Raw genomic sequence first — 57028 nt, forward strand, 5'->3', positions numbered from 1 at the left:
AGTTAAGTTTATCGTATCGGTGGGAATAAATATGAACAAACCTAAAATTGGGATGATTGGACTTGGAAGTATTGCGCAAAAAGCCTATCTTCCAACACTTACAAAAGAAACAGATTGGAATTTTGTAGGAGCGTTTACACCTAACGCGGAGAAAAGGAAACAAGTTTGCCAGCAATACCGGATTCAAGACTTTCATTCTATTGAAACGTTAGCTTCGGAATGTGATGCAATCTTCGTTCACAGTTCAACTGCTACACATTATGAAATCGTTTCTGAACTTCTGAAAAAAGGAATCGACGTTTATGTTGATAAGCCGCTAGCAGCTACAGTAGAACAGGCTGAGAAACTAGTCGAGTTGAGCGAAAAGTATAATCGAAAGTTAATGGTCGGATTTAATCGTCGATTCGTTCCTATGTATGTTGCTGCAAAAAAACAAGCTCATCATATTTCATGGATTCGAATTGAAAAGCACCGCACAAATAAAGTGGGGCCGTATACGTACGACTTTACTATGTTAGATGATTACTTACATATTGTAGATACTGCTCGCTGGTTAGCTAATGATGATCTTAACGTCGTTCATAATATGATGCAAATGAATGAAAAGAATGAACTTCTGTACGGACATCATACATATACAACTCCAAGTGGATTGTTACTTTCTACCGCGATGCATCGCCATGCTGGTACAAATTTAGAACAAATTGAACTTGTAACGACTGGGAAAATCATTCGCGTAAAAAATATGAATATATTTGAAGTCGAACAGGAAAACTCTGTTTCACAAAGCGGTTCACCATCATGGGATACAACGTTAAAACAACGTGGTTTTGAAGATGCTGTTCATCATTTTATCGAATGTGTACATGGAGATACAAAGCCTGTTGTAGATGGATTAGAAGCATTAAAAACGCAGCAGCTGTTGCAATCCCTACTGGACGCTACAAGTAAAAATTAAAACGGATACATTTTTCAGAATTTACTTTCATTCCCATTTCCTCTTTATTTCTCTCACAAATTTCTATAGAATATGTTGATAGGAATTATAAATTTTATAATAAATCGTGGAAAGGGTGGGATTAACACATGTGGAACGAGTTTAAAAAGTTCGCGTTCAAAGGGAATGTAATTGATTTAGCTGTCGGGGTTGTAATCGGTGCTGCATTCGGTAAAATTGTTAGTTCATTAGTAAAAGATATTATCACACCATTACTTGGTATGGTATTAGGTGGCGTTGACTTTACAGATTTAAAAATTACATTCGGTAAATCAGCTATTATGTATGGTAACTTCATCCAAACTATTTTTGATTTCTTAATTATTGCAGCTTCTATCTTTATGTTTGTTAAAGTTTTCAACAAACTAACATCTAAAAGAGAAGAAGAAAAAGAGGAAAAAATTCCTGAACCAACAAAAGAAGAAGTTCTTCTTGGCGAAATTCGCGACTTACTAAAACAACAAAATTCTTCTAAAGATAGAGCATAATTGAACGGACAAAAGGCATGCCCTCTCGGGGCATGCCTTTTTTTATATGCTATAACGTTTCCGAATTCATATGAATAAATAAAATAATACCTGCAACCATCAGTACCATAATACTCCCTGCAAATAACGTAATACCAATAAACATGAAGTTCGCACTTACATCTATCGAAATACTTTCAGTAAAAATAGAAATTACATATGTGATAAGGGCAATCCCTGCAAGAGTACCTCCTGGAACAAATCGCTTTAAGCCATTTTGTTTTAACGTCATATATGCAAAAATAGCAGTCATGCAAAGCGTAATTATCCAAAGAATGATCATCTCTTCTCCCCCCTCACAAGCCTTTTCTTTCTATTATACATGACATTGCCCTATAATAGTTGAATTTGCATTTATGTGACATATAACAAGGAATCCCCCCATCTATAGCGAATATCTTATGAAGAGTTCCAAATACATTATCATTATCAAAGTAGCATATTTATAAATTTAAACATTCAGCATAAGGAGATTCTTTCTATATGTACGCTGTAAAATTATTGTTTGAATCTGTCCATTCAGGTGAGCCTAATCCTAGTAAAATAGATGAGCATTATGAAGAGAATCACGATACACTTTTTGAAGAAAGCATCATTCTCGTTAAAGCGAACAGTTTAGAGGAAGCGCATAAGTTAGGTGAAAAGCTCGCTATACAATCTGAATTAACATACGACAATGTGTACGAGGAGCAAGTCACATGGAAATTTCGAAAAGTGTTACACGTGTTTGAATTAGACGATACGCCATTTGAAACAGGGAAAGAATTGTACGCAAAGTTTTTACACGTTAAGAAAAACGAAACTGTGGATACAGTAGTTAAAAAATACTATCCTGAATATGAATAAAAGCTCACAGCAATCGCTGTGAGCTTTTTTATACTTACTTCGTTGAATTTCTAAATTGGATACGGTGAGGTAAGATAACAGTGTGATCTTCCACTTTTTCTTTGTTCATATATTTCGTTAGTAGACGCATTGCTACTGCACCGATATCATACATTGGTTGTACAACTGTTGAAAGCTGAGGACGTACCATTAATGCAAGGCGTGTATTATCGAAACCAAGTACTTCTACATCAGTTGGTACGTTTAATCCAGCGTCTTGTGCTGCGTGGATTACACCTAGTGCCATTTCATCAGAAGATACGAAGATTGCTGTTGGTTTTTCATCAAGGCTCCAAAGCTTTTCAAATGCTTCGATACCTGAATCATATGTGTAATCTCCATCGATTATAAGATTTTCATCATATGAAATACCTGCTTCTTCTAAAGCTTTTTTATAACCTTGTAATTTCTTTGCGCTTGCCGCTTTATCAATGAAAGGACCAGAGACGAAACCGATACGCGTATGGCCTTGCTCAATAAAGTGCTTCATTGCATCGTATGCTGCTTGTGTATAATCAATATTTACTGATGGTGTTTCATTTTGCTCATCAAATGACGCTGCTAATACAATTGGTACTGGAGATTTTTTAAATTCTTCAATGTGAATGTCTGTAATATCTTCACCCATGAAAACAATTCCGTCCACTTGTTTTCCAAGCATCGTATTTAATAAATGGAACTCTTTCTCTTTGTTTTGGTCAGAGTTACTTAAAATGATGTTATATTTGTACATTGTTGCGATATCTTCAATTCCACGAGCAAGTTCTGCATAAAACGTATTTGAGATATCAGGAATAATAACACCCACTGTAGTTGTCTTCTTACTTGCTAGTCCACGTGCTACCGCATTCGGGCGGTATCCTAAATGATCAATTGCTTCTAATACTTTCTTTCTTGTTGTAGGCTTTACATTTGGGTTACCGTTCACAACGCGTGATACGGTAGCCATTGAAACGTTCGCTTCGCGCGCTACATCATAGATTGTTACGTTCATCTCATCGCACACTCCTTCTATTTTTGTTATCTATTTTTATGTATCGGTTACTTGAATGAAAAAAAGACATCAACTCTATTTGCAGATGCCACCAATCGTCCCGAGTTCTTCCTTTTACTAATGATACGATAAAAACGCAGGCTCATACAATATTTTCCCGCAAAAGTTTCGAAAAAATTCGCTTCTTTTCTCGTATTTTCGTATTTTTTATGAAAAAAAGGGCATTTTTTGTAAAAAAATAGATATCCCATAGGTAAATACTTTATTTTTAAGCAGTACGATAGTAAATGGAATTTATATCGGCGATTTTTTAAATATATCGACTTACCAACAAAAATCGACAATGATAGTCATTTGATGCGCTGGATCTGGAAGCATTTCACAACTGGCAATAGAAGATCACGGCGTCCTATAGAATGCGTTATATCGACAACGACAGGGGGAAATAGGTTTCTTTCTTTAAAATTGGTACAGCGGAAATATGAAGTGTATTATGCGGCGCTCTTTCATTGCTTCATCAACTTGATGTACTTGTTCATAACTTTTCACTGCGTATGGTCCCACAATAAAATACTGATTTCCATCACCATTAATTTCAACAATCCTGTCTTCTTGTAACTCTAAACCATCTTGGAAAATTTGTTTAAAAATATGTTGTAACGTCTATGTTTTAAATGGCCCATTATTATTCTCTGCGATTAAATCCAGCATAACTCAACTTCCCGTTTCAGAAACTAATTGTAAGTCACTACCTATTGGTAGTGACTATATATATTTAATATTTAAATCTCTCTTCCTCTAATTTTAAAAATTTTTCAAACCTATTTACCAAAGCTTCTTTCGTAGTTGGAACTTCTTGAGGCATATAATTAACAAAACTCACCATATCTTCTGGGTAGTTGTGATTTCCATAAAACTCTGCAATTTCATTTAATAACTCATTATCTTCTTTACATCTTTCTTTTATTTCAGATAAACAAATAAATCTTAATTTTCTTTTCTCCTCTACTAACAATGGGCTTTCTTCATCTAATTGAGGAAAATAATTAGTTTTTATTTCTAACATCACCTTACCTAAATTTTCATTAGAGACTCCCCATGTAAGTTCACTAACAAACCCGCTTTCATCACCAATTCCCATCAACTCTACTGCATAATCAGAAATAACGTCTTTACTAAAATAATTTCCTTGGATGCCTACAAAAATAGTTTTCCAATCATACTTAATATGTTTACTTTTTAAATCTTTTAAGTTCATATTATTTCCCTCTTACTTTTTTGAATTTGATTTGACTTACCTGTCATAACACCATTTCCAATGACTTCTTCTTAATCTTGAATCATCTTCCATGGCACCAAAATACGATATTCACACGAAATATAACAATAAATCACTACAAAAAAACTTCGTACATTCTCACTTGCAATAAAAAAAAGACAGTGTTTAAACTGTCTTTTTTACAAGAAGGAAACAAACGGTTTATCGCTGTTTTTCTCTTTTATAATAACCGCCTCGATTTTACTCTCGGATTTTATCTGCAATTGTACTTTCGCATCTTTAGGCAATTTCTCTAATATACTTTGAGTAGCCATTTGGGTAAGGGCCATTAATTCTGTTTTACCGTTATATTTAATAACAATATTCATATTTAACATGTCCATTTGATTTTTCTTATAAGAAACTTTAGCATTGACTGGGATAAAATCTTCAGGAGAAAACTGCTTTATTAAATCAGCAAATTCATTTATTTTTTTATTATCTTCTCCATGTGCTTGTGTAAATTCATCGGAAGGATACGAATACGCTTTTTCATCAATCGTACTCCATTCCCCAATATTTGTATCATTCTTTTGAACAGTATTGCTAGCAATATACGTACCATTTTTTAAAGAAGTTGTGTTTTCTTGCTTAAAGATAGCAATTGTAATTGGCGATTTGTTATATTTATCATTTTTATTAATAGCTTCTACAAGTTGTTTAGCAACTTCAGTCCCTTTAGAAATAGCTTCTTCATTAGATACACTTGAAGACATAGCTAAACCAATCACAACACCAGATAAACTTAATTCATTTGACTTCTGTTTCTCGAAATAGTCTTGTTCTATAATATTCGTCAAAACTGGCGCTTCTACTTTCGCAACTAGTTCATCTATTAGCTTCTCCGGAATATACTGATTTAATTGCAGTACATGATTTTCTGTATCAAATTGTTGCTTCGCAATATTCATTAAACCATTTTCATACTCTGCTAAATCTAATTTAGAATTTGTTTTTATATTAGCTGTATTAATAACCTTTTGTTCTTTTAAAGGAATAACAGTTCTATAATAATCTTTAGAAACAGCCGTTCTCGGAATCATACTTTTTTCTTTCGTATCTTCTTGTATAACTTCATCCTTCTTACTAATCGTATCATTACTACAAGCTCCCAGTAATAAACTTACGACCGCGAAGGATAATGCCATTTTCTTCATTACATAAAACCTACTTTCAACAATCTAGTTATTTAGTTTGAACTATTAATAGTGTACCATTAAATATATTTCAACAAAAACAAAAAAAAGAAGCAAGCACCTTTAGCTTGCTTCTTTTTACTTAATATTCTCTTCTAAAGCGTCTTTTTTAATATTCCAATGAGACGTATTCCACACTACCATCCCGTCTTTTATGTATAGCACTTGTGGAGATTCATGTCTAATACTGTACTGTTCTGCGACACGATTCGAAACATCTCTCGCATCTTGTACATATAAATAGTAAGCTGGTACTGCTCTTTCCTCACTACAATACGCTTGAAATTCTGTATATGCACCATGACTAATCGGGCACGTCGTACTATGTTTAAATAGCACATAAGGCTCGTTCTTTTCCACTAGTACTTCAAGTTCTTCAATTGTTTCCAGTTTTGTCATATTCATCACGATTCACCTCTCATACGAAGTCTAGAGCGCTTCTCTTTCTTTTCAGCTTTCTGCTCAAGTCTTTCTAGTTTACGCTCTTCTTTTTCAACCTTTTTCTCTTGTCTTGTCGCACGATAATGGTTGTATACTTCAATTGCTGCGCTGCTCCACTGTACAACTTGCGCTACTTTATCTGCATTATTTTCAATCTCGTCAGTAACAGACTCTGATACATTACGAAGTTTCGTATTTAAAGAATGGATTGTCGTTCCAATCCCATCTACACCTGCTACTACTTTATTTAATGACTGCGACTTCTGTTGAATATCATCAGCTAACGCATTTGTCTTATGTAATAATTGCTCCGTCTCTACGCTAATTCCTTGCATTTGCTTTTCTAAACCTTCTAACGTGCTTGCAACGTTTTCTAACGTCTTCTGAACCGATAACAACGTTCTGCATACATACACTACTAATACAGCGAAAGCAACCGCGATAATAGCCGCACTTACATATAAAAGAACTTGCATTTCATCACTTCCTTTATCTTTTTCATACTTTCCCCTATTATACAATCATTTACCGTTTCATTCTAACCCCTATATTCCATTAGAATTTTCATACTTATTCGTTAACTTTAACATAAATGATTCAACAAATTCCACTAAGTAGGTTACAATAGGAGAGGATACATAATTAGTAGGGAGGCTTTACATATGAAAGATCCACGCATTGAAAAGTTAGCATACAATTTAATCAACTACTCTATTCGCTTACAAAAAGGCGAAAAAGTGTTAATTGAAAACTTTGGCTTACAAAAAGAACTTGTAACTGCACTTGTGAAAGAAGCATATGCAGCTGGTGGTTTCCCATTCGTTTCTTTAAAAGATCATCAAGTAGATCGCTCTTTATTAATGGGTGCTACTGAAGAACATTTCGAACAAATCGCTGCATATGAAGCAAGCGTAATGAAAGATATGGATGCGTATATCGGTCTTCGCTCTGGCGATAACATTAACGAACAAGCTGACGTTCCAAGTGAACGAATGAAAGTTCACGGCCAAACAGTTGGCAAGAAAGTTCATAGAGACATCCGCGTTCCGAAAACGCGCTGGGTTGTTCTTCGTTACCCAAATGCTTCTATGGCACAGCTTGCTAAAATGAGCACAGAAGCTTTCGAAGACTTCTACTTTGAAGTTTGTAACTTAGACTACGGTAAAATGGATAAGGCAATGGATAGCCTTGTTGCATTAATGAATAAAACAGATAAAGTTCGCTTAACTGGTCCTGGAACTGATTTAACATTCTCTATTAAAGACATTCCAGCTATTAAATGCTCAGGTCATTTAAACATTCCAGACGGTGAAGTATACTCTGCACCAGTTCGTGAATCTGTTAACGGTACAGTTTCTTACAACACACCATCTCCTTACAACGGTTATACATTTGAAAATGTACAACTTAAGTTTGAGAACGGTCAAATCGTTGAAGCAACTGCAAACGATTCAGAGCGCATTAACAAAATCTTCGATACAGATGAAGGTGCACGCTACGTTGGTGAGTTCGCAATCGGCGTAAACCCATACATCTTACATCCAATGGGAGACATCCTATTCGATGAAAAAATCGACGGTAGCTTCCACTTCACACCTGGACAAGCTTACGACGATGCATGGAACGGCAACAACTCGAACATTCACTGGGATTTAGTATGCATCCAACGCCCTGAATACGGCGGCGGCGAAATTTACTTCGACGACGTATTAATCCGTAAAGACGGACGCTTCGTTGTATCTGAATTAGAAGCTTTAAACCCAGAGAACTTAAAATAATATTAAATAAGGGATGTTACCTAGTCGAACTTTTCGACTAGGTAACATCCCTTTCATTTTGAACAACTTCTTAGTAAATGAAATTGTATGAACGATTTTCCAAATGTATCTATCGTAAATCAAGATATATCGATTTATCGACAAAAATTCACATTAATACTCTAATAATTTTTTAGCCACATCTTCTGGTACTTTAAAACTATTTTTATTTTTTATTTTATTCATTTTCAATTCAACCTCAACATAAGGAACATCTTTATATACTGTCATCGTACCAATTTCATGTAACTCTTTTTTATCTTTACTCGAATCCAATAATTTTTGTGTATCCTCTTGATACATTTTAAATGTTTTCCCTTGCGGAGTATCTAAAGGAGCCGATTCCATTTTCCACTCATCCATTTTGATTGATTCAAACAACTTTGTAATTTCTTTCTTATCGGTAATTGTTTTTTTATCACTCGAATCAATAAACGATTCAATTTCAATTTTTTGTGCTTTTTCTAAGCTAACATCAGACTTCTCTTTCTTCGTACTACATCCTATTACAAGAATCGATACGGTTAGTAGCAGCAAAAATAATATACAGACTTTTTTCATTTCTAATCCCCCTGCGCTATATAAAGTTATTTTTCTATTTTTACATGTGGATTCTCTTTCTCAACAAGTGACAAAAAACTTGTCATATTTTGAGGCATCGCAATCATATGTACTTTATATGCATTCGTCGTAATTTCAAGGGACTTCCCAACTTGCCGAATAATTCTTATGTCTTTTAATACAACATCATCATTTAAGATGCCGTATTTTAATACACCATTTTCTACTTTATGCTTTTTAATAAATACTTCCCAAACAAGTGGAACATTTACAATAAAGCATAACCCCATTCCAATCAATGCTGACATCCACTGCTCTTGATTTGTGAAAAGCATGACAATTGGATACACAAACATAAAAGCTAACGTAAGACTAACGAAAATTACTGCTAATTTACTTCTTTGAATTGGAAAGTTCATACCTACACCCCTAACCAAATTATACCATTAATTCCATTTTAATTCATAAAAAAAGGCCATTTGCAAATGACCTTTTTAAACAATCTGTAATAAAATTTCTTACTTACCTTGAATCTCTTTCCATTCTGAAGCTAGTAAACTATAAACAGCAATATCTTGAAAATGATCATATATCCATTGTTCATCTCTTAAAATACCATCTAATTTAAACCCTAAACGCTCTGGAATCGCGCGGCTTGTCGCATTTTCAACACCGCATCTGATTTCAATTTTATTCAATTTTAAATTCTCAAATGCATAGTGAAGTACAGCCTTCACGCTACGCGTCATAATACCTTTCCCACCAGCATCTTCCGCAAGATAATACCCAAGACTCGTCGCTTTCTTCCCCCAGCTCACTGGATGAATGCCTACCATCCCAACGAGCTTTCCTTTATAGCGTATACCACTTTCAAAACCGTCTCCCTCTGCAAATTTCTTTAACCACATCGGGAAAATTTCATCATAAGCATCCGCAGATTTCGTCCCATCTATCCAAGGAAGCCATCTTCGTAAATGATTACGGTTTTGATTTATTAATTGATATAATTCCTCTTTATGATGTTTTTCTAATAGTTGTAGTTCGATTTCGTCGTCTACTCGGAGTGTGAACATGGTTTTTAGCCCCTTTTTAGTTTTCTTATTATTCTAACATCTACGGATAGAAAATGTTAAATATTCACACTTTTTTCGATTTTATTTGTATAAAACCTGAAGAACACAATACTCCAGTAATAACTAATATCATCCCTATACATTGTGCAGGTGTTATCTTTACTCCTTCTATAAAAGAAATAAACATTGTAACAACAGGCACTAAATTAAAAAATAAAGATGTTCTTGCTGCTCCAATTTGTGCAATTCCATTATTCCACCATAAGTAACCGAGCACACTCATTCCGATTGCCATAAAGAGAATCGCTCCCCAAGCTAATATAGGAATTTCCAAAACTGGTACTATACTTGTTTGCGTGAAAGATATCATAATAAAAGCAAGGGCACCAATAGTCATCGTATACGTCGTAGTTTGTATTGGGCTACCAGTTTTAATAAACCTTCTGCTTAGTACACCGTATAACGCCCAGCAAATATTCCCTAATAATATATAAAAATCCCCTTTTGAAAAAGATAAATTTTGCAGTATTGTAAATGAAGCTTGTGTAAGTACAAAAACAACACCAAATAATGCAAGTAACATTCCAATTACTTGGCGCTTCACTATCTTCTCTCGTAAAATGACACTTGCTAATAATGTCGTAACAAGCGGATTGGTTGCCATAATAAGCGCACCATTAATAGCTTCTGTATGTTTCATACCTAAAAAGAAAAAGAAGTTAAAGCCGAATACACCAACAATCCCTAGCAAAAGGTAATAAACCCTATTCTGCCTCCATACCTCCACCTCAAAGTCTTTTCGTATTTTTAAAAGACATAACATCACAAATGCAGCAATCCCAAAACGCCATGCCGCTATATGAATTGCTTCGAAATACTGCACCGCATATTTCGAAGCATTAAATGTCCCACCAGTAAATATCGCAAACCCTAATAACTGCGCATATACTTTATTTTTCATTTCCGGCCTCCAAGTCTTTTCCTTCTAGAAAACCGTAATAAATTTCTAACTTCTCCTCCGTTAGCTGAACTACTTTTTGCAATTGTTCCTGCTGTTCTTTTAACCGCTCCAAGTGAGTTGTTAAAATTGAAATTCTTTTTTTTACTTTCGCTGGTACTTCTTCTTTCCTCTGCCTAATTTCCTCTATAATGCATCCATCACTTGCAAACTCAGCCATCTCTTCTAATGACATTCCAGTTTGTTTTAACGAATATAAAAATTTTAATAGGCGCACATCACCTTCTGTATATTGGCGAATCCCGCTATTTCGCGTTGGTGGTGGTAATAATCCTAATTTCTCATAGTAACGCAAAGTATGAATACCCATCCCTGTTAATTCTGCCACTTCACCGATTTTATACATGTTTTTATCCCCCTTGTTTTTACATATTTATCTTACAACCTAGAGTTAGCTCTAGGTCAATACGTAAATAAAAAAGACGCACAGCCAAGCTGTGCGTCTTTTCTATTACTTCTCTGCAACTTGAACTTCTTTTACGTAAGCTGCTTCGAATTTTTGGATGTCACCTGCGCCCATGAAAATTAGAACGCCTTTTTTATGTTTCTTTAATACATCTGTTGTTGTATCTGTAATTAATTCTGCACCGTCGATACGCTTTTGCAGATCTTCAATTGTTAATTCACCTTTGTTTTCGCGCGCTGATCCGAAAATATCACATAAGTATACTTGGTCAGCTTTGCTTAGGCTTTCTGCGAACTCATCTAAAAATTTTTCTGTACGTGAGAATGTGTGTGGCTGGAATACAGCGACAACTTCACGCTCTGGATGTTTTTGACGAGCTGCTTCAATCGTTGCATTAATTTCTGTAGGATGGTGTGCATAGTCATCAATGATAACTTGCTCTCCCATTGGCTTTTCATTAAAGCGACGTTTTACGCCTTCAAAAGTTGTTAGCTGATGTTTAACTGCTTCCACATCAACATTTTCATAATGGCAAAGCGCGATTACTGCTAATGCATTTAATACGCTATGATTGCCGTATCCTGTAATTTTGAACGTATCATAATACGTATTACGAACGAATACATCGAATATTGTACCATCTGTTCTCTTTTGAATGTTACGTGCTTGGAAATCATTATCTTCTCCAAATCCATAGAAAATAACAGGTACTTTCGCTTGAATTTTTTGAAGTTCTTCATCATCACCACATGCAATAATGCCTTTTTTCACTTGCAATGCCATCTCTTGGAATGCACTGAATACATCATTAATGTCTGAGAAATAATCTGGGTGATCGAAATCAATGTTTGTCATAATTGCATAGTCTGGATAATAAGACAAGAAATGACGACGATACTCACAAGCTTCAAATACAAAATACTTACTATTTTCTACCCCATGCCCCGTTCCATCTCCGATAAGGTAAGATGTTGGGTGTGCGCCTTGCATTACATGAGCTAACAAACCTGTAGTTGATGTTTTTCCATGTGCACCAGTTACAGCAACACTTGTGTACTGATTCATAAGGTCACCTAAAAAGTGATGATAACGATGTACTGGGATATTTAATTCTTTTGCTGCTACGATTTCTTCATGCGTATCAGGAAACGCGTTTCCTGCGATAATCACTTGTCCTTCTTTAATATTATTTTTATCAAAAGGAAGGATGGAAATACCACGCTTTTCCAATGCTGTTTGTGTAAAGAAACGCTTTTCATAATCAGACCCTTGAACAGTATGCTTCATGTCATGAAGAATTTGTGCTAATGAACTCATTCCTGTCCCTTTAATTCCTACAAAATGGTAAACTGTCATCTTAAAGAACCTCCAACATTTCGAACTAATACAACGGCCTATCTATAAGACAGTATATGAATCTTTTCTTATTTTGGTAATCATCATACATTTCTGATGAAGCGAAGTTTTCTTTAATCTTCACTTATCAGGATAACCACGTACGTACTTCTTTTTATGTCCATAACAAACTTATTATAGCAAAAAACCAGCTGTTATACTATGATAACAGAAAAACTGACAGGGTCAATCACCTATCAGTTTTTCTCGCTTTTACATATCTTCTTTTGTTTCTAATTGAACACGCTCTAGACGTGGATTTGGACGGTATTTACGACCAGCTTTTGCTTCTGGTTTTCCATTTAATTCTACGTTATCACCTGTAAATCCAATATTCATTTTTAATAAGCTACTTCCTACTCCATATATATCAACAGGAACATTTTGAGCTTCAAATTCACGAATACGTTTCTCATCAAATCCACCAGTTACAACGATATCTACATGTTGGAATCCTTCTTCATCAAGCGCCTTACGAAGTGCGAATACAAGCGATGGATTGACACCACGCGGATCGAATGTTCCAAGTACTTCTGGGTGGCGAATGAAGTATTGATCAATCATTGTGCGAGACGTATCTACACGTACACCTTTTAATGTTGACCCAAACTCACGCGCTACGCGAAGTGCATCTGTAATAACATCATTGTTGTAATCAATTAGTACAACTAATTCATCTTCTGGGAATTTCTTATGATATGCTTTTGCCGCTTCAACGACATCACCATTAAACATTTGAATTAATGCGTGAGGCATCGTCCCCATACCACTCTTGCCCCACCACTCATTCATTGCATGCGTCGCTTGTGCGCTCATACCTCCGATGTATGCCGCATAACCGTCACCAGCTTGTTGCGTATAGTGATCATCACGATCTCCCATGAAAATAACTGGTTTTTCTTTATCTACACTACGTGCAGCTTGGACAACGTTATATACGTTTGTCGCAACCGATGTACGACGAGCTAAAATTCCATCGATGACACCTTCTAAAAATCCGAAGTTTTCATAAGGACCATGAATTGTTAAAACTGTTTCAAACGGACTAATATTATCGCCATCCTTTAAAGAATGAATTTCTAATTCCTCAGGATTTTTGGCAAATGTTTGTAGCAATGCGATTACTTCATCTGCTCCGCAAAGAACGGCATTCTCTTTTTGGAAAAACTGCATCGTTACAACACTTTTCGGGCGAAATTCTTCAATGATTTCTCTAGTCTTTAAAAAGTAAACGGCAGAGAACCAACCTTCTCCAACACGCTCATCAAATTTAAATGTTTTATTCGTTAGTCGATTTATTTCACCTTTTAATTTCAATTCAATTTCTTTCATGTCGCTTTACTCCCTACTTTACTATCCAACATTTTCTATTAGTATACAGCAAAACCGTGTACTATACATTCATTTCCTGCATAGCAGCAAATTCATCCTCAGAAATAAGGACATCTCTCGGCTTTGTTCCTCTTCCTTCAGAAATAATCCCTTGCGATTCCATCTCTTCAATGAGACGGGCCGCGCGATTATAACCGATGCGGAATTTTCGCTGTACAGAAGATGTGGACGCTCCCCCTTGTTCTACAACAAATTGACATGCATCCAAAAACAATTCGTCTTCCGACTCAGCCTGTTCTGTTTTCGCTAATAAATCCTCTTGCTTAAATAAGTAATTCGGCTTCATTTGCTTTCTCACATGATCAACTGTTTTTTCAATCTCATCATCCGATACATATACACCTTGTACACGAACTGGTTTAGATGTACCGTTCCCTAAAAACAGCATATCACCACGGCCAAGTAATTTTTCCGCGCCCCCAATATCGATAATCGTACGCGAATCAACTTGAGATGATACTGTAAATGCAATACGCGTTGGAATATTTGATTTAATTAAACCTGTAATAACATCTACAGATGGACGCTGCGTCGCAACTAATAAATGAATACCACAAGCACGTGCTTTTTGCGCGATACGACAAATCGCTTCCTCAACATCACCAGGTGCTACCATCATTAAGTCAGCTAACTCATCAATGACAATAACAATGTAAGGTAATGTCTCTCCCGGAATTTCTCGCTCACTTACAATCGTATTGTAACGAGTTAGATCACGAGCACCTGCGTGCACAAATAGCTCATAACGACGCTCCATCTCTTCAACTGCCCACTTTAACGCAGCCGTCGCTGCTTTTACATCGGTAATAACAGGTGCTACAAGATGCGGAACAGAATTATATGGTGCAAGCTCAACCATCTTCGGATCAATTAACATTAACTTCACTTCATGTGGTTTTGCTTTGTATAAAATACTCGTTAAAATTGCGTTAATACACACACTTTTTCCTGAACCAGTTGCGCCTGCAATAAGTCCATGCGGCATTTTTCGAATATCCGTTACAATTGGATCACCTGAAATATCGAGTCCAAGTGCAACTGTAAGCGGTGATTCACTCTTTGTAAATACAGGACTTCTTAAAATTTCACGAAGAAATACTGGCTTACTTTCTTTATTTGGAACCTCAATTCCAATCGCACTCTTCCCTGGAATTGGCGCTTCAATACGAATATCTTTCGCAGCTAAACTTAACTTAATATCATCACTTAAGTTTGTGATTTTATTTACCTTCACACCTGGGTCTGGCTGCACTTCAAAACGAGTTACTGCTGGACCTTGCGATACATTAATAACATGTGCTCCAACATGGAAATTATTAAATGTCGTATTTAATAATTCTTCCTGTTCTTCTAACCATTCCGTATTATCTAACGCCGCTTGCTGCGGAATTGACAACAATGTTAATGGCGGAATGGCATATGTCGGTGGTGTTTGCAATACATTTCGCACATCGTTCTCTCTTTGATTTACAACATATGCTTTCTCTTGTACTTGCTCTACCACTTGCTGCGTTGGTTGTTCTTCCACTCGTGGCTCCACTACTACTTGTTGCGTTGGTTGTTCTTCCACTCGTGGCTCCACTACCACTTGTTGCACTGGTTGCTCTTCCACTCGTGACTCCACTACCACTTGCTGCGTTGGTTGTTCTTCAACTTGTGACTCCACTACCACTTGCTGCGTTGGTTGTTCTTCCACTCGTGGCTCCACTACCACTTGTTGCGTTGGTTGTTCTTCCACTCGTGACTCCACTACCACTTGCTGCGTTGGTTGTTCTTCCACTCGTGGCTCCACCACCACTTGTTGCACTGGTTGCTCTTCCACTTTGTGTACTGATTTATTTTCTACTCGTTCGCCCACGGAAGATTGCATTGCACTCGTTCTTGCTACATGTCTTTCCATTAATCGCGCTCTGTCTTGTTTCAACATAACAACATTAAATGGTACGTGACGCTTTTTCTCACGTTTTGGCTCTTCTTTTTGTACAACTGGTTGTGCTTCCGCGACTGGTGCTTCTTCCACAACTGGCTTTTCTTCAGCAATTGGTGCTTCTTCTACAACTAATTGTTCTTCGGCGATTTGTGCTTCTTCTACAACTAGTTGTGCTTCCGCGACTGGTACTTCCTCTACAACTGGCTTTTCTTCAGCAATTGGTGCTTCTTCCACAACTAGTTTACTTTCCTCTGTTTCTGCAATTAAAACATTCGCAAAGCTTTGAACATCTTTCTTCGTTTGTTCATCCGCTTCAGCAACATGTATGAATTCGCTCTTTTGCTCAATTGCTTCATCTAACACCATTTCTTGCTGAGTTTCTTCAAGTTCTACAAATGCCCCTGCTTCCGTAATTACTTCTTCTTCAGGTGCTTCTGTTTCTGCAATTACTTCTGCCTTTTCAGACTCTTCTGCTTCCGCAATTACTTCCACTTCTTCTGCTTCTACAATTACTTCCACTTCTTCAAACTCTTCTGTTTCCGTAATTATTTCTATCTCTTCAGATTCCTCTATTTCCATAACTACTTCTGCTTCTACAATTACTTCCACTTCTTCAAACTCTTCTGTTTCCGTAATTACTTCTATCTCTTCAGATTCCTCTGTTTCCATAACTACTTCTACTTCTACTTCTTCAAGCTGTTCCGTTTCTGCAATTACTTCTACTTTTGGCACTTCTGCAACTTCTTCTGGTATTTCCACTATGATTGTTTCTTCAAGTTTTTCTTCTGCTTTGACAATCACTGCTTCTTCTGGAGTTTTCTGTTCTACTTCAATAGTAGCTTCTTCTATTTCTGTATTACGTTTAATTTCTTCTGATAAAATTGTATCCTCATGCTCTACTTTAGAATCTACTAATTCTTCTTGTAGAATGCTTTCGTTTAACACCACTACATCTTTTTCTTGCTTTGCATCTTCCATACGCTCAGCTACCGTTTTATGAAGTAATTCATCCGCTGAAACTTCCTGCGGTGCACTAATTTCTTGAACCACTTCTTTTTCTTCTACTAAAGGTACTTGGCTCTCAATTTCATAACCATTTTTCTCTAGCCATTGATCGACAACTGATTTTTCTTCCTTTTTACTCTGTTGACCTCGCTGATCAACATGACTAGAAGAAGGCGTTGCTTGCCCTTCTGAGAAATCAGATAATGCATATCCTTTTTTCTCTAACCATGCATCAACGACCGATTTTCCCTCTACAGATATTTCAAGATCTTCTCTTTCCTTTTCTTCCTCCTGCTTTACAACTTTTTGCTCTACTGAAGGACGATTATATCCGTAAATTGGCGAAATCATTTCTGTTGGACGAAATGGTCTACGGTTACTTTCTTGCGCTGGTACAGATGCTTTTTTTACGACAGGCTCCGGTTCATATTGCACTTCCGGCTCTTCATATGTAGAAACTACATTCTCCACATACGGTCGCCTACTTCTTTCCACTTTTACTCCTCTTTGAGTAGGCTGATTTTCATATATACCTCTTTGAACAGGTTGCTCTTCAAAGTGAGGTAATTCTCTTACATCATCCTCTTCAAATCCATCATCTGGTATTAATGGAAAACGACATTTACCTGCATTCCTACTTGCCATTTGTGCTTCTCTTGCTTCAGTGTAGTGGTTTACACGAGGAATTTTCGGCTGACTTTCAACTTGTTTCGGTACTTCTTTATTCATCGCTGTTTGTTCTTCCTCTTTGTTAAACAGCTTTTTCATCCAATCTAACATGCTTACCACTCTTTCTACTAAATAGTAACAACCTTTATTGTATCAGCATTCGGCAAAAAGTGCAGGTAAAATTAAGCACGTTACATTTATCCATAATATTCTAATTTACGAGCGTTTTCATATGGAAAAACGCAGCCTTCCATATAAGACTGCGTTTAAGCTTTACTCTTCCGATATTCATCTACACTATCTGTTACACTTTGCAATAAAGAATTTACATACTGCGGGTCAGATAATTTTTTATCTTCTTCATGGTTTGACATAAACCCAAGTTCTAATAGCACGCCAGGAACTTTTGACCAATTAAATCCCGAAAGATCATCTCGAAATTTAATTCCATTTACTTTCACTTGATGATTCTCTCTCATTTTATTTACTATCGTTTGAGAGATTTGAAGACTTTCAGCATAGATCTCTTTCGTATACGGACTTCCTTCTGCCGGCGTCAATACAGCAAATCCACTTTGGTTTGGATTTTCAGAACCATCTGCATGAAGACGTAAAAATAAATTCGCCTTATGATCATTCGCGAATGTCGCACGTTCTTTATTGCTTATATCAACATCTTGTGACGTTCTCGTCATTAATACTTGTATACCTTTTGCTTCCAGCTTTTCTTTTAATATAAAAGCCATTTCTAATACAAGGACAGACTCTCTCTTTTTTGTCACAACGCCTGTTGTGCCATCTGTCACTTTATATTTTTGAGTATTTGCTCCTGGACCAATTGGTTCTAAATTTAAATTTGCTTTTTGTTGATGTCCTGGATCAATAACAACGAGAAACTTTTCTTGTTTCTCCTTACTTTCTACTTTTTGTTCATTATTTTGCGCTGGTTGCTCTGTTGGCTGCACCGGCGTAGTTTCCTCTTTCTTTTCCTCGGCCGACGCTTCTTCCTGCTTCACTTCTACTTGCTCATTCGTTTGAACAGCTTGGGGCTCTTCTTTCTTTTCTTGTTCTTCTTGCTGCTTTTCTACCGGTGCGTCTTCCTTTTTATCTTCCCTTGTTTCTCGTACAGCAGATGATGTTTCTTTTTTCGGTTGCGCTTGCGAACAACCTCCCATATATATGCCAATGAATGCAATCACGCTCATTATTTTTATATACTTCATATTTCTCTCCCATCACTTTGCACCGGAATCAAAGTTTTTCTTATAATTGCCCTATAATCTCATCTATACTTCCAATATTAACAGGTTGCCACGTTTCTGTACCGCGCTCCGCCGTATAAACTGGATACGCATCATCATCGACATTCACGAAAACTGGATCGCCCATATCCGTTTCATATCCGATAACAATCCATCCTTCTTGCCATCTTCCATTTTCTTTACTTATTAATGAATTTTTATGTTTATCATATCGATAACCGATTTGTCCTTTTTCTAACTCGTTTTCGCTAAATATATATATTTCATTGGAACCTAGCTCAATATCTTGCTGTTTGGAAGTTTCAATTCGTTTCAGAAGTGCTGCGATTTTTGGTTGTTGTTTCATACGTCTATCCCCTTCTTTTTTCTAAATTTTACCTAATTCATTTTTAAAATACAATATAGTTTATAAAGAGAAACGTTACAATCTTAGGAATTTCACACAAAAAAATAGCCCCACATATGCGAGGCTATTTTTTCTTACATCAATTAAAATTTAAATTCTTGTCCAACTTCAAAGCTATCTTCTAATACAAGAATACCTTTTTCTTGTGGAGCGTCTGGAAGCTCTAATTCACGTGCAGAGCAAATCATTCCAGAAGAAGGAACACCGCGAAGCTCAGCTGGCTTAATTAACATACCGCTTGGCATTACAGCGCCGATTTTTGCAACGACAACTTTTTGTCCTGCGTCAACGTTTGGTGCGCCACATACGATTTGTAATGTTTCTGTACCGATTTCTACTGTACAAATGTTTAGTTTATCAGCATTTGGATGCTTCTCTTTTTCAGCTACATAACCTACAACAAATTTCGGAGAAAGATCTGCTTCTACTGTTTCTTCAAAGCCGTTCTTCGCTAAAATTTCGTTGATTTTCTCAACAAGTTCTTTCGTTAATGTAAGGTTACCTGTTTCTGTTACTTCTAAATAAGAAGATGCATTAAAGATGTTGAATCCTCCCGTTACGTTGCTTTCACGATCATAAACGCGAGCAACATCTCCTTTGCGATCAAAAGTACGAGTCTCTAAATTAATATCTTGTAAGGCAACAATTAAAGTGTCACCAATTCCTTCAAGGTTGTAAAAAACGTTCACTTCGTTCATCCTTTCTCTTTTCCATCTGTCTTCTTCCGATTCTTCGCTAAAATAAAGATTGGTTCAAAGTGTCCATCTTCATATACGAATGAAAGTGATGTAATCGGAACATGCCCTTCGGCAAAAAATTTCATTGTCATTTGTGCAATAATATCATAACCGATTTCGTTGACGATATCAGCAATAATTAATACATCTTGGTGAGGAACAGCAACAACCATATCACCAGAAATCTTTTCACGCATCGATTGTAGTAACGATTCGTTTAAAATACGAGTCGCATCATACCCATCATTTGTGTTTAAAAAGTAGAATGTATTACCTGCTACTGTGTCCTGCCTAAATTCATAGCCTAATGAACGAGCATTGAATAATGCCATTTCACGTACTTGTTGTTCTGTAAGCTCTAACTTTTGTAATAGACGCTCATCAATTAGTCGATACGTTTTATTAGAATCTAGCGCATAGTAAATACGTGTTTCTGCCGTATGATCCGTCATAATAAACGGATTTCCTTCTTCTGCTTGTTTTGGGAAAGAAGTAGAGCGAATAACAGGTAAAATTTTCGCCTCGCTATTTTCTTCTTTATGCATCGCAATTAACGCTTCTTGTACGTAATAAGCGACCTCTTCAATCGCTTTTTCTTTGTTCACTTCCCATTTTGCTACAACTCCTGGAAGTGATACGTTAATACCTTTTTTCGAGTCTTTCTGTTCAATACGTAGAACTTCTTTCTCGCTATCATAATGAAAGTCCCATTCTGGGCGAGATAATTTTTTCATTAACTCATCTTTCATCTTTTTACTTGTCATCTTCATCTCTGTTTCCTCCCTTCCAAAAAAATAACCTCCCCCGCGAAGGTAGAGGTTGTTTTACAATTCAATTGGCAAATTGCCTTATTTTAAACCTTCAATAAACTCTTCGATTTGTTCTTGTGTTTTACGATCTTTGTTTACATAGCGACCAGTTTCTTCACCTTTATTGTACGCTACAAAGCTCGGAATGCCAAATACGTCTAATTTCACGCATAGATCAATAAACTCATCACGATCTACATAGTAAAATGAGAAATCACTATACTTCTCTTCTACTTCTGGCATAAATGGATCTACAAAGCGACAATCCGGGCACCATTCCGCTGAGAACATAAAGACTACATTCTCTTCATTTTTTAACTCTTGGAATTGCTCCATGCTTTCTAATGATTTCATCTATATTTCCTCCTCTAACGAGTACATTTTTTCATGTTATAATCTTTCTTTTTATACTACCATACATCACGCACGGTGCAAGGTTTATGCTTGCTTTTCATCATACTTATATTGCCCAACAAGTAACTTAACCACGTGTACAAATAATTCCGTCCGGTCAACATAATCATCTGTAAAAATACCGATAGCACCTTCGTGACTACGAATATCTTTTCGCTGTACAAACTCTTCCATCACTTCACTTAACTCTTTTCCGTCTTCAAGTGGCGTTAAAAAGTCATCTGGCAACTTAATACGAGCGCCTCCTGCAACAAATGTTTTACCATCACTTGTTGCAAGCGCGCCCCAGTTACACATAAATAAACCGTGCTCTGTTTTCATTACGCCGCCCTCTAGTCCAATACCAATTTGAGCTTCACCTACTTTTAATGCCTGCTTCGCTCTATTTATCGCTCCTTGCATCGTCTCTTCATCTGAAAATGGCTGGCTTGCTACTCCTGAAGGAACAGAAAGGGATGTAATTTCAACATCTCCCCAAACCTTCTCCACCGCTCCAACCTTCGTTTTATTCTTCGATCCAACTACTACCTTCATCTCAATCACCTCTATATAAATTCATCATTTCACCTTAATCAAATTACTCTTTATAAACGAGAGCACCATCACCAATCACTAGGTCACCTCTTCAACTTAAAAAAGAAGGATTTTTCTCACAACATTGCCGACCTCGAACTCAAAAACAGCCTTATTCTCTCTCCCTACCCGCGGCCTTAATACATCACTCGAATACCAATTAAGCACTGACCGCCACCACTCATCGCTGGGCCATCTCTCCTACCTAAAAAAGAAGGTGGCTTCCCACAACATTACCGGCCTCGAACAAAAAAATAGCCTTCCTCTCTCTTCCTACCCGCGGTCTTAATACATCATTCGAGCACCCATTAAGCACCGACCGCCACCACTCATCGCTGGGCCATCTATTCAACCTAAAAAAGAAGGATTTTTCTCACAACATTGCCGACCTCGAACTCAAAAACAGCCTTATTCTCTCTCCCTACCCGTGGTCTTAATACATCATTCGAGCACCAATTAGGCACCGACCGCCACCACACATCGCTGGGTCATCTCTTCTACCTAAAAAAAGAAAGAGCTTTTAGCCCTTCCTCTTTACGCGTTATTCTTAATTGTCTCTAACGTCGTTTTATCCGTCGCTCTTACAAGCTTCGTAATTAGTTCTTTCGCTGCTGCATAATCATCAACATGTAAAATTGAAGCATGTGTATGAATGTAGCGTGCGCAAACACCAATTACTGCTGATGGAATACCAGAATTGCTTGTATGTACACGGCCTGCATCTGTACCACCTTGTGAAATAAAGTATTGGTACGGAATGTTGTGTGTTTCAGCTGTATCTAAAATAAATTCACGCATCCCTCTATGTGTTACCATTGTGCGGTCGTAAATACGAAGAAGAGCACCTTTTCCTAATTGACCGAACTGCGTTTTATCACCAGAAGCATCGTTTGCTGGACTTGCATCAAGCGCATAGAAAATGTCTGGTTGAATCATATTAGCAGCTGTTTGTGCTCCGCGAAGACCCACTTCTTCTTGTACAGTCGCACCAGAATATAATGTGTTTGGTAATGTTTCATCTTTTAATTCTTTTAATAATTCGATTGCAAGTCCACAGCCGTAACGGTTGTCCCAAGCTTTCGCCATAATTTTCTTTTCATTTGCCATCGGCGTGAATGGGCAGATTGGCACGATTTGTTGTCCTGGTTTTACACCAATTTCAATCGCATCTTCATAACTATCTGCACCTATATCAATTAACATGTTTTTTATATCCATCGGTTTTGCACGTTGCGCATCACTTAATAAATGAGGAGGAATAGATCCAACAACCCCAACAACAGGACCGTTCTTCGTCATAACTTGTACGCGCTGCGCTAATAGCACCTGGCTCCACCAGCCGCCTAACGTTTGAAAACGAAGCATCCCGTTTTTCGTAATTTGCGTAACCATGAAACCTACTTCATCCATATGACCTGCTACAAGAACACGTGGGCCAGTCTCGTCCCCTTTTTTCAGACCAAATACGCTACCTAACCCGTCTTGCACAATTTCATCAGCATATTTGCTTAATTCTTGCTTCATAAAACGGCGTACATCATGTTCAAAACCTGACGCACCTTGTAATTCTGTTAACGTACGAAATAATTGTAATGTCTCTTTATTCACGAAGTCCCCTTCTTTCAAACCTTAGTAGAATACCTCTTTTATTGTAACGAAATTTTCGAAATGTTTCTAGTTTCTTCTTTTTTAGCTGTATTTGCTTTATAATTATTATTGGTACACTATTTTTATTTTACAGAATTGAGGTGAATATATGAGCTGGAAAGGTTTAGTAGCAGGTCTTGGCGTTGGATTCGCAGCTGGTTATCTCGTTGCAAACAAAGTACAAGAACAATCCCATATTTCTTCAGAAAAAGCATTGAAAATGGTGAAACAAGCATTAAGTCATAAAGGTGAAATTACTGGCTCTTGGGTACATATGGTTCCAGAGACATTTGAAAAATATGATGTCGCATACGAAGTTTATCGCGGCGGTCTTACAACGATGTTAGATGATATACAAGAACGATTTGAATTTTTAGTTGATGCTAAAACAGGTACTGTTTTAGAGGTTATAGCAGCATAAAAAGAGGTTTCCCATTTGGTGAACCTCTTTTTTTTGAAGAATCACGGATATTGATTAAAATTATATCGGTGATTTTTCGAATATATCGACCGCAACTCAAATTATATCGACGATTTTTTCGAATATATCGACCGCAACTCAAATTATATCGGCGATTTTTTAAATATATCGACCGCAACTCAAATTATATCAGCGATTTTTTAAATATATCGATCGCAACTCAAATTATATCGGNNGATTTTTTAAATATATCGACTTACCGACAAAATCCGACAACAAAAGAGGCGGCTGCCCAAGACTTCTGGGACAGCCTCCTCTTTTTAAGCCTCTATACTCGTTTTTTGCTCTATTTTTTCTATGATATGCCCTTCCTCATTCCACTTTACTGCACGATAATACGCGTCATGATAAAACGTAAACCACGCCTCTTTTTCAGCGCCGTACTTCATCCACTTTTGCTTATTTTCAATCGATGTCATCGGGTAATCATCGTATGCCATTACCCATAATACATTTTGATGTGCGTGTGTCGGCAATAGGTCTGCTAAGTGCAGCATCGTTTCACCTTGGCTTTCCAAAGCAATAACTGCATGTCCATCACTATGGCCGCCTGTATGCGCCATTTTTATTTCATCCGTGATTTCTATTTCTTGCTGGAACGTAACGACTTGCTCTACAATTGGCTCCCAATTTTCTTTCCAATATGTATTACGGGATCTAATATTTGGGTTCCTCATTTCATTCCACTCTGTTTCGCTTACGTAAACTTTTGCGTTCGGAAACGCCGGTACAAGGTGATCACCTGCCCATTTCGTTAAGCCAGATGCATGATCAAAATGAAGATGTGTCATTAAAACATAGTGGATATCTTCAGGCTTTAATCCTAGTTTTTCTAATGATTCATAAACCGATGATTCTTCTGTTACACCTTGATTCCTCTTCATCTTCTCATTCAATTTACCGTTTCCTATACCGGAATCGATGAGCATATTACCGTCTTTCGTTTGCAAAAGTAACGGATCTGTTCGTAAATAAATATGATTTGTATCATTATGTTTATATTTGCGTGACCAAAGGACTTTCGGCACAACGCCAAACATTGCCCCTCCGTCTAAATGTGTGTTCCCGCCTTTTAGCCACGTCACTTTTATATCTCCAATTTGTAACTGTTCCATCTGTCATCCCCCTTTCTTTTTATATTAACATAAAATTCTGATTGTTTTAGTCGTAAAAAAACCTATGCATTACTGCATAGGCTCTGTGCGATATTTTGCTTCTACACGGTAAATACGATGACCTTTACTAGAGAATTTCTCTTCGTACTCAGTCATAATGTTACCTTCAAAGTCGCTGTTATGAAGATCTAAGCTTAAGTACGTTAGTAACATACCGTATTCAGCCATACTCATAAGAGAGTATTCAAATAGGCCTTGGTTATCTGTTTTGAAATGGATTTCTCCACCCTCTACTAACACTTCTTCATAATTGCGTAAAAACGTTTTATACGTTAAACGACGCTTCGTGTGACGATTCTTCGGCCATGGATCTGAGAAGTTTAAATAAACGCGGTCAATTTCACCTTTTGCAAAGAAAACTGTTAAATCTTCAGCATCTTTATTAATTAACTTTAAGTTCGGTAATTCCTCTTCAATTAACTTATCAAGCGCATCTACAACAACACTTGTGAACTTTTCAATTCCGATATAGTTAATATGAGGATTTGCTTTTGCCATATCATACATAAAACGGCCACGACCTGTACCTACTTCAATATGAATTGGTTGTTCATTTCCAAATACTTCTTTCCAGCTACCAGCGCGCTCCTCGGGGTTTCCAATTACGATATGTGAATACTCATTAATTCGATCCATTGCATACGGTTTATGTCTTAAACGCATAGATGTCTCCCTCTCTTTACAAAACTATTTTAAAGGAATAATTCCTTCTTTCTGTTTTAATCAATCTACCAAACAAAAAACCAAGTACGTACGAGCACTCGGTCCGTTTCTTTCAAGTATAAGATGTACCATTTTGATAAAAACTACATACAGCATTAAACATTCCATGACGAAACAGCTTTTTCTCTTACCTTCCCGAGAAGAGAAAAACAATCGAAAGGATGATCCGTTCATGCCAATTAATCAACAACATCAATTAGAAGTACTGAAAGATATTTTAGTCAATCACCAAAGTGATTGCTGCGGAACAGTTTCTGAATGCGAGCAATTAGAACGTCTCATTCAATCATTACTCGCAAATGATAGTATAAATAGTGACGCTAAAGCAATGCTAAACGATGTATATTCTTATAGTCAATCGGGTAAATCTTCCTCTAATTTGGACAACCATATTTCCAATAATCAAGAACAACTTACTCAGTGGATTGCTGGAATGGACAATTTTTCTTAAGTATTATTCTGAAGCAAGTAGTTGCTGTAAATATTGATGCCAATATTCAGCTTCTGCTTGCTGTTTTTTTGTTGTGTGCCATTGAATAGACAAAATTGTTTGTGCGATCACATACCATCTCATACGCCTAAGCAATGATTCATCCATTTCAATATCATAATATCCGAGCCACTCACTCCATTCATGACGCGGAATGTACCAATATAATAACATACCAAGGTCTAGAGCTGGGTCAGCAATTACAGCTCCATCCCAATCAATTAAAAACAACTCATCTTCATCCGACAATATCCAGTTGTTATGGTTTACATCACAATGGCATACAACGAATTCATTGTATTCAATATCTTTTAATGAATTCGTTAAATATTGAAGGCCTTGCTGAATTGTTTCATCAACCCTTATATCTCCTCTTAAAACAAGTTGCAGTTGTTGTAATAACTCTTGCGCGTGAAGCGGCTGCTTCCCAAGTCTTTGAATCATCTGCACAAGCGCTTTAGAGGAGTGTATTTTCTTCAAAAGTTTTGCAACACGTTCTAGTTTCATATCCTCTGGCTCTAGCTTCTGTCCCGGAAGCCATTTTTGAGCAGAAATTACATCACCGTTCGTTACCCTTCTTGTCCAAAGTAATTTTGGAACAATTCCTTCTGCTGACAATACCGCTAAAAAGGGCGATGTATTCCGCTTTAAAAATAACTTCTGTTGTCCGTTTTGCGCAATATATGCATCGCCCGTTACTCCACCAGCCGGTACAAGACTCCACTCTTTTCCTAATAATTGTTCCAACCATTCCATATCCATTACCCGTTAACAAATCCTTATCTTTTATAGTTATGAAAAGAAAACCGCAACATTTCTACACATGCTGTGGATTCATATATATTTTACTGTAAATGAAAAGAAAACTTGACATCAGTCAAAAATCCTCTATTTTATTTTACAAAACCACTCATAGAATGACAACTTATCAAAATCGTCACCTTTGTCAATTCTACATTTATTACATTCTCATCGTCAAGTAGCGATTTGTCACATTATCGTCAATATATACGTGCTAATTGGAGCCAATTGAAGTTCCTTTCCTCTAAATGAAGAAATTGGCTCTACTTTCGCTTGCTTTTCGTTTACTAACACATGCCACGTTTCTTCTTTTGGAAGCTGCACTGTTTTAGCTTCCAAACCGCTATTAAATAAAACTATAATCTCTTTCCATGGTCCAAACAATTCTGCATGTTGCAGGTGGTATGCGAGTACTTCCTTAGATGTTTGCAAAAAAGTCATATGCTTTTTTATAAGGTCTGCGTTTTGTAATCGAAATGCCCCGTGCTCTTTACGAATCGCAATTAATCCTTTTATATACGTAACGGTCTCCATCTCTTTCTCTTTTTGATCCCAATCTAATTGATTAATTTCATCATTTGCATTATAACTATTTTCATTTCCTTTCTTCGTACGATAAAACTCTTGCCCAGCATGTAAGAAAGGAATCCCTTGTAAAAGAATCACCATTGCGCTCGCTAGTAGGTGACGTTTTTTCAAAACCTCTTCCGACTCCTCATTGCTACACACTAGTTTATCCCACATCGTCATATTGTCATGACATTCTACATAATTAATACTTTGCATTGGCTCTAAAAATAGCCCTGTTTCTTTCACACTTAAAAGACTACCTGATGCTATATACTGCAAATGATGACAGTCTACATGCCCACCAAATGCAAAGCCGCGTTTATTTATATGAAAAGTACTTCCCTTTATCCCATCGCGAAATTGATCATTAAACTGCGCGATATATGGCATTTTCCTTGCATTATTTAATGTTGCTTTTTCCTCAAGAGGAAGCGGTGTTTGTAAATCCCACCCTTCTCCTAATAACAATGCATCGCGCTTTATGTTTCGCACTTCTTCTTCTATCATATTCATTGTATCAACATCTAAAATTCCCATTAAATCAAATCGGAACCCATCAACATTGTATTCAGTAAGCCAATATAAAACAGATTCTATAATAAATTTCCTCATCATTTTCCGTTCAGATGCTATATCATTTCCAACTCCCGTCCCATTAGAAGGCATACCATCTTCACCATGACGAAAATAATATCCTGGGACAAGCTTTTCAAATGACGATAGCTCTCTTTCATAAACATGATTATATACAACATCTATAATCACCCTAATGCCGTGCTCATGAAATGTTTCAACCAGTTGTTTACACTCTACAATTCTGTTATATGGGTCCGAAGGGTTTGTCGCATAAAATCCCGTTGGTGCATTGTAATATAGTGGATTGTAACCCCAATTGTATGCGAAGGAAGGAATCGCCTCATTTACACCACCGAAACAATGTAAAGGCAATAGTTCAACATGTGTAACACCTAAATCTTTTATATGAGATAATCCCGTTAACGTCCCATTTCGTCCCGTTGTTCCCTCTTCCATCAGCCCTTTATATGTTCCTTTTTGATTCACTCCACTGTTCGGATGAATAGTAGCGTCACGAATATGCAGTTCATACAATATGGCATCTGTCATTGACTGTAATGGTGGTAATTCCACTCGTTTTGCGACACTCGTCTTTTCTAAATCGATCACAACGCCGTATTTCCCGTTTACAGTCACTGATTTTGCGTAAGGATCCACCGCTTCATTCCATATTAAATTAATACAAACAAGAAATGTATATTGTGCACCATCTAAATTACCTTGTAATACATGAGCCCAAACTCCATTTTCTCCTCTGTACATTTCATGATCGGTATATTCCTTATCGCTTTTATAAATTCTTACCTTCGCAAGCCTTGCAGTTGGAGCCCACACTTTAAATGTTGTCTCTTCTTTTTGATGTACAGCACCTAAATCTGTACCTTCGTAATAATACTTTTCATCGAAAATTGCTGTTCGAATCACAGCGCCTATTTGTAAATCTGTTTCTTCGTTCCGTTCATCTCGTACTGTATAATATTTCCCCACATCTAGCGGCTCTTCTATAAAGCACTCATACTTCGTTGCATCCGGAAGCGCAATAGTATGAGCAATCGGTAATTCTTTCACATTGCTTCCTTCTTGTAAACGAAATGTCCGGCTTGTTCCATACGCATGTGGGAGCAAAATTGTAATTTTATTCATTTCATCTAAATAGGCATCAAATGGACGTTTTACTTTCAACATAAAAAATCACCATCATTCTCAAAATTAAAATGAAACGAGCTGCAAATGATAAGGCTTTTCTTATCAGCAAGACTCTACACAGTAACACATTATTCTCTATAGTATATTCACCTGTATAAAAAACGTTTTCATACATTCTATTTTTGTAATTTTATTTCAGCAATCGATTTATACTTCGGTGTTTCCTTCACGTGAGATTCGTATAAAGTAATCGTGTCTGCTTGGAATGATATTTCAGACACTTCTTTTATATGTTCTAAATGAAACGTTTCTTCTCCTATCCATTTACGGGCAACAGTAATATGCGGATGATACGGGCGCGTTTCTAGAGAAAATCCATTGTCTTCACAAATGGCATGAACTTGCTTTTGTAACTGAAACAAATCATGATTCTCACTTACCTTCGCCCAAAAAATACGTGGCTGATCTTCCCTACCAAACGTTGAAAACCCTTGTAACTTGAACGATAGTTCCTTTTTTTCTGTAAGTGTTTGTAATCCATTCTTTATTCCTTCTAATTGTTCCTCTGTCGCACTTCCTAAAAAGGAAAGGGTAATATGATAATCTTCCTTATGTACCCACGAGCGAAATGGTAATTCCTCTTTCCTTTCCTCTTTATAGTTAGATAGCACTTCTTTTATATGATTTGGTAAAGTGATTGCGACAAAATAATGCAGATCCATATACATCGTCTCCTTCCTTTTATTGTTGCTTTTCTTTCTTATCTCATTCAGATAAAAAGAAGCCGCCCTCTAAAGTAGAGAGCGGTCATTATTTACATATCCATTATTTCGCTAATTCATGAATGGCTTGCGCATAAATTGCTGTCGCTTTTAATAAATCTTCAATTTCAATGTACTCATCTTTTTGATGCGCAAGTTCTTCCTTTCCAGGGAATAGCGGACCAAATGCAACACCAGCTTTTAATGAACGAGCGTAAGTACCTCCGCCGATTGCTAATAGTTCTGCTTTTTCTCCTGTTTGTTCTTCATATACACGTTGTAGTGTACGAATTAATACGTGGTCTTTATCAACGTGATGCGGGCGAGAGTTAGAATAGTCGGCTACTTCAAACCCATGAGTGCCAACATATTCTTTTAACTTCGCAATTGTTCCTTCAAAGTTAGTCGTAACCGGGTAACGTACGTTTAATCCTAAATTGCCACCATTTTCTTTCGAATAAGAAAGGCGACCGACATTTACTGTTAACGGACCACTAATTTCGTCCTTATAAGCAATAGTAGCCTTTTCACCAAAAATATCACCAGTAAATGTTTCTGTTACAAATTTCGCAAATGAATTTGCTTTTCCATCAAGTGAAACTGTAGTTAAGAAGTTTGCTAATGATAAACCTGCATTCTCTCCTTTTTCAGGAGTAGATCCGTGTGCTGAAATTCCTTCCATTTGCAACGTCACTGTATTTCCTTCTATAGTTGATTTCCCTATTTTTTTAGCAATTTGTAAATACGCTTCATATGCTACTGTAAGTGCATTTACATCTTCTCCTGTAACAACAGCTTCTGCAAAATCAGGAACCATATTTAAACGGCGACCTGACTCAAATGAAACAAGTTCATATGCACCGTTTTTCTCTTCGCTACCATTTTGCACAACTTGTATATCAGAAATTCCTTTTTCCGCATTAATAATTGGAAAGTCTGCGTCTGGTGCAAAACCAATTGTTGGCATTTCTTCATTTTTAAAGTAATGGTCTACACATTTCCAATTACTTTCCTCATCTGTTCCTAAAATCATACGAACGCGTTTGGAAAGCGGCAAACCTAATTCTTTCACAATTTTCATCGCATAATAAGCTGCCATCGTCGGGCCTTTATCATCAATTGCACCGCGTGCAAAAATCTTTCCGTCGCGAATATCCGCACTATATGCAGGAGTCGTCCAACCATCTCCTTCTGGTACAACGTCAACGTGACAAAGAATACCTACTAATTCTTCTCCTTGTCCCATTTCCAAATGACCTGCATACCCTTCTAAATTTTTAGAAGCAAAACCTTCTGCTTCTCCTTTATGTAACATGAAAGATAAAGCTTTTTCTACACCTTCACCAAATGGTGCGCCCTCTTTCGCCGATTCTTCTTCCCATACACTTTTAATTTGTAAAAATTGTTGTGTATCACGAATTAAATCATCTTTTCTTTTTGCAACTTCTTCTGTCCAATTAATCGCTGACATCACGCATCCATCCTTCACTATATTGTTTCTTTCATCATAACAAACCGAAATCTCTTATGCCATACACGAAAACCAAATACCGAACAATTGTAATATTTCAGATATTTCTTATTAATTTTTCTTTTATTTTTTTAAAAAAATTTGCAGGAATTTGGCGTTTTACGTAGAATTTTATGTGTTAGTTGACTGACCATATATACAATGTCAACTACCAATATTTTTCTATATGAATATTTGTTAAACTTTTGTAAAATTTAAGTAGATTAAAGCATGAATTTTATCATGTAGAGTACAATGGTAGTAACGACCTTCTTTCCTGAATGGGGTCAAAAAAACTAGTAGAGGAGTGGTTTTCTCTTGAAACCTACAACTACTCGTATGCTAACACGCATTAAATCAATTTATATGTACATCAATGAAAACGGAACGGTAACGACGAAAGACCTTGTAGATGAGTTCGGGATCACACCGCGAACGATACAACGTGATCTAAATGTGTTGCAGTTTAATGAACTCGTGTATAGCCCTTGCCGCGGTAAGTGGACAACAACAGGAAAGAAAGTGAGAATGACCTCATAATGAAAAAATAATTGTATGTAAATAAATACATACCCCTTTCTAACTATTAGAAAGGGGTCTTTTCTGCACCTAAAAAGGCACTATTTTTCAGTATCTACTTGATACGTTTTTAACATTTCTACTTCTTCATCTGATAGCTCGCGGTATTGTCCAAGTTCTAGTTCTTCATCTAATACTAACGGTCCCATTTCTGTTCTCTTTAAGTAAACAACTTTTTTCCCTACCGCTTCAAACATACGCTTTACTTGATGGAACTTTCCTTCTGTAATCACAAGCTCGATTTCAGAAATATCATCACTTTTTAATATTGTAAGTGCACCTGGCTTTGTTTCATAACCATCGTCTAAAATAACACCTTTAGCAAACTCTTTTACATCCTCTTCTGTTACTACTCCAGCAACGTGTGCATAGTATTTTTTTGGCACATGCTTTTTCGGAGATAATAATTGATGCGATAACTTCCCGTCATTTGTAATCAATAAGAAACCTTCTGTATCGATATCAAGTCGTCCAACTGGGAACGGATCAAAAATCGCATCTTCTAATTCTAATAAATCTATTACTGTTTCATGATTATCATCTTCCGTCGCTGAAATAACACCTTGTGGTTTATGCATCATTAAATAAACAAACTCTTTATATTCCACAACTTCACCGTGAATCATAACTTCTTGCTCTTCTACATTTACATGAACCTTCGCATCTTTCACTGGCGTTCCGTCAATTTTTACAACGCCGTCTTTCAATAATTTCTTTACTTCTTTTCTACTTCCATATCCCATATTCGCTAATAATTTATCTAATCTCACGTTTTTCACCTTCTTTGTTTATCATAGAAAAGGGGACGTAATTACGCCCCTTTTGATTTCAACTTTATTTTAAATCTACTACCAAGTTTACGTTGAATTTTATCTAACGCTTCTCCGCCAAATACTCTTTCAAGTACTCCTGTGCGGATTGCTAACATTACGTAAACAAAGCCACCAATACTTGCACAAATCGCAACTGTAATTAAAGCACCCATACGGCCATCAGGCGAAATCATGAAGGATAGAAGCCATTGTGATAGTTTTACAGCAATAACCATTATAAGTGTTAATACTGCAATTTGGAATGTTCTCTTATATACAACACCAAATGAATAGTGTGCATGTTTTTTGATTTGTCTATTCGTATACCATACGGAAACTAAGAAGCCAACTGCTGTCGCCAGGATTGCTCCTATTGTACCGAAATAACGAATAAAGATTACGTTACATACGAATTTCAAAATAACACCCATCACAAGCGCGACAATCGCATGTTTTTGTTGATTAATCCCTTGCAGAATCGCTGCTGTTACTGTAAATAAAGCGAATAACAACGCAACTGGCGCATACCACATTAATACTTGTCCACCTAGTGGATCTGAGTCGTAAAACGCAGTATAAATTGGATATGCAAGTGAAGAAATACCGATAACTGCTGGCAATGTTAAAAACATATTTGCCTGAAATGTTTGTGTAATTTGTAATTTTAAATAACGATATTGTTTTTCAGTAAATGATTTTGTAATCGCTGGCACAAGCGTTAAACTAAACGCTGTTGCAAGTGATACAGGAATCATAATTAATTTATGCGTCCACATTGTGAAAATACCAAGCGCTCGCTCTGCGATATCGCCTTGACCAATCGCCTGCATAATTGAGTTGAATGTCAATGTATCAATTTGTTGATATAAAGGAATTGTTAACCCAATTACAACGTAAGGAATTGCATATGCAAATAATTCTTTAAATAATTGAACAGTACTTACTGTCGATTCTGGTACAGTTTGTTCAATTAAATATTGATCCAAATGTTTTTTACGTTTTAGCCAGTACCAAATGAGTACGCCAAGCGCTCCAACTGCTGAAACGAACGCGGCAAATGTCGCTACCCCAACTGCTGTTGCAACTGTGCCGCCAAGTACTTTAATAACGATAAAACTACCTGTTAATAAAAAGGCGATACGAATAATTTGTTCAATAATTTGCGAAACAGTAGTTGGCCCCATCGATTGATGACCTTGGAAATAACCACGAATTAAACTCGCTGCCGGTACAACAATAAGCGCAAAACTTACAAGACGAATAATCGTCGTAACTTCTTCTATCTTATTTTGTAAACTTTGTTTACCAAGCATTGCTTCTGCAAACCATGGTGCCGTCATATACAGTACTAGGAACGAAAGAACCCCTGATACTATCATCATAACCATTCCCGAGCGGAACATTCTCCGGCTCGTCTTATAATCACCAAGTGCATTATATTTGGAAACGAATTTCGAAACAGCAAGCGGCACACCTGCCGTTGCGATACTTAAAAAGATCGTATATGGAATGTATCCATATGTATAGAGCGTTCCGCCTTCTGTGCCTACCAATGCATGAAACGGAAAGACGTAAATCATGCCTAAGAACTTTACTAAAAATGTTCCTAACGTAACGATAAGCGTTCCGCGCAGAAATTTTGAATCGGACATACAAAAATCCTCCTACATCTAGATAAAGTGAAACTATTACTAGCAGGAGACTCCTCTCCTACTCCTTATTAGTTGAACCATTCGAGCTTTTACGGGCCAGTGACCTCCCTCTTTACTTCTCTTAAGTCTTAAGGTTTGAGTCTTATTGCCCACAAATAGCAGGATAGTGCTGAACTCTAACTTTTGTATTGTACCACAATTCTCCCATCAAGCAGTACTTCACCCTATTTTTCTTTTAAGAGAAAACATGCTATTCTTTTAGGCAGGAAATGTAGAAAATGAGGTCGATATATTATGCATTATGATGTTATTGTCATCGGTGGCGGTCCTTCTGGGCTAATGGCTGCAATCGGTGCTGCAGAAGAAGGCGCAAGCGTCTTACTTCTTGATAAAGGAAATAAGCTTGGACGTAAACTTGCGATTTCTGGTGGCGGTCGTTGTAACGTAACAAACCGTCTACCACTTGATGAAATCGTTAAACATATACCAGGAAACGGGCGCTTCTTATACAGTGCTTTTTCTATTTTTAATAATGAAGATATTATTACATTCTTCGAAAATCTAGGTGTTAAATTAAAAGAAGAGGACCATGGTCGCATGTTCCCTGTATCAAATAAAGCGCAATCTGTTGTAGATGCACTTTTAACACGATTAAAAGACTTAGGTGTAAAAATACGTACGAATACACCTGTTGAAACAATTGAATATGAAAATGGTCAAACGAAAGCAGTTGTATTACAAACAGGCGAAGTGTTAGAAACGAATCACGTCGTTATCGCTGTTGGCGGAAAATCAGTTCCTCAAACTGGTTCTACTGGAGACGGATACGCTTGGGCTGAAAAAGCTGGTCATACAATTACAGAACTTTTCCCAACAGAAGTACCAATCCTTTCAAACGAACCATTTATTCGCGACCGCTCATTACAAGGTCTTGCTTTACGCGATGTAAATTTAAGCGTATTAAACCCGAAAGGAAAAGTTGTCATTTCTCATAAAATGGACATGCTCTTCACTCACTTCGGTTTATCAGGCCCTGCTGCTCTTCGTTGTAGCCAATTCGTTGTAAAAACGTTGAAAAAATTTAAAACGAATACAGTACAAATGAGTATCGATGCATTGCCAGAAGAAAATAGTGAACAACTATTCCAGCGCATGCTGAAACAAATGAAAGAAGATCCGAAAAAAGGAATTAAAAACGTTTTAAAAGGTTATGTTCCTGAACGTTACTTCCTATTCTTATTAGAAAAAAATGAAATTGATGGCAGCGAACAAGCTGGACAAGTTTCTCATGAGAAGATTCGTGCACTTGTGAAAGACTTTAAAGAATTTACTGTGAATGTAAATGGTACGCAGTCAATTGAAAAAGCATTCGTTACTGGCGGCGGTGTATCCGTTAAAGAAATTAACCCGAAAGAAATGTCGTCTAAATTCACGAATGGCTTATATTTCTGCGGAGAAGTTCTTGATATTCACGGTTATACTGGTGGTTATAACATTACATCCGCCCTTGTTACTGGTAGAATTGCCGGAACGACAGCTGGAGAAAACGCGAAAATGCAATATTAGAGAAGAAACAGGGCTTCCCTGTTTCTTTTTTGTAGGTACATGCAATTATTTCGGCGATTCTGCAAGTTATATCAACTTACAAAAAAGAAAGACAAATCCCCTCCCCCTAACTTCCTGTGCTTTTTTATTGCTTTATACACCTTAGTACCTTTATATTTTATATTGTTGAATATTTAAAAAGGGTAAGGGGAAAACAAATGAGAAAAAAAGTCATGATGTCTTTAATGCTAATGACGTTTCTTTCTGCGGTAGAAGGAACGATTGTTAGTACAGCAATACCTCGTATAACGAGTGACTTGTCAGGCGTCGAACTTGTTAGTTGGGTATATGCAATTTATATGCTTGCAACAGCTGTTTCGACTCCAATATACGGAAAACTAGCTGATTTATTCGGCCGCAAAAAAGTTCTGCTCATCGGAGCAACTATCTTCTTAATCGGTTCTGCACTTTGCGGAGTCGTTACATCAATGGAACAATTAATCTTCTTCCGTGCTCTTCAAGGTATAGGCGCTGGCGCTGTTATGCCGATCACAATGACGATTATCGGAGACTTATATAGCGAAGCGAAAGACCGCGCAAAAGCACAAGGCTGGATGAGTGCCGTTTGGGGTGTATCTGGTGTTATCGGGCCGTTAGTAGGCGGATTTTTAGTTGATTCTCTTTCTTGGCGCTATATTTTCTTCTTAAACGTTCCTTTTGGGATTATCGCTTGCCTAATGTTTGCCACTTCTTATAAGGAATCTGTTAAATCCGCCACTAAGCAACATATCGATTACCTTGGTGCAACAGTCTTCTCATTAAGTACAATTGCTCTACTATACGCATTATTAACAGGTAGCAGTAAGCAAAACTGGGGAGATATTTCAATTATCGGCCTATTAATCTTTGCCGCTGTTTCATTCATTATTTTCTTATACATCGAGAAAAAATCTCCGGAACCATTAATTCCGCTAGCACTTTTCTCTAACCGTACATTATCTACAATAAACATACTAACGCTTATTGCTGGTGCAATGATTATTAGTATTACAGTGTATCTTCCAATTTGGAGCCAAGGTGTTTTAGGAAAAAATGCGACAGAAGCCGGAATCATTTTAATGCCGATTCCTGTTATGTGGACATTTGGTGCCATGTTCTCAGGTAACTTAGTTGGCAAATTAAAAACGAAACAAATTATTTTACTTGGAGCTAGCATTTTATCAGTTGCTACCTTCTTATTATTTACATTATCAATAGATTCACCATCATTCCTTATTTATGTTGCAGTCGGATTATTCGGTTTAGGAATGGGACTTGTTACACCAATTTACATGGTTACAATTCAAGCAGCTGTACCGGCTCATACGCGCGGAACGGCAGTTGGTTTAAACACATTTATTAATACATTTAGTCAAACGCTAGGTGCTGCAATTTTCGGCACGGTCTTCAATACGATGATTCATGCACGCGGCATTAAAAATCTTGATCTTGTTTCTTCTGGCGGACACGGCGGAGCTACAGCAAACGTAGCAACCGAGTCTCAATCCGCATTAGCTGCAAGTGTACACGTCATTTATATGAGTACTTTCGTATTAGCAGTATTCACATTAATTATCGCTTGGATCTTATTAAAGCCAGCTAAACAAACAAGTGAGCAGTAAAAAGAGGATGACCTTTTTGGTCATCCTCTTTTTATAAAATCTACTCTTCATTCTCCACAATATGTTTAAGCATGGACAATTTATTATCCCAAAATCGTTCATAATACGAGAGCCATTGCTGTAATTCCTCTAAAGGCTCTGGTTGCAGGCGATATATCTTCTCTCTTCCGCTTTTTCTCCCACTTACTAAATTCGCTTCTGAAAGAATATGAAGATGCTTTACAACAGCTGTACGGCTCATTGGAAAATGATCCGTTATTTTGGAGATTGGCAACTCTTTATCACTTAATAACCGTAATACTTCTCGGCGGGTTGGATCAGCAATTGCTTGAAATACATCATATTTCGCTGCTGACGAGGACACTTAGCCTTCGACAACCTTTTTCAGTTTTTCATTTACAATCGCTACCCAGCCACCACTCATTCTATCGCGAATAATAGAGCTCTTCGCATTCGCTTTTGGAAGAATTTCATCAGGATGTTTCCAACCGCCGTGAATTAACGTAAATTCTGTTTTATTATCTCCTAAGTCTTTCAAATCAAATGAAACAACCCAGCCATCTGTGTCCCATGAGAAAGATAAATGGTTTGGCTCATCAATTTCTAACACTTTACATGGTGATGGCCCAAATGGTGATTGCACATGAAACTCATGTCCTACCTCTAATTCGAAATCATTTGGCATAAACCATGACGCAATTCCTTCTGCAGTTGATACTACATTCCATACTTTTTGAATAGACGCATTAAAAACGATTGTTTGTTTAATATCATTTAATGTATTTTGTTGTTCCATTTTCATTCTCCTTTATTCGGCATAAAAGCAACACCTTTTAGTTTCATTTTTGATAATATAACACCTTTTGGTTACATGTCAAGAAAGGCTCTTTTTGTTGAGAAATTCTCAACATTTTTTCAACAGGACAAACACCCTCTCAGCATTTCCTCATAATATACTCACAAAGGCACTAAAAAATAAAAACTTCTCTCAACATGAAACTCCATCATTCATATTGAAAGATGCGTCTAACTTATATCATGCGTAATTCGTCTCTCCTCCTTCCCTCAGAGGCAATGCGCGAGATATGAAAAATCAGAAGGAATATGCCCACCATTTGAGTAGGTAGTTATTTCTCTTCTCCTCAACATTTCCTTAGGAGCGAAATGACTACCCACTTACTTTTTCAAACAAAAATAAAAAGGGGATGAGAGCTATGTTCTATTGCATTAACTGTTCTGACATTCACCATGAAAAACACCCGAATGATAAAGTATTCAAAAACGGTTTTTATATTGATCCATTTTTAGGTGATTGTTATCACCTCGGTATGTGCACTGATGCTCAGGATCATGAAACAGGAGAAGTTCTTTTAACGGCAAAGAAATTAGGCACAGCTCAATCTATTATGCACGTATTACCAACACATGTTGTCCCAACATAAAACATAAAAAAGAGCTNNAGCTCTTTTTTATGTTTTATAAACGATCATTGCTGAAAAACAATAAATTTGATTCTCATCATCATTAATGGAAACACCGACTTGATACTTAATATCTACAAATTTACTATCATCAATCTTTTTTAAAAACACATTTACTGCATCTTCTAAATCTTTTTCGTGACTTTCATCAAATACTTTCACACGAATCATGTTAACACCATCCTAGATCGCAGCCCTCCGCCGCTTGATTATTGCCACGGTGCGTATCTATGATGCGATAAAACTTTCCATTTTCATATATATATCCGTCTTCTAACACATATTGTTTATCTTCAGTATAGACATAAAACTTACCTATCATAAATTTACTCGTATATAATTCCAAATAATCTGGTCTAAATCTAGCTACCACTTTATTTGTAATATCAATTTTTATTGTGCGCCCCACCTTCTCTCCCTCCCTTGTAAAGAACGGATTTAGGTATATTGTATTAGCGATTTTACATTTTATGCTAAAAAATAAGTGGATATGCCTTCTTTTTTAGCCTGTACTATTTTTCTAAAAAAATCTCCCCTTTTTATTCCACATATACAGGCAAAAAAACATCTAAAAAAATAACTTTCACATATTGACTATGATGTATCAGATATGATATTATATAAAATTTGATATTTTTACCAAAGTGTGTTATCATTAAAAATGGTTACCACATATGGAGGTGGATGATTTGTTTCAAATTGGTGATAAAATCGTTTATCCAATGCACGGTGCAGGAATCATCGAAGCAATTGAAGAGAAAGAAATATTAGGTACTACGCGTCAATATTGTGTGATACGCATCCTTAATAAAGATATGCAAGTAATGCTTCCGATGGATCAATTACAAAAATCAGGTATACGTTATATCGTCGATAAAGGTACGTTAGATGGTATACTTCTTGAATTTCATCATGGGGAATCCGATCCCTCTCTCTCTTGGAAACAAAGATATACAATGAATATGGAAAAAATGAAGAACGGCGATCTTCAAGATAATGCAGAAGTTGTTCGTGATTTACTTCGTCGCAATAAAGAAAGAGCATTAAATGCGAGCGAAAAACAAATGCTAGATAATGCGCGTAAAATGATGATTAGCGAAGTTGCTCTCGTACAAAATGTTTCTGAAAATCAAGCAACAGAATTACTTCAAGATACAATTAATCATTAATTTTAAAATAGCTGGCCGCTATTTTTTTTTGTAAAAAAAGGACAAAGAGATAAAACTCTTTGTCCTTTTCTATTACCCTGCTAACGTTTCTACCATCCGTTACCGCTCTACACCATTAGAATGCGCTTTCATTTTTTCCTTCGCTCGTGCGCACACCTTTTCTGCAATCGCACTAGAAACATTTTTTTCTCGTTCCACATTCTTTATCTTTATGTGATCTAAATTATCTTCTAAAGTAAGTGTAACTTTGTCATTCGGCGGATTGTGTGCACCTTGAAAAGTAAGAAATTGTAGCGTCACTTCAAATCTAGGAACGAACTCATCTTTCTTACCTAGACGCTTTATATTTATAACTGAATCACATTCATATTGATCTTCTGTCGCTTGCCTTATAACGGAGTAATACCGATTCAATAACGCACTCTCTAACAGCTGCTCCTTCGATTCTTTTGCCCACGAATAACTTGGAGAAAAGAAAAAGATAGAACATACCATTGTCATCATTACACATAGTTTTTTCATAACGCCCTCCTTGTTCTATAAATTAGTGTTCTCAAAAATGCCATAAAAAAACGACTTCCCCTATTCAGGAAAGTCGTTTTAATGAATCCAATATTAACCACCGCTCACTGGTGGTATGAGTGCAACAACATCACCATCTTGGACCCTGTCATCTTCATTTGCGTATTCTTCATTAATCGCAACCATAATTGGCTCTGAAACTGGTACATTATATTCATTCGCAACAATCTCTTTTAACTGCGTGACCGTAATGTTTTCTTTCTCTATTTGTAATTCACTTGTCCCTGCTTCCTCTTGCAAGTGCGCAAATAACAATACTCGAATCATATTTGTAGCTCCTTCCCAGGCTCTCCCGCCGGATATGGCGTTTTTTCTAATTGATCACCAATCCACGAGTCACCATCTTCCCAAAACTCCTTTTTCCAAATCGGAACAATTTGTTTTATGCGTTCCATAATATATTCATTCGCTTCATAAGCCGCTTTACGGTGCGGTGTTGAAACAGCAACAACAACCGCGATATCAGAAATTTGCAGTGTACCGATGCGATGTGTAATTGCAACGTGTGTACCTGGCCATTTCTCTTTCACTTCTGAGCCAATTTTCTCGAGCATCTTTTCTGCCATCGTCTTATATGCCACATACTCTAAGTATAATGTACGACGCCCTTTCGTAAACTCCCTAACCGTTCCAATAAATGTTGTAACAGCACCGCATTCACGGCGAATTACCTTCTGAGCTACCTCTTCAATCGAGATTTCTGTATCAATGACTTCATACGTCTTTTTCATTTTGCACTCCTAACCGTTTGTACAAACCAGTCTATATACAATTCTTCTTCTGTTATATGAAATACTTTATATTCTTCTCTTAATTTTACCGAAGCATCATGCCACGTAATAACCGCGACTACATTTTCTACTTTATGTAAAAGTTCAGCGTCTTCCGCAGAACGAAGTAACACTACTTTCGGGTAATCCTCTTTTTTATAGCCCTCTATTAAAATCGTATCCACTTCAAAAAACTCATATAAGCGAATAATTTCCTGCAAGGACCATTCCTCTCTTAGCGAAGTAAGTGAAAGTAATCCAGCACCTTCTACACTACTTACGATAGCACCAGCTTTACGGTGTCTTTCACTATCTTTTTGCGCTACTTCTGGAAAACCTCCGTGCCCGTGATGTTTAATTGTGGCAACCTTCATTTCACTTTCTGCTAATGCATGCACAACTTTCTCTACAAGTGTTGTTTTCCCGCTATTTTGATATCCTACTATTTGTAAGATTGAAGGGGCTTTGCCCATGGCCATTCACTTCCCTCAGAATGCTCTAGCAATAATACGGATACTTTCATTCCTGTTTCAAATCCTCTTGTCCCTCCAGGCAATACGATAAAAGCATTTGCATCCGCAAGTGAAGAGACCGCACTCGACTTATCTAATCCAACCGGCATCGCGTGTAATGCCCCATCCGCGATTGTCACGTTTGCTCTTACAAAACGAGTAAACGGATTTGGCTTCGGAAAATCTTTTTGTAAAATAGCATCAGCTCTATATACATGGGGCTCCTTCGCATACAAATACGTTTTTATAATTGGATGCACAAATAATTCAAATCCTACATAACAAGCGGATGGATTCCCTGACAAACCGAAAAGCAACTTTCCATCAACTTCAGCTACTGTCGTTACACTTCCTGGTCTCATCGCTATTTTATTAAAGAGTACATTCGCTTGTAGCCTTTCATAAATAGCTGGTAAATAGTCATAATCTCCTACCGATACACCGCCCGTTGTAATTAAAACATCAACCTCATCCATCGCCGATTGAACAGCTGTAAAACATGCATCTAACTCATCGGCAAGTTGGCCATAATACCGAACTTTCCCGCCAACTTTCATAATTTGAGCGGCGATCATATAAGAGTTACTATTTCTAATTTTTCCTGCCTCTAACGGCTCATGTACTTCTAATAATTCACTTCCTGTCGTTACAATACCGACAACAGGCTGTTTTACAACTTTCACCGTACTATATCCAAACGTAGCTAATAGGGCGGCAACACCAGGATTGATTGCAACACCTTTCTTAACAAGAACTTGATTTTGTTTTATATCTTCTCCTTTGAATGACACATTGTCACCACTATTAAAAGGACGCTTTAACTTCATATATGTACTTCCGTTCTTCTCGGACCCTTCCGTCAGTTCTAGCATTACAACTGCATTGCAACCCTCTGGAATAGCCGCTCCTGTCATAATACGAACCGTTTTAAAAGACCCTACTTCCTCTAAAAAAACAGACCCCGCTCCGATTTCCCCTATTACTTCAAATTCAACCGGATTCTCCTGACTTGCTTCTTTCGTATCTTCTGCTCGAATTGCAAAACCATCGTAAGGAGAACGATGAAAATGAGGAACGTCATGATCTGCGACAACATCTTCCCCAAGAATTCTCCCGTAACTTTCTGTAATAGAAACTTCTTCTACTTCACCATGCTTCGCATATTTCATTACTCGCTCTACTGCCTCAGCAACTTGAATTGGAATTCTTTTTTCTACCATCATTTCTCACCTCATATTTGCAATTTTTTTTATCTCGATTAAACTTTATATATTAAATAGAAATTACTTCAAGGAGGAATTCCATGTCTTCATTCACACACTTTAATGACCAAGGACGCGCGAAGATGGTTGATATAAGCGACAAAAAAGTAACCGTTCGAACAGCGATTGCGTGCTCTAGCATCGTCGTTACGAAAGAAATTTACGATAAAATCTCTCATAATGAAATTGGAAAAGGTGACGTATTAGCAGTTGCACAAATCGCAGGTATTATGGCTGCGAAACGCACTTCTGATATTATCCCAATGTGCCATCCTTTATTATTAAAAGGTGTTGACGTTTCTTTCGATTGGAAACAATCAGAAGAACAATATCGACTACTTATTGAAGTAAAAGTTAAAACAGAAGGTAGCACTGGCGTCGAAATGGAAGCTTTAACAGCTGCTTCTGCTACTGCTCTTACTGTGTATGATATGTGTAAAGCTGTTGATAAAGGTATGATTATTGGCGAAACATATTTATTTGAAAAAACAGGCGGAAAAAGTGGAGATTATACGAGAAATTCGTAATCCGCTCTCCGTTGAACCTAAAGGGTTTCCTTTAGGTTCAACCTATATATCTTGCATATAAACTTTTCGCTACATTCATATCATTCGTTCCATGAATAAACGCCCTACCATCTGTAAATAGAACAAAACGATATTCTTCTACCGGAAATGATAATAAATAAGGTGTTGCCTTTACCTCTACACTTCTTTGTAAGCGCTTTTTAATTTCTTCTAAATTAAAATCTTTCCGCATACCTGGGCGAATTTGTACTGTATTTCGTCCACATAACACTTCTGTTTTCGTTTGTGCCTCAAATGTTAAACTCGGGTATGTACGCAATCTTCCGCAAGATAAACACGTATCTTTTTTCTGCCTATTCACTTTAAATGCCATCTGCTGATTATTCCAAAGATCAAACGATAACATCGTTTCACGAAGCGCGTCAAAGTCTTCAACTAATATTTTCAACGCTTCTGTTATTTGATGCGCCACTACTAATTGCACCGCTGGTTGTATAATACCGGCTGTATCACATGTTGCTCCGCTTGCTGGATGTTCCATTAAACAGCGGAAACACGGTGTTTTTCCTGGTAAAATTGTATACGTTACCCCGTAACTTCCGACACAACCACCATATATCCATGGAATATTATACTTTTGTGAAATATCATTAATAAGAAGACGCGTTTCAAAATTATCTGTCGCATCTAATATTAAATCTACATCATGCACTAGCTCTTCCATTTCTTGCACCGTTACATCAGTCACAACCGGATTCATTTCCACCTCAGAATTAATTGCTTTTAAATGTTCTGCTGCTGCTATAGCCTTCGGTTTATACTGTTTTGCATCTTCTTCTGTATATAATTGTTGCCTTTGTAAATTGCTCCATTCTACATAATCACGATCAGCAATCGTTATTTTTCCAACACCTGCTCTAACAATCGCTTCTGCATTCGCCGCACCAAGGGCACCAGCGCCGATAATAAGCACATGCTTCTCTCTTATTTTTCGCTGCCCTTCTTCTCCAACACCAGGAAATAATATTTGTCTTGAATATCGCTCCTGCATACGATAGCCCCCTTCCTTATCCTCCTATATAAGACATTTCAATTTTTGGACGATTGTTTGCACTTTCTTCTGTCCGTTCATCTGAATATCTATCTTTTCTATTCATCCATACATCTTGTATAACGCTTAATAACTCTTCATCCGAAAGATTTCCTCTAAGAAGTTTCCTTATATCCAATCCTTCTGTCGCAAATAAGCAAGTATAAAACTTTCCATCTGCCGAAATTCTTGCTCTCGTACAAGACGAACAAAATGACTCAGAGACTGAAGTAATAAAACCAACTTCAACATTTGTTCCAACATACCGATATCGTTTCGCAACTTCACCGAAATAATGCGCTTCAGCTGGCTCAAGTGGATACACCCTATGAATCATCTCAATTAATTCCCGCTTTGTAACTACTTGATCAAAATCCCACCCATTCGTACTACCAACATCCATAAACTCAATAAATCTAAGTGAAATTCCTTGTTCTTTAAAATACTTAGCCATCGGAAGTACTTGATGATCGTTCATCCCTTTTTTCACAACCATATTTACTTTCACTTCAAGCCCTGCCGCTTTTGCAGCTATAATTCCCTTGATCACAGGTTTCGTATTAATATTCCGGCCATTAATGCCCCTAAATACATCATCATCTATTGCATCTAAACTAACATTTACTCTATGTAATCCAGCTTCTTTTAATGCCTTCGCTTGTTTCGTTAAATGAATCGCATTTGTTGTTAACCCTATATCTACTAAACCGTCAATTTTCACGAGACGTGCAATAAGTTTTGTTACATCTTTACGGAGCAGTGGCTCACCACCAGTGAGTCTAATTTTTCGTACACCGATACTAACAAATACTTTTGCCAAACGCTCAATTTCATCAAACGTCAGCAAAAACTCATCTTTTAAAAAAGCATAATCAGGCCCAAATACTTCCGCCGGCATACAATATGTACATCTAAAATTGCAACGATCAATGACAGAGATGCGTAAATCTTGAAGTGGGCGTCCAAAAAAATCTTTAACCTTCTCCTGCATCGCCACCCTCCCTTTCTGCCAATTTTTTCTCTTTTCATTTTATTATAATATATTTTCGAACTGCGATGTTTTTACTCACGTGAATAAAGTGAAACTTTCAACAATCAGAGATATCCACCCCTTTCTGATTAAAGAGGTTTACTCTCAAATACTAGGATGAAAAAACCTTGAAACATACAAGTTTCAAGGTTTTCTGCTTATTAACTTAATCTAATAATCGTTAGAGTAGCCCCTGGTGCTGTCGTGGATAATGTAACTCCAAGTAATCCAGATAATTGCAAGCTAATAGCGACTCCGGCAAGCAAGTTAGTAATAATAGTCGCATTCAATGAACTCACACCAACTAAAGAAGAATTTATCGTTCCGGCGAGCGGGCTTCCATTTACAGTTATACGAGCACCCACAGCTACAGCAGCTGTTAAATTGATTGTATAGGCTATATAATAATTCCCTGCATTCGCAACTGTAAATATAGTATTTCCACCACTAACAGTTATTCCTGGACCTATATTTTGGTTATTCGGTAAATTAACATTTGCAGCAGCTCCTATACTACTTCCTGACGTGTTATTCGCAAATGCATACGTTGCAGTGGTACTAACTCCGGTCGTTCCAGTTGCACCTGTTGCTCCCGTGTCCCCCGTTACTCCCGTGGCTCCCGTGGCTCCCGTGGCTCCCGTGCCCCCGGTTGGACCTTGTGGGCCTTGCAAACCTTGCACACCTTGCGGACCTGTTGGACCTATTTCCCCTTGTATTCCTTGCACTCCAGTCGGGCCTTGTGAACCAGTCGGACCTTGAATCCCTTGTATCCCTTGTATTCCCTGTGGACCTTGTGCTCCGGTTGCACCTGTCGCTCCTTGGATTCCTTGTGGGCCTTGATCTCCTTGAATTCCTTGTGGACCTGTTGGACCTTGGATTCCTTGTAGACCTTGAATTCCTTGTGAACCTTGATCACCTGTTGCTCCCGTTACACCTTGAATTCCTTGGGGACCTTGAACACCTTGTGGACCTGTTGGGCCTTGGATTCCTTGCACACCTTGAATTCCTTGTGGGCCCTGTAACCCCGTATCTCCGGTTGCTCCCGTTTCTCCTGTCGCTCCTGTCACTCCAGTTGAGCCTGTCGCCCCGGTATCTCCGGTTGCTCCTGTCGAACCGGTTGCTCCTGTCGGGCCAGGTGGACCACCGGATGGACCTGTCACTCCCGTCGGTCCTGATGGCCCCGTTGGACCAGTCGGTCCTGCTGGTCCTCCAGAAGGACCAGTCACCCCTGTAGGACCTGTTATTCCAGTTGGGCCTGTAGTTCCTTCCCCTGTTGCTCCCGTATCTCCGGTTACTCCCGTCGGTCCTTGGGTTCCTTGTATCCCTTGTGGACCTTGCACTCCTTGTGCACCCGTCGGTCCTTGAACCCCTTGAATCCCTTGAACTCCCTGCGGCCCCATTGGACCTGTTGGGCCTATTTCCCCTTGAGTACCTTGAACACCTTGCGGGCCTTCTGGACCTGTTGCACCTATGTTTCCCTGAATTCCTTGAACGCCTTGCGGACCCTGTGCTCCAGTTGCTCCCGTTATCCCTTGGGTCCCTTGTATTCCCTGTATTCCTTGTGGGCCTTCTGGGCCTGTTGCACCTACTGGCCCTTGTATTCCCTGGATCCCTTGCGGACCCTCTGGACCCGTTGCACCTACTGGTCCTTGTATCCCTTGTATTCCTTGCGGGCCTTGAAGCCCTTCCGGACCTTCTGGGCCTGTCGGTCCTATCTCACCCATCGGACCTTGAATTCCTTGAACTCCTTGTGATCCCGTTGCCCCTGATGGACCTGCTACTCCTTGTATCCCTTGTGGACCTTGATCGCCTGTTGCTCCTGTCGCACCTTGAGATCCTATAGCCCCCTGTATTCCTTGTGGGCCTTGATCACCTGTTGCTCCCGTTATCCCTTGAATCCCCTGAATACCTTGGATTCCTTGTTCACCAGTTACTCCGGTCGGACCAGGAATACCTTGAATACCCTGTGGACCTTCTGGACCTGTTGGGCCAATTGGCCCTTGTATACCTTGAATTCCTTGCTGACCTTGTGCCCCTGTACTTCCCGTCGGACCAGTATTTCCAGTTGCTCCTGTACCTCCTGTTTCCCCTGTATTTCCCGTTGCTCCCGTTGCTCCCGTCGCTCCTGTACTTCCACTCGGTCCACCTCCTGGACCAGTCGCACCAGTTGGCCCCGTCGGACCAGGAGGTCCTCCAGATGGACCTGTTATCCCTGTTGGACCGGTTATTCCAGTCGGACCCGTTATCCCCTGACCAGTCGCTCCGGTTACTCCAGCACTTCCACTTGGTCCTTCTGGGCCTTGTATCCCTTGCACTCCTTGTATCCCTTGGGGACCAGTTACTCCTGGGACCCCTTGCACTCCTTGAATTCCTTGAGGCCCCTCAGGTCCAGTCGCTCCAATCGGTCCTTGTAATCCCTGTATACCCTGTATCCCTTGTGCTCCAGTCGCTCCTGTTGGGCCAATCGGACCTTGAATTCCTTGTACACCCTGCACACCTGTTGCTCCTGTATCCCCTGCTGGTCCCCTCAATCCCTCAGGCCCCTGCTGTCCTTGTGGTCCTGTTGCACCTATTGGTCCAGCCGGTCCTTGAATTCCTTGCACACCTTGTGGACCTGTTGGCCCATCTCTCCCCTTGGACCTTGAAATCCCCTTGGTCCTTGAGGGCCAGTCGGACCTTGTGGACCTGTTGGGCCTGTAATCCCAATGCCAGTAAATCCCGTTGGAACGGGAGGAAAGGTAGGTCCAATAAGATTTGGTGAAATTCTGAAATTAGAGTTTAATGAATTTTGTTTATCGCGCTCTCTCACACTTTCACCACCTACATACCATCTTTTTTACATTAAACAAACCTCTTCTTCTTAATATCTATTTACAAAAACAATCTCAAAGACTATTTTTATTTCAAATAATAAAAACCCCCTTAATTCCTTAAGGGAGTCCAGCAATCGAATCTATATTATCTGTATTTGGAACAGCTTGTGCTATACCCGATACATTTGTACCTTGCCCTGTATTTGTTCCTGTTACAGTACCAGCAGGAGTACCTCTTGTATATGTTGTCGTCACAGAATCTCCCGGCTGTAAACAAAGCTTCGTCTCCGTCCCTATTACTGTAACAACGTCAATCCAAGTGCATCCCATTGAACCACTATACGATTTCGAAGCAGTAAATGAAGTATCACTCAAATTATCACCCGTAAATATATTCCCAGTATTATTAACGATAATAAACTCTTTTATATGCGCAGGCATAATTACACTCTACCTTTCTTTTACGCTCCTAATGTACGTGTACTCGTTGCTAATGGTGGAAGAAATACGGATGTTCTAATTACCGCTTCTGGCTGACGTTTCCCATTTAAAAAAACAGCAGTACTCGATCCTCCAGCACCCGCATATATTTTCGCCACCGCTAAAGGTGAAATATCATAACAGTCGCCAACATTAACAGCTCCTGTATTATTAATAATTTTCACTTTACGCAAGTTAATCCCCATTTATCCCTCCCCCTTTTGTATACTGTATGCAAAAGAAAAAAACTTGAAACAGACTCGTTTCAAGTTTTTAACTATTAACTATTTCGTTTCACCTTCATATTGAAGCATACCGCCAACCATGTTCACTGTTTTAAATCCTTGTTCATTTAAATAATGGCATACATTCTCACTGCGCATGCCCGAGCGACAAATAAAGATATATTCATTCTCTTTATCAAAGAAATCTACTTTATGTGGGATATCGCCCATTTTAATATGTACAGCTTCTGGAATCTTTCCTGCAGCTACTTCTTCATCTTCCCTTACATCTACTAAAAATAACGTTTCACCATTTTCTAAACGCTCTTGCACTTCTTCTGTAGTAATCGTGTTAACTTCTGTCATATGTCATTCCTCCTTATATACAATAAAACCTTTAGCTTCTTCTTTAAACAACCGTTTCTAATTAATTTTAGCATGCGAAAGAAGGAACGCAAAGAATGGAAATTTTATTTCTCAATTTTCTCGCAAAACTTATTCTTTACAAACATAACTAGCACATTGTATCCTCAATATACTTGTTTTATGAAAGGAGCCAGTTAAAATGACACTTTTTCTTTTCATTATGGGCATCATTTTCTTAATCACTGCGATTATTGCGCTTAGTATGAAAAATAATAAAAAGATAAAATCCCCACAAGAAATGGCATTCTTATTTCTATTATTTAGTATAGCGTTCTTCGGTATAGCAATCGCCACATATATTTTCCGTCTACAAATCATATAAAAAAAGGTGCCTACTACACATATTGCACCTTTTTCACACTATTTATTTCCTACACAAAATTAGATACTTTCCGATTTAAAAATTCATAAATTTTCTTTTCAAATAAATGAATATCAAATGCTCCCGCCATATGTCCATTTATACTTTCTATCTCATACACTTCCGCATACTTCCCTTGTTTTTGCAAAATGTCTACCATTTTATAATTGTAACGAGATGGCTGAAGTAAATCTTGTTTACACGGAATCATGAGTACATTCGCTTCTATCCGAGAAAGAGCCTCTGCTAAAGAAGAAAATCCGTGCGCAATATCATGTAATAAAACTGCCTTCGCAGTATACATCCATGAGTTTGCATCTACTAAATCTATACTTTTACATGTTACTTGATTTATCTCTTTCTCAAATGATGTTAATGCAGAAAATTGTTGATAAGGTGCCATTTCTATACTGTTCCGCGGAAATGCCGTTTCATAAAAATGTTCATCAAACGCATTCATAAACATCATTCTATTTGCTAAATGAAGCCCCTTCATTGGCTGCACTTCTCCATATTTACCGCCTTTCCAATTTGGATCCAGCTGAATTGCTTCAATCGCATTTTGTGCTACATTTACTGAAGTTATAATTGGATTTTGCGGATTCGTAATAACGCCAATCATCCGCTCTACCATATGAGGATAGTGAACAGCCCATTGCTGTGCAATCATTCCACCCGCCGACGGTCCCATAACAGCATGTAATCTTGAGATTCCCATATCTTTTATTAACTCATATTGCATACGAGCTACATCAAGAAATGTAAACACAGGGAAATCCACGGCATATTCATCCCCTGTTTCTGGATTAATCGACTTCGGGCCCGTTGTAATCACGTATTGGTTCTTCACCTGCACATTACAAAGATTATCAGTACATATAATAAAATACTTATTTGTATCAATTGCTTTTCCAGGCCCAATTAATCCATCCCACCAACCAGCTTCCTCGTCATACTCTGTATATTTTCCTGCCGCATGACTTGTTGCACTAAAATAATGGCAAACCAAAATCGCATTTGATCTTTCTCTATTTAAAGCGCCATACGTCTCATACCCCATTTGAACAGGAATTTCCCTACCATTTTCAAACGTAAACTCTGTTAAAATAAACTTCTCCTTTTTTACAATTTGCACAGACTCGCCTTCTTCCCGCTATAGTATGAACTGCTTACTAAAGGATTTTTTTCTATGCAAACCAATCTCCTTCTTCTTTTCATAAATAAATGAATAATATACAAAATTAGCCACAAAATAGCACTATATTACAAAATCAAAGAGGGCATACATATGATTTGGAATTGGTTACGTAAGAAAAAAAAATCAACTACAACAGAAACAAACGAAACAGATAACCGAGAGCAGCAACCTAACAAGCAAGAGGATTCTACCAAAGAACAGACTAGAAGTATGAAACATAATAAAAATAACAATGAAGAGCAAAAACAAGAAGAACAAAAGGATTCGTCTCAAAGTAAACAACAAAGCTCGAAGCAAGATGACTCGTCTCAAAATAAACAACAAAGCTCTGGAAGTAATAGTATTTATGATTTTACAAAACCAGAAAAAGACCATATTCATTCGCTCCAAGATTTAATAGAGAAGCTAAAAAAGTCTAGCGATTTTGTTAATTACCATACATCTGACGATGAAACGATGCCTTATTGGATTTCTTATTATCGTCCTTCACTTGATGGTGAGAAATTGCAAAAGTATTTAATGCCTACCCTTTTGGAACGACCTAATGCTTCACTAGAAGAGCTGAAAGAACATATTCCAATGAGCGGCATTACAATTACAAACGATTTACAAAAGATTGAGGACATGGTTTTAAAAGGGCATGCAATTATTCAACTAAATCAGCAAGACCAAAAGTGTATGCTTGCGAATATTGCGATTGATAATTATCGTGCACCAACTCCTCCTTTAAATGAATCGACTGTTATTGGTCCTCAAGAAGGTTTTGTAGAAGATATTGATACAAACATTAATTTAGTACGAAAACGCCTTCCTGTTTTAGATCTCCAAACAAAAGAGATGATTATCGGAGAGTTCTCAAAAACAAAAGTCGTTATGATGTATTTAAATAACCTAGCTGAGAAAGAGAATGTAGATTTTCTAGAGGAATCATTACGGGCTCTTGAATATGATCAAATTAATGATAGTGCTTATATACAAGAATTGATGGGGGAAAAGTCAATTTTCCCTCTCTATATCAATACAGAACGCACTGATAGAGTTACAAAAGCACTAATTGATGGGAAAATCGCTATTTTTGTTGATGGCTCTCCAAGTGTTTTACTAACACCTGTATCATATTTTGATTTCTTCATTTCACCAGAAGACTATAACGTCTCTTGGCTATACGCTACATTTTCAAGAATTTTACGGCTAATCGCTGTTTTATTCTCAATTTGCGCAACACCATTATATGTTGCCACTTTAAACTATCACTATGAATTAATTCCTAGTGATTTATTGGAAACGTTAATTTTATCAAGGGCACAAGTACCGTTTCCACCTTTAATTGAAGCGCTCTTCTTAGAACTTGCCATCGATTTATTAAGAGAAGCTGGCGCGAGATTACCGATGAAGGTCGGTCAAACACTCGGTATTGTAGGAGGTATCGTAATCGGACAAGCATCTGTACAAGCTGGTTTAACGAGTAATATTTTATTGATTATCGTTGCATTATCAGCACTGGCTTCCTTTATTACACCTATTTACAAAATGGGTAATGCCGTTCGCTTGCTTCGTTTTCCATTTCTCATGTTTGCAGAAATAGGTGGTCTATTTGGTATCTCTCTTGGATTTATCTTTCTATTTACCCATCTTTTTAGACTAACTTCTTTACGTAAACCGTACGCACTTTTTTATCCAACCAGACAACAATCAATGAAAGATTCATGGATTCGTTTTCCATTAACGATGATTGATACAAGAGATGTACAAGCGAGACCACAACATGTAAAAAAATCTGCAAAAGGGATTTCAACAAAACATAGATCGGATTTTGACGATTAAGAAATGAGGTGCATTGATGAGTAAAGTCCAAGAAAAATATCAAATATCCCCTATCTTTGTTTTCTTCTTAATTCACAGTGCACAGTTTGGTGCCGGAGTTCTCGGGTTTGCTCGAATTATTGCAAAGGCTGCTGGATACGACGGCTGGATGGGAGTTCTAATCACAGGAATCTGTATCCATATTCTAATATGGATGATGTATTTTTTATTAAAAGAAACAAATGGGAATTTAATTGATTTACAACGCCAAACATTTGGAAAATGGTTAGGAAACGGGATCAACCTCATTTTTATGGCGTATTTTTTAATTATTAGTATTTCTGTCATTCGAACATACGTCGAAATTATTCAAGTTTGGATGTTTCCTACCGCTTCCACTTGGATGTTAACACTCTTTTTATGCCTAGTCAGTTACTATATTATTTCTTCCGGATTTCGTGTCATTACTGGTATTTGCGTCATCTCAGTTGGCGGTACACTTGGTTATTTATTTCTTAGCCTTTTCGTTTTGAAATACTCACATTGGGATAATTTACTTCCTATGTTTACACACTCTTTTTCAGATATTTTAAAAGCCGCTCATCTTTCAATCTATAGTATGACCGGATTTGAGATCTATCTTATGGTATATCCATTTGTAAAACAACCTAAAAAATCGCATAAATTCGCTCAATACGGGGCACTCTTTTCAAACCTTCTATTTTTATTTAGTACCCTTTTGGCCTTTACATTTTTTAGTGAGAAACAATTGTTAAAAACGATATGGTCACAACTTTCTATAACCCAAGTAATTCAATTACCATTCATAGAAAGGCTAGAATATATTGCTATTTCAGCTTATGCACTCGTTATTGTTACGAGTTCAATTCTTCCTTTATGGGCAACAACAAGAGGAATCCATGAAATATTTCGTGTAAAACAAAGAGGTGTACTACTTGCCTTATTGCTTATCATCCTCATTGTTTCACAACTTTTAACAAACAGACACGACATTAATAATTTTACTAGTAATGCATCAAAAGTTAGTTTTTGGCTCATTTATGTATACATCCCAATCCTATTTATCATTGTGTGGGTGAAAAGAAAATGGAAAAAATCAAAAGCAAAAGCAAATTAATACTTATTTCTTGCATAACACTCTTCAGTCTTACTGGATGTTTACAAAAAAACATCATCGATGATATACAGCTTATTCAAGGAACCGTATTTGATGTAGCAAAGGATAATAAAGTAAAAGTGACATTCGTTTGTCCCATTCAGAAAAAAGGAAATAAGGTTCAAGTTTTTGAAGGAACGGCAAATGCGGTAAAACAAGTAAAAGCAAATACATCTTTAGAATCTTCTCAACCATTTGCTAGCGGACAAATGCGGGTTTCGCTATTTACTATAAAACTTGCAAAGAAAGGAATGTCCACTTCATTTGACACATTAATTCGAGATGTAAATATAGGGAACGCTTTATATGTTGCTTTATTAGAGGGAAGTGGTACTGAACTTTTAAAAGGAAAATATACGACTTCGTCCAACGTTGCAATTTATATAAAGAAATTGCTAGAACATAACATGGAAACCGGTCCTTTACCAAGGGATAACCTGCATGTAGGAGCATTCCGTTATTATCAAGAAGGCCAAGATTACTATATTCCGATTCTAAAGAAACATGCCGATAAAATAAAAATCATCGGAATTGGTCTTTTTAAAAAGGATAAATATATCGGTAAAATCGCTGAAAGAGATATGTTCATATTTAAAGGACTGTTAGAAAAACATAAATTAGATTCACATGAATTTAAAGCAGATTCTGCGTACGTAATGATTAATAATATTCGTTCTGTTCCAACTTACGATATCAAAATAAAAAACGGAAAACCTTCTTTTCTCATTCACGTTAAGCTTGATGCCCGTATTCAAGAATTATCGAAACAAATTAACTTAGAAAATGCTAAGAACACAAAAAAAATTGAAAAAGCCGTCCAAAAACAATTAGATGTACAGGCTGCCAAATTAATTAAGCAGTTTAAATCTTTAGGTGTCGATCCTCTTGGACTAGGAGCAAAATATAAACAACATTATCGTCCATTTAAATTAGAAGAGTGGAAAAAAATGTACAAAGATGTCTCTGTTAAAGTAAAATATACCGTGAATATTACAAATTCTGGTGTAATTGAATAAGTTAACGATTGAACTCCCCTCTCTGGCATGGTACAACGGAGAGGGGAGTTTTTATTTTTAAATAGAGAAAAGGGATATTTACGGGGGAGCTTATGTCTAAAAAATTAGTAAAGCCTATTTTAAACGGTATTTTATTTCTCGGCGTCTTTTTATTTGCTCATACATACTTAAAAAATGTTTCCTTCACACGTTATTTGCTTGTTGTTATACCAATGTTACTTGTTGGTATGTTTGGCATCGACCTTATTTTATCTATTTTAATTAAAAAAGAAGAATAACGAGCGAACATCTTATTTCTATAAGATGTTCTTTTCATTTCATAATCACCTTATGTTACAATGAAATTCGGCACAAAGCGAGAAAGGATGAAACAACATGACAAACGAAAAAGGTTTAGATAAAGGGTACGAACTTGTTGCAAAAATGCACGAAGTATTCGGACATCCTGTAACAAATACTCCAACAAAATTAACAGAAGAGCGCGCAAAAATTCGTGCTAGCTTTATGCAAGAAGAGCTAGAAGAATTTCTAGAAGCAACGACTGTTGAAGATCAATACGATGCACTTATTGACCTTATTTACTTTGCATTCGGAACGTTTGCAGAAATGGGCGTACGTCCAGATAAAGGATTTGAAATTGTAAACAACGCTAATATGGCAAAATTATTCCCTGATGGGAAACCTCGCTTCCGTGAAGGCGATGGCAAAATTCTAAAACCGGAAGGCTGGCAAGCACCAGAACCACAACTTCGCGCTGAAATCGAACGCCAACGTCAAGAAGTATTAGCAAACGCTAGTAAATAATACAAGAGGAACTGCTAGGAATATTCTTAGCAGTTTTTTTGTACTCTCATTCACAAATCATGAACTTCATATTTCATTACTCCATATCATATTCCAAAATCCAAATATACTTTCCCACAAAATAAAAAATCCCCTTGCGCACAAGAGAATTTTTCATGTAATTCATTAATGTCCCACATGTCCAGCATGCCCCGCTGCTCCCGCTGTCCCTGCCGCCCCCGCTGCTCCAGCACCAATCCCACTAGCCCAAGGCTGTTGTTGTTGTTGCTGATATTGTTGTTGACCTTGGTGATGCTGTTGACCTTGGTGTGTTTGATACAAGACAGCCTGCGGGTGAACTTGATGCTGA

General features: G+C 37.5%; 63 protein-coding genes and 3 pseudogenes (1 of these 66 cut by a window edge). 18 read left to right on the forward strand and 48 right to left on the reverse strand.

Annotated features, from left to right (window positions below; genetic code table 11):
• Positions 1-31 precede the first annotated feature (31 nt).
• Together COC96_RS13315 and mscL are read left to right on the forward strand one after the other, a co-directional pair.
• On the forward strand, positions 32-958 hold the full coding sequence (locus tag COC96_RS13315) for a Gfo/Idh/MocA family protein (protein WP_098768946.1): 927 nt from the start codon (positions 32-34) through the stop codon (positions 956-958).
• A 128-nt stretch (positions 959-1086) separates the two neighbouring features.
• Complete coding sequence (mscL, locus tag COC96_RS13320) at positions 1087-1485, forward strand: large-conductance mechanosensitive channel protein MscL (RefSeq protein WP_098268964.1); 399 nt, start codon at positions 1087-1089, stop codon at positions 1483-1485.
• A 49-nt stretch (positions 1486-1534) separates the two neighbouring features.
• On the opposite strand, the gene COC96_RS13325 is transcribed toward mscL, so the two are convergent.
• Positions 1535-1807: a DUF3917 domain-containing protein gene (locus tag COC96_RS13325; protein WP_098268965.1), complete on the reverse strand. Its 273-nt coding sequence runs from the start codon at positions 1805-1807 to the stop codon at positions 1535-1537.
• 200 nt (positions 1808-2007) lie between these two features.
• Between COC96_RS13325 and COC96_RS13330 the strand changes: the two genes are divergently transcribed.
• Entirely contained in the window at positions 2008-2370 is a 363-nt protein-coding gene (locus COC96_RS13330; protein ID WP_098268966.1) for a DUF4288 domain-containing protein, read from the forward strand.
• 34 nt (positions 2371-2404) lie between these two features.
• Here COC96_RS13330 and ccpA read toward each other — a convergent pair whose 3' ends face one another.
• The 7 genes and pseudogenes from ccpA to COC96_RS13365 form a co-directional block, all read right to left on the reverse strand.
• Positions 2405-3403, reverse strand: coding sequence for a catabolite control protein A (ccpA, locus tag COC96_RS13335; RefSeq protein WP_098768922.1), 999 nt, complete (start codon positions 3401-3403; stop codon positions 2405-2407).
• A 377-nt stretch (positions 3404-3780) separates the two neighbouring features.
• Positions 3781-3911 (reverse strand): annotated as a pseudogene (locus COC96_RS28510) (bifunctional 3-deoxy-7-phosphoheptulonate synthase/chorismate mutase); the annotation flags it as partial.
• Positions 3902-4114 (reverse strand): annotated as a pseudogene (locus tag COC96_RS28040) (bifunctional 3-deoxy-7-phosphoheptulonate synthase/chorismate mutase); the annotation flags it as partial. The pseudogenes COC96_RS28040 and COC96_RS28510, both read right to left, overlap by 10 nt.
• Positions 4115-4178: 64 nt before the next feature.
• Complete coding sequence (locus COC96_RS13350) at positions 4179-4661, reverse strand: DUF2247 family protein (RefSeq protein ID WP_098268968.1); 483 nt, start codon at positions 4659-4661, stop codon at positions 4179-4181.
• 200 nt (positions 4662-4861) lie between these two features.
• Positions 4862-5878 (reverse strand): CamS family sex pheromone protein, encoded by a 1017-nt coding sequence (locus tag COC96_RS13355; RefSeq protein ID WP_098268969.1) that lies wholly within the window; start codon positions 5876-5878, stop codon positions 4862-4864.
• Between the two features lie 117 nt (positions 5879-5995).
• Positions 5996-6322 (reverse strand): bacillithiol system redox-active protein YtxJ, encoded by a 327-nt coding sequence (ytxJ, locus tag COC96_RS13360; protein ID WP_001057467.1) that lies wholly within the window; start codon positions 6320-6322, stop codon positions 5996-5998.
• A complete protein-coding gene (locus COC96_RS13365) occupies positions 6322-6834 on the reverse strand; it encodes a DUF948 domain-containing protein (protein WP_097905791.1) in 513 nt (170 codons plus the stop codon). The genes ytxJ and COC96_RS13365 overlap by 1 nt, the downstream gene beginning before the upstream one ends.
• 186 nt (positions 6835-7020) lie before the next feature.
• Between COC96_RS13365 and COC96_RS13370 the strand changes: the two genes are divergently transcribed.
• Entirely contained in the window at positions 7021-8136 is a 1116-nt protein-coding gene (locus COC96_RS13370; protein WP_098268970.1) for an aminopeptidase, read from the forward strand.
• 153 nt (positions 8137-8289) lie between these two features.
• Here the strand turns inward: COC96_RS13370 and COC96_RS13375 are convergent, their stop codons facing one another.
• The 15 genes from COC96_RS13375 to COC96_RS13445 all read right to left on the reverse strand — a co-directional run bounded on the left by COC96_RS13375 (position 8290) and on the right by COC96_RS13445 (position 23433).
• Positions 8290-8736 carry a hypothetical protein gene (locus COC96_RS13375; RefSeq protein ID WP_098268971.1) on the reverse strand — a complete coding sequence of 149 codons (447 nt, stop codon included), beginning with the start codon at positions 8734-8736 and terminating at the stop codon, positions 8290-8292.
• A gap of 26 nt (positions 8737-8762) precedes the next feature.
• Positions 8763-9155, reverse strand: coding sequence for a PH domain-containing protein (locus tag COC96_RS13380; protein ID WP_098268972.1), 393 nt, complete (start codon positions 9153-9155; stop codon positions 8763-8765).
• Positions 9156-9254: 99 nt separating this feature from the next.
• Positions 9255-9809, reverse strand: coding sequence for a GNAT family N-acetyltransferase (locus COC96_RS13385; protein WP_098268973.1), 555 nt, complete (start codon positions 9807-9809; stop codon positions 9255-9257).
• 64 nt (positions 9810-9873) lie between these two features.
• Entirely contained in the window at positions 9874-10770 is an 897-nt protein-coding gene (locus tag COC96_RS13390; protein WP_098268974.1) for a DMT family transporter, read from the reverse strand.
• Complete coding sequence (locus tag COC96_RS13395; protein ID WP_098268975.1) at positions 10760-11173, reverse strand: MerR family transcriptional regulator; 414 nt, start codon at positions 11171-11173, stop codon at positions 10760-10762. Before COC96_RS13395 ends, COC96_RS13390 begins: the two co-directional genes overlap by 11 nt.
• A 105-nt stretch (positions 11174-11278) precedes the next feature.
• Positions 11279-12589, reverse strand: coding sequence for a UDP-N-acetylmuramate--L-alanine ligase (gene murC / locus COC96_RS13400; protein WP_098268976.1), 1311 nt, complete (start codon positions 12587-12589; stop codon positions 11279-11281).
• A 252-nt stretch (positions 12590-12841) separates the two neighbouring features.
• Entirely contained in the window at positions 12842-13960 is a 1119-nt protein-coding gene (locus tag COC96_RS13405) for a nicotinate phosphoribosyltransferase (protein WP_098268977.1), read from the reverse strand.
• Between the two features lie 61 nt (positions 13961-14021).
• Positions 14022-17735, reverse strand: coding sequence for a DNA translocase FtsK (locus tag COC96_RS13410; protein ID WP_098768923.1), 3714 nt, complete (start codon positions 17733-17735; stop codon positions 14022-14024).
• Between the two features lie 155 nt (positions 17736-17890).
• Positions 17891-18847, reverse strand: coding sequence for an N-acetylmuramoyl-L-alanine amidase (locus COC96_RS13415; RefSeq protein ID WP_098269355.1), 957 nt, complete (start codon positions 18845-18847; stop codon positions 17891-17893).
• A gap of 40 nt (positions 18848-18887) precedes the next feature.
• Positions 18888-19232: a thiamine transporter gene (locus COC96_RS13420; protein WP_098269356.1), complete on the reverse strand. Its 345-nt coding sequence runs from the start codon at positions 19230-19232 to the stop codon at positions 18888-18890.
• 143 nt (positions 19233-19375) lie between these two features.
• Positions 19376-19990 carry a YtpR family tRNA-binding protein gene (gene ytpR / locus COC96_RS13425; RefSeq protein WP_098269357.1) on the reverse strand — a complete coding sequence of 205 codons (615 nt, stop codon included), beginning with the start codon at positions 19988-19990 and terminating at the stop codon, positions 19376-19378.
• Positions 19987-20799, reverse strand: coding sequence for a DUF1444 domain-containing protein (locus COC96_RS13430; RefSeq protein WP_098269358.1), 813 nt, complete (start codon positions 20797-20799; stop codon positions 19987-19989). Before COC96_RS13430 ends, ytpR begins: the two co-directional genes overlap by 4 nt.
• Before the next feature lie 78 nt (positions 20800-20877).
• Positions 20878-21192, reverse strand: a complete 315-nt coding sequence (locus tag COC96_RS13435) for a thioredoxin family protein (protein ID WP_000838192.1) — start codon at positions 21190-21192, stop codon at positions 20878-20880.
• 84 nt (positions 21193-21276) lie between these two features.
• Entirely contained in the window at positions 21277-21786 is a 510-nt protein-coding gene (locus tag COC96_RS13440; RefSeq protein WP_098269359.1) for a DUF84 family protein, read from the reverse strand.
• A 573-nt stretch (positions 21787-22359) separates the two neighbouring features.
• Positions 22360-23433, reverse strand: coding sequence for a M42 family metallopeptidase (locus COC96_RS13445; protein WP_048528744.1), 1074 nt, complete (start codon positions 23431-23433; stop codon positions 22360-22362).
• A 148-nt stretch (positions 23434-23581) separates the two neighbouring features.
• On the opposite strand from COC96_RS13445, the gene COC96_RS13450 reads away from it, so the two are divergent.
• A complete protein-coding gene (locus COC96_RS13450) occupies positions 23582-23893 on the forward strand; it encodes a PepSY domain-containing protein (protein WP_000118541.1) in 312 nt (103 codons plus the stop codon).
• 320 nt (positions 23894-24213) lie between these two features.
• Here COC96_RS13450 and COC96_RS13455 read toward each other — a convergent pair whose 3' ends face one another.
• Together COC96_RS13455 and trmB are read right to left on the reverse strand one after the other, a co-directional pair.
• Complete coding sequence (locus tag COC96_RS13455; RefSeq protein WP_098768924.1) at positions 24214-25068, reverse strand: YtnP family quorum-quenching lactonase; 855 nt, start codon at positions 25066-25068, stop codon at positions 24214-24216.
• A gap of 69 nt (positions 25069-25137) precedes the next feature.
• The gene (trmB, locus tag COC96_RS13460) at positions 25138-25791 is read right to left on the reverse strand and encodes a tRNA (guanosine(46)-N7)-methyltransferase TrmB (RefSeq protein WP_098269361.1); all 654 of its coding nucleotides are present in this window, start codon (positions 25789-25791) and stop codon (positions 25138-25140) included.
• A gap of 232 nt (positions 25792-26023) precedes the next feature.
• On the opposite strand from trmB, the gene COC96_RS13465 reads away from it, so the two are divergent.
• Entirely contained in the window at positions 26024-26302 is a 279-nt protein-coding gene (locus tag COC96_RS13465; RefSeq protein ID WP_097906247.1) for a YtzH-like family protein, read from the forward strand.
• 3 nt (positions 26303-26305) lie between these two features.
• Here COC96_RS13465 and COC96_RS13470 read toward each other — a convergent pair whose 3' ends face one another.
• The 4 genes from COC96_RS13470 to pepV form a co-directional block, all read right to left on the reverse strand.
• Positions 26306-27103, reverse strand: coding sequence for a phosphotransferase family protein (locus COC96_RS13470; protein WP_097906248.1), 798 nt, complete (start codon positions 27101-27103; stop codon positions 26306-26308).
• 228 nt (positions 27104-27331) lie between these two features.
• Positions 27332-29473, reverse strand: coding sequence for a type I pullulanase (gene pulA, locus COC96_RS13475; protein ID WP_098269362.1), 2142 nt, complete (start codon positions 29471-29473; stop codon positions 27332-27334).
• A gap of 137 nt (positions 29474-29610) precedes the next feature.
• Positions 29611-30156 (reverse strand): RNA 2',3'-cyclic phosphodiesterase, encoded by a 546-nt coding sequence (thpR, locus tag COC96_RS13485; RefSeq protein WP_098269363.1) that lies wholly within the window; start codon positions 30154-30156, stop codon positions 29611-29613.
• Between the two features lie 103 nt (positions 30157-30259).
• Positions 30260-31666, reverse strand: coding sequence for a dipeptidase PepV (pepV, locus tag COC96_RS13490; RefSeq protein ID WP_098269364.1), 1407 nt, complete (start codon positions 31664-31666; stop codon positions 30260-30262).
• A 357-nt stretch (positions 31667-32023) separates the two neighbouring features.
• Here pepV and COC96_RS13495 point away from each other — a divergent pair, with 357 nt between their 5' ends.
• The gene (locus tag COC96_RS13495; RefSeq protein WP_000805512.1) at positions 32024-32245 is read left to right on the forward strand and encodes a DeoR family transcriptional regulator; all 222 of its coding nucleotides are present in this window, start codon (positions 32024-32026) and stop codon (positions 32243-32245) included.
• Positions 32246-32325: 80 nt separating this feature from the next.
• Here COC96_RS13495 and COC96_RS13500 read toward each other — a convergent pair whose 3' ends face one another.
• Both COC96_RS13500 and COC96_RS13505 read right to left on the reverse strand, forming a co-directional pair.
• Complete coding sequence (locus tag COC96_RS13500) at positions 32326-33054, reverse strand: pseudouridine synthase (protein ID WP_097950408.1); 729 nt, start codon at positions 33052-33054, stop codon at positions 32326-32328.
• Between the two features lie 41 nt (positions 33055-33095).
• Positions 33096-34748, reverse strand: coding sequence for a putative polysaccharide biosynthesis protein (locus COC96_RS13505; RefSeq protein ID WP_098269365.1), 1653 nt, complete (start codon positions 34746-34748; stop codon positions 33096-33098).
• 294 nt (positions 34749-35042) lie between these two features.
• Here COC96_RS13505 and COC96_RS13510 point away from each other — a divergent pair, with 294 nt between their 5' ends.
• Positions 35043-36314: an NAD(P)/FAD-dependent oxidoreductase gene (locus COC96_RS13510; RefSeq protein WP_098269366.1), complete on the forward strand. Its 1272-nt coding sequence runs from the start codon at positions 35043-35045 to the stop codon at positions 36312-36314.
• A gap of 197 nt (positions 36315-36511) precedes the next feature.
• A complete protein-coding gene (locus COC96_RS13520) occupies positions 36512-37954 on the forward strand; it encodes an MDR family MFS transporter (protein ID WP_098269367.1) in 1443 nt (480 codons plus the stop codon).
• 40 nt (positions 37955-37994) lie between these two features.
• Here COC96_RS13520 and COC96_RS13525 read toward each other — a convergent pair whose 3' ends face one another.
• Together COC96_RS13525 and COC96_RS13530 are read right to left on the reverse strand one after the other, a co-directional pair.
• Complete coding sequence (locus COC96_RS13525) at positions 37995-38318, reverse strand: ArsR/SmtB family transcription factor (RefSeq protein WP_000098845.1); 324 nt, start codon at positions 38316-38318, stop codon at positions 37995-37997.
• Positions 38319-38750 carry an SRPBCC family protein gene (locus COC96_RS13530; protein WP_098269368.1) on the reverse strand — a complete coding sequence of 144 codons (432 nt, stop codon included), beginning with the start codon at positions 38748-38750 and terminating at the stop codon, positions 38319-38321.
• Positions 38751-39168: 418 nt separating this feature from the next.
• Here COC96_RS13530 and COC96_RS13540 point away from each other — a divergent pair, with 418 nt between their 5' ends.
• Positions 39169-39396: a DUF3973 domain-containing protein gene (locus COC96_RS13540; protein WP_141536109.1), complete on the forward strand. Its 228-nt coding sequence runs from the start codon at positions 39169-39171 to the stop codon at positions 39394-39396.
• A 27-nt stretch (positions 39397-39423) separates the two neighbouring features.
• Here COC96_RS13540 and COC96_RS13545 read toward each other — a convergent pair whose 3' ends face one another.
• Both COC96_RS13545 and COC96_RS13550 read right to left on the reverse strand, forming a co-directional pair.
• The gene (locus COC96_RS13545) at positions 39424-39606 is read right to left on the reverse strand and encodes a sporulation protein Cse60 (RefSeq protein WP_098269370.1); all 183 of its coding nucleotides are present in this window, start codon (positions 39604-39606) and stop codon (positions 39424-39426) included.
• A gap of 1 nt (position 39607) precedes the next feature.
• Entirely contained in the window at positions 39608-39844 is a 237-nt protein-coding gene (locus tag COC96_RS13550) for a DUF2553 family protein (protein WP_097904651.1), read from the reverse strand.
• Between the two features lie 265 nt (positions 39845-40109).
• Here COC96_RS13550 and COC96_RS13555 point away from each other — a divergent pair, with 265 nt between their 5' ends.
• On the forward strand, positions 40110-40604 hold the full coding sequence (locus COC96_RS13555; protein ID WP_098269371.1) for a CarD family transcriptional regulator: 495 nt from the start codon (positions 40110-40112) through the stop codon (positions 40602-40604).
• A gap of 99 nt (positions 40605-40703) precedes the next feature.
• Here COC96_RS13555 and COC96_RS13560 read toward each other — a convergent pair whose 3' ends face one another.
• The 5 genes from COC96_RS13560 to COC96_RS13580 form a co-directional block, all read right to left on the reverse strand.
• Positions 40704-41126, reverse strand: coding sequence for a DUF3888 domain-containing protein (locus COC96_RS13560; RefSeq protein WP_098269372.1), 423 nt, complete (start codon positions 41124-41126; stop codon positions 40704-40706).
• Between the two features lie 93 nt (positions 41127-41219).
• The gene (moaD, locus tag COC96_RS13565; RefSeq protein WP_098269373.1) at positions 41220-41453 is read right to left on the reverse strand and encodes a molybdopterin converting factor subunit 1; all 234 of its coding nucleotides are present in this window, start codon (positions 41451-41453) and stop codon (positions 41220-41222) included.
• Positions 41450-41917: a molybdopterin synthase catalytic subunit MoaE gene (gene moaE, locus COC96_RS13570; protein WP_098269374.1), complete on the reverse strand. Its 468-nt coding sequence runs from the start codon at positions 41915-41917 to the stop codon at positions 41450-41452. Before moaE ends, moaD begins: the two co-directional genes overlap by 4 nt.
• Positions 41914-42435 carry a molybdopterin-guanine dinucleotide biosynthesis protein B gene (gene mobB, locus COC96_RS13575; RefSeq protein ID WP_141536107.1) on the reverse strand — a complete coding sequence of 174 codons (522 nt, stop codon included), beginning with the start codon at positions 42433-42435 and terminating at the stop codon, positions 41914-41916. The genes moaE and mobB overlap by 4 nt, the downstream gene beginning before the upstream one ends.
• Positions 42399-43688: a molybdopterin molybdotransferase MoeA gene (locus tag COC96_RS13580; protein ID WP_098269376.1), complete on the reverse strand. Its 1290-nt coding sequence runs from the start codon at positions 43686-43688 to the stop codon at positions 42399-42401. Before COC96_RS13580 ends, mobB begins: the two co-directional genes overlap by 37 nt.
• Before the next feature lie 83 nt (positions 43689-43771).
• Here COC96_RS13580 and moaC point away from each other — a divergent pair, with 83 nt between their 5' ends.
• A complete protein-coding gene (gene moaC, locus COC96_RS13585) occupies positions 43772-44257 on the forward strand; it encodes a cyclic pyranopterin monophosphate synthase MoaC (RefSeq protein ID WP_097904658.1) in 486 nt (161 codons plus the stop codon).
• A 37-nt stretch (positions 44258-44294) separates the two neighbouring features.
• Here moaC and COC96_RS13590 read toward each other — a convergent pair whose 3' ends face one another.
• From COC96_RS13590 to COC96_RS13615, 6 genes and pseudogenes are all read right to left on the reverse strand, one after another.
• Positions 44295-45308 carry a molybdopterin-synthase adenylyltransferase MoeB gene (locus tag COC96_RS13590; protein ID WP_098269377.1) on the reverse strand — a complete coding sequence of 338 codons (1014 nt, stop codon included), beginning with the start codon at positions 45306-45308 and terminating at the stop codon, positions 44295-44297.
• 16 nt (positions 45309-45324) lie between these two features.
• On the reverse strand, positions 45325-46338 hold the full coding sequence (gene moaA, locus COC96_RS13595) for a GTP 3',8-cyclase MoaA (protein WP_098269378.1): 1014 nt from the start codon (positions 46336-46338) through the stop codon (positions 45325-45327).
• A gap of 200 nt (positions 46339-46538) precedes the next feature.
• A pseudogene (locus COC96_RS13600) lies at positions 46539-49186 on the reverse strand (BclA-related collagen-like exosporium protein).
• Between the two features lie 121 nt (positions 49187-49307).
• Positions 49308-49631, reverse strand: a complete 324-nt coding sequence (locus COC96_RS13605; protein ID WP_098269379.1) for a hypothetical protein — start codon at positions 49629-49631, stop codon at positions 49308-49310.
• 20 nt (positions 49632-49651) lie between these two features.
• Entirely contained in the window at positions 49652-49876 is a 225-nt protein-coding gene (locus COC96_RS13610) for a spore germination protein (RefSeq protein ID WP_098269380.1), read from the reverse strand.
• A gap of 78 nt (positions 49877-49954) precedes the next feature.
• On the reverse strand, positions 49955-50260 hold the full coding sequence (locus COC96_RS13615) for a rhodanese-like domain-containing protein (protein ID WP_097904662.1): 306 nt from the start codon (positions 50258-50260) through the stop codon (positions 49955-49957).
• 199 nt (positions 50261-50459) lie between these two features.
• Between COC96_RS13615 and COC96_RS13620 the strand changes: the two genes are divergently transcribed.
• Positions 50460-50642, forward strand: a complete 183-nt coding sequence (locus COC96_RS13620; protein ID WP_097904663.1) for a hypothetical protein — start codon at positions 50460-50462, stop codon at positions 50640-50642.
• A gap of 49 nt (positions 50643-50691) precedes the next feature.
• On the opposite strand, the gene COC96_RS13625 is transcribed toward COC96_RS13620, so the two are convergent.
• Entirely contained in the window at positions 50692-51816 is a 1125-nt protein-coding gene (locus COC96_RS13625; RefSeq protein ID WP_098269381.1) for an alpha/beta fold hydrolase, read from the reverse strand.
• 153 nt (positions 51817-51969) lie between these two features.
• On the opposite strand from COC96_RS13625, the gene COC96_RS13630 reads away from it, so the two are divergent.
• The 5 genes from COC96_RS13630 (at position 51970) to COC96_RS13650 (ending at position 56679) form a co-directional block, all read left to right on the forward strand.
• Positions 51970-53703, forward strand: a complete 1734-nt coding sequence (locus COC96_RS13630) for a spore germination protein (protein WP_098269382.1) — start codon at positions 51970-51972, stop codon at positions 53701-53703.
• 16 nt (positions 53704-53719) lie between these two features.
• Positions 53720-54820, forward strand: coding sequence for a spore germination protein (locus COC96_RS13635; protein ID WP_098269383.1), 1101 nt, complete (start codon positions 53720-53722; stop codon positions 54818-54820).
• The gene (locus COC96_RS13640) at positions 54790-55875 is read left to right on the forward strand and encodes a Ger(x)C family spore germination protein (RefSeq protein ID WP_098269384.1); all 1086 of its coding nucleotides are present in this window, start codon (positions 54790-54792) and stop codon (positions 55873-55875) included. Before COC96_RS13635 ends, COC96_RS13640 begins: the two co-directional genes overlap by 31 nt.
• Positions 55876-55967: 92 nt before the next feature.
• Entirely contained in the window at positions 55968-56153 is a 186-nt protein-coding gene (locus COC96_RS13645) for a hypothetical protein (RefSeq protein WP_000038783.1), read from the forward strand.
• A gap of 97 nt (positions 56154-56250) precedes the next feature.
• Positions 56251-56679, forward strand: a complete 429-nt coding sequence (locus tag COC96_RS13650; protein ID WP_098269385.1) for an HAD family hydrolase — start codon at positions 56251-56253, stop codon at positions 56677-56679.
• Between the two features lie 165 nt (positions 56680-56844).
• Here the strand turns inward: COC96_RS13650 and COC96_RS13655 are convergent, their stop codons facing one another.
• Positions 56845-57028 carry the final stretch of a VrrB protein gene (locus tag COC96_RS13655; RefSeq protein WP_098269386.1) on the reverse strand. It continues 734 nt past the right edge of the window, so only the last 184 of its 918 coding nucleotides appear in the window; its start codon lies beyond the right edge, outside the window; the stop codon is at positions 56845-56847.

Source organism: Bacillus cereus, assembly GCF_002577405.1.
Classification (GTDB): domain Bacteria; phylum Bacillota; class Bacilli; order Bacillales; family Bacillaceae_G; genus Bacillus_A; species Bacillus_A cereus_AU.

What these genes read in the sequence shown, in the direction of transcription:
- COC96_RS13315 (WP_098768946.1), top strand. Translation starts at nt 32, where the DNA reads ATGAACAAACCTAAAATTGGGATGATTGGACTTGGAAGTATTGCGCAA.
- mscL (WP_098268964.1), top strand. Translation starts at nt 1,087, where the DNA reads ATGTGGAACGAGTTTAAAAAGTTCGCGTTCAAAGGGAATGTAATTGAT.
- COC96_RS13325 (WP_098268965.1), bottom strand. Translation starts at nt 1,807, where the DNA reads ATGATCATTCTTTGGATAATTACGCTTTGCATGACTGCTATTTTTGCA.
- COC96_RS13330 (WP_098268966.1), top strand. Translation starts at nt 2,008, where the DNA reads ATGTACGCTGTAAAATTATTGTTTGAATCTGTCCATTCAGGTGAGCCT.
- ccpA (WP_098768922.1), bottom strand. Translation starts at nt 3,403, where the DNA reads ATGAACGTAACAATCTATGATGTAGCGCGCGAAGCGAACGTTTCAATG.
- COC96_RS13350 (WP_098268968.1), bottom strand. Translation starts at nt 4,661, where the DNA reads ATGAACTTAAAAGATTTAAAAAGTAAACATATTAAGTATGATTGGAAA.
- COC96_RS13355 (WP_098268969.1), bottom strand. Translation starts at nt 5,878, where the DNA reads ATGAAGAAAATGGCATTATCCTTCGCGGTCGTAAGTTTATTACTGGGA.
- ytxJ (WP_001057467.1), bottom strand. Translation starts at nt 6,322, where the DNA reads ATGAATATGACAAAACTGGAAACAATTGAAGAACTTGAAGTACTAGTG.
- COC96_RS13365 (WP_097905791.1), bottom strand. Translation starts at nt 6,834, where the DNA reads ATGCAAGTTCTTTTATATGTAAGTGCGGCTATTATCGCGGTTGCTTTC.
- COC96_RS13370 (WP_098268970.1), top strand. Translation starts at nt 7,021, where the DNA reads ATGAAAGATCCACGCATTGAAAAGTTAGCATACAATTTAATCAACTAC.
- COC96_RS13375 (WP_098268971.1), bottom strand. Translation starts at nt 8,736, where the DNA reads ATGAAAAAAGTCTGTATATTATTTTTGCTGCTACTAACCGTATCGATT.
- COC96_RS13380 (WP_098268972.1), bottom strand. Translation starts at nt 9,155, where the DNA reads ATGAACTTTCCAATTCAAAGAAGTAAATTAGCAGTAATTTTCGTTAGT.
- COC96_RS13385 (WP_098268973.1), bottom strand. Translation starts at nt 9,809, where the DNA reads ATGTTCACACTCCGAGTAGACGACGAAATCGAACTACAACTATTAGAA.
- COC96_RS13390 (WP_098268974.1), bottom strand. Translation starts at nt 10,770, where the DNA reads ATGAAAAATAAAGTATATGCGCAGTTATTAGGGTTTGCGATATTTACT.
- COC96_RS13395 (WP_098268975.1), bottom strand. Translation starts at nt 11,173, where the DNA reads ATGTATAAAATCGGTGAAGTGGCAGAATTAACAGGGATGGGTATTCAT.
- murC (WP_098268976.1), bottom strand. Translation starts at nt 12,589, where the DNA reads ATGACAGTTTACCATTTTGTAGGAATTAAAGGGACAGGAATGAGTTCA.
- COC96_RS13405 (WP_098268977.1), bottom strand. Translation starts at nt 13,960, where the DNA reads ATGAAAGAAATTGAATTGAAATTAAAAGGTGAAATAAATCGACTAACG.
- COC96_RS13410 (WP_098768923.1), bottom strand. Translation starts at nt 17,735, where the DNA reads ATGTTAGATTGGATGAAAAAGCTGTTTAACAAAGAGGAAGAACAAACA.
- COC96_RS13415 (WP_098269355.1), bottom strand. Translation starts at nt 18,847, where the DNA reads ATGAAGTATATAAAAATAATGAGCGTGATTGCATTCATTGGCATATAT.
- COC96_RS13420 (WP_098269356.1), bottom strand. Translation starts at nt 19,232, where the DNA reads ATGAAACAACAACCAAAAATCGCAGCACTTCTGAAACGAATTGAAACT.
- ytpR (WP_098269357.1), bottom strand. Translation starts at nt 19,990, where the DNA reads ATGAACGAAGTGAACGTTTTTTACAACCTTGAAGGAATTGGTGACACT.
- COC96_RS13430 (WP_098269358.1), bottom strand. Translation starts at nt 20,799, where the DNA reads ATGAAGATGACAAGTAAAAAGATGAAAGATGAGTTAATGAAAAAATTA.
- COC96_RS13435 (WP_000838192.1), bottom strand. Translation starts at nt 21,192, where the DNA reads ATGAAATCATTAGAAAGCATGGAGCAATTCCAAGAGTTAAAAAATGAA.
- COC96_RS13440 (WP_098269359.1), bottom strand. Translation starts at nt 21,786, where the DNA reads ATGAAGGTAGTAGTTGGATCGAAGAATAAAACGAAGGTTGGAGCGGTG.
- COC96_RS13450 (WP_000118541.1), top strand. Translation starts at nt 23,582, where the DNA reads ATGAGCTGGAAAGGTTTAGTAGCAGGTCTTGGCGTTGGATTCGCAGCT.
- COC96_RS13455 (WP_098768924.1), bottom strand. Translation starts at nt 25,068, where the DNA reads ATGGAACAGTTACAAATTGGAGATATAAAAGTGACGTGGCTAAAAGGC.
- trmB (WP_098269361.1), bottom strand. Translation starts at nt 25,791, where the DNA reads ATGCGTTTAAGACATAAACCGTATGCAATGGATCGAATTAATGAGTAT.
- COC96_RS13465 (WP_097906247.1), top strand. Translation starts at nt 26,024, where the DNA reads ATGCCAATTAATCAACAACATCAATTAGAAGTACTGAAAGATATTTTA.
- COC96_RS13470 (WP_097906248.1), bottom strand. Translation starts at nt 27,103, where the DNA reads ATGGATATGGAATGGTTGGAACAATTATTAGGAAAAGAGTGGAGTCTT.
- pulA (WP_098269362.1), bottom strand. Translation starts at nt 29,473, where the DNA reads ATGTTGAAAGTAAAACGTCCATTTGATGCCTATTTAGATGAAATGAAT.
- thpR (WP_098269363.1), bottom strand. Translation starts at nt 30,156, where the DNA reads ATGGATCTGCATTATTTTGTCGCAATCACTTTACCAAATCATATAAAA.
- pepV (WP_098269364.1), bottom strand. Translation starts at nt 31,666, where the DNA reads ATGTCAGCGATTAATTGGACAGAAGAAGTTGCAAAAAGAAAAGATGAT.
- COC96_RS13505 (WP_098269365.1), bottom strand. Translation starts at nt 34,748, where the DNA reads ATGTCCGATTCAAAATTTCTGCGCGGAACGCTTATCGTTACGTTAGGA.
- COC96_RS13510 (WP_098269366.1), top strand. Translation starts at nt 35,043, where the DNA reads ATGCATTATGATGTTATTGTCATCGGTGGCGGTCCTTCTGGGCTAATG.
- COC96_RS13520 (WP_098269367.1), top strand. Translation starts at nt 36,512, where the DNA reads ATGAGAAAAAAAGTCATGATGTCTTTAATGCTAATGACGTTTCTTTCT.
- COC96_RS13530 (WP_098269368.1), bottom strand. Translation starts at nt 38,750, where the DNA reads ATGGAACAACAAAATACATTAAATGATATTAAACAAACAATCGTTTTT.
- COC96_RS13540 (WP_141536109.1), top strand. Translation starts at nt 39,169, where the DNA reads ATGTTCTATTGCATTAACTGTTCTGACATTCACCATGAAAAACACCCG.
- COC96_RS13545 (WP_098269370.1), bottom strand. Translation starts at nt 39,606, where the DNA reads ATGATTCGTGTGAAAGTATTTGATGAAAGTCACGAAAAAGATTTAGAA.
- COC96_RS13555 (WP_098269371.1), top strand. Translation starts at nt 40,110, where the DNA reads ATGGAGGTGGATGATTTGTTTCAAATTGGTGATAAAATCGTTTATCCA.
- COC96_RS13560 (WP_098269372.1), bottom strand. Translation starts at nt 41,126, where the DNA reads ATGAAAAAACTATGTGTAATGATGACAATGGTATGTTCTATCTTTTTC.
- moaD (WP_098269373.1), bottom strand. Translation starts at nt 41,453, where the DNA reads ATGATTCGAGTATTGTTATTTGCGCACTTGCAAGAGGAAGCAGGGACA.
- moaE (WP_098269374.1), bottom strand. Translation starts at nt 41,917, where the DNA reads ATGAAAAAGACGTATGAAGTCATTGATACAGAAATCTCGATTGAAGAG.
- mobB (WP_141536107.1), bottom strand. Translation starts at nt 42,435, where the DNA reads ATGGCCATGGGCAAAGCCCCTTCAATCTTACAAATAGTAGGATATCAA.
- COC96_RS13580 (WP_098269376.1), bottom strand. Translation starts at nt 43,688, where the DNA reads ATGGTAGAAAAAAGAATTCCAATTCAAGTTGCTGAGGCAGTAGAGCGA.
- moaC (WP_097904658.1), top strand. Translation starts at nt 43,772, where the DNA reads ATGTCTTCATTCACACACTTTAATGACCAAGGACGCGCGAAGATGGTT.
- COC96_RS13590 (WP_098269377.1), bottom strand. Translation starts at nt 45,308, where the DNA reads ATGCAGGAGCGATATTCAAGACAAATATTATTTCCTGGTGTTGGAGAA.
- moaA (WP_098269378.1), bottom strand. Translation starts at nt 46,338, where the DNA reads ATGCAGGAGAAGGTTAAAGATTTTTTTGGACGCCCACTTCAAGATTTA.
- COC96_RS13605 (WP_098269379.1), bottom strand. Translation starts at nt 49,631, where the DNA reads ATGCCTGCGCATATAAAAGAGTTTATTATCGTTAATAATACTGGGAAT.
- COC96_RS13610 (WP_098269380.1), bottom strand. Translation starts at nt 49,876, where the DNA reads ATGGGGATTAACTTGCGTAAAGTGAAAATTATTAATAATACAGGAGCT.
- COC96_RS13615 (WP_097904662.1), bottom strand. Translation starts at nt 50,260, where the DNA reads ATGACAGAAGTTAACACGATTACTACAGAAGAAGTGCAAGAGCGTTTA.
- COC96_RS13620 (WP_097904663.1), top strand. Translation starts at nt 50,460, where the DNA reads ATGACACTTTTTCTTTTCATTATGGGCATCATTTTCTTAATCACTGCG.
- COC96_RS13630 (WP_098269382.1), top strand. Translation starts at nt 51,970, where the DNA reads ATGATTTGGAATTGGTTACGTAAGAAAAAAAAATCAACTACAACAGAA.
- COC96_RS13635 (WP_098269383.1), top strand. Translation starts at nt 53,720, where the DNA reads ATGAGTAAAGTCCAAGAAAAATATCAAATATCCCCTATCTTTGTTTTC.
- COC96_RS13640 (WP_098269384.1), top strand. Translation starts at nt 54,790, where the DNA reads ATGGAAAAAATCAAAAGCAAAAGCAAATTAATACTTATTTCTTGCATA.
- COC96_RS13645 (WP_000038783.1), top strand. Translation starts at nt 55,968, where the DNA reads ATGTCTAAAAAATTAGTAAAGCCTATTTTAAACGGTATTTTATTTCTC.
- COC96_RS13650 (WP_098269385.1), top strand. Translation starts at nt 56,251, where the DNA reads ATGACAAACGAAAAAGGTTTAGATAAAGGGTACGAACTTGTTGCAAAA.